This window comes from Phocaeicola coprophilus DSM 18228 = JCM 13818 (assembly GCF_000157915.1).
Classification (GTDB): Bacteria; Bacteroidota; Bacteroidia; order Bacteroidales; family Bacteroidaceae; genus Phocaeicola; species Phocaeicola coprophilus.
Genome location: NZ_EQ973643.1, coordinates 299,771 through 357,234 on the forward strand (window position 1 = coordinate 299,771; position 57,464 = coordinate 357,234).

Genomic DNA, 57,464 nt, shown 5'->3' on the forward strand with positions numbered 1-57,464 from the left:
TTTATACGGAACGAGGCGACCTGGTCACCTGTTCCGATTGCGGCAAGGTGATGCTCCTGCCGTATGGAGCGGATAAATGTCCCGCCTGCAAGAAAGAAGGTTGCCTGGTATGGACGGACGAAAGCTTGCGGGAAGCCGACATCGACTCCCTGCTCGAGAGGCACTGTAACCTGCACCAGAAGAGCGAACTGCAACCGGAGGAGTATCTTTCACTTTCCATACTGGTGACCGAGTATATTCCATATCTGGCCGATAAACCGCAGACAGCGCGTGAAACCCTGTTCCTACTCCTTGAAACCGGCTCTCTTTTCGAGAAATACTGGCGGGATACAAGATGCTTCCAATCCGAAAATATCTACACGCCCGCCATCAAGACACTGCTTGACAAACTGGACGTGAAACTGCGAGAGGGCGACACGATTCCGGTAGAATACCAGGATTGCCGCTCCCTGGAGGACTTCTTCAGGGTCGTTGCCGGCGAGCGTCCGGCAAAGGAAGAGGTATCGTTTTCTTCAGATAAGGAGGGAAACTATTATTTCAACGGACGCAAGGTCAAGGTGGAAAATTCTGACGAGTACGCCTACCGCCTGCTGAAAACCAAAATACAGACGAGCTACCGGCGTCCGGTAGATTTTTACTTCCGCTTCCTTGCCCGTTTCGGACCATACGGAACTTATGGCAACGTGTATTACCCGAGTATCACGGACCTGATATGCAGGCGTTACCTGCCTGAAACCGCAAAATGAATTCCGGAAAGGCGATGGACAACGGTTCACCGCCTTTCTTATTGTATAACTTTTTTAATATCAATCATTATGGCAACAGCATTAGCAACAACGGCCGCCCCCGTGCAGTTCGATTTCCAGAACAACAACGTCGAGGTGATGACGCTCGACACGCTCCGGCGCACACACAAGGAAAATGACATCTATGGCAACCCGCTCAAGGGAATCTACCATTACGAGGTGATAGAGCGCATGGCGGACATCTGCCAGAAACACAACCTGAATTACGAGGTGGAGGAAATCTTCGCCGCCCAGAACAAGAACAAGGCACAGCCCGGCGTGGTCGTCCTGCCCCAGGTGGAACAAAAGTACGGGGCGATGGCCGTCGAGGCGCATATCCTGCGCCGCGTTTATACGACCATCCGCATTAAGGAATGGGAAACGGACGAGCTGACCACGACGCTTGTCATCGCCTTCCATCAGGACGGCATCCAGGCGGCCATCGGCCCGTGCGTCAGGGTGTGCCACAACCAGTGCATCCTCTCCCCCGAACGCAGTGTGTCGAACTACGGGAAAGACAAAGTCACCACCGAAGAGCTTTTCGGTCGTGTAGACGAGTGGCTCTCGAACTTCGAGGTACAGATGAACGAGGACAGGGAACGCATCCGCCGCCTGAAAGCGAAAGTAATTACCCCGGTGGAGATGTACGCCTACATCGGATTGCTGACAGCATTGCGCGTATCGCATGACAGTTCCGACAAGCGTCTTTCGTCCAAGGTGGAGACCTATCCCCTGAACCAGTCCCAGATTTCCATCTTCACCGAGGACCTGCTCAAACTCACCGAAGAGAAGAAGACGCTCACGGCGTGGGATATCTATAACGTGGCAACCGAAATCTACAAGCCCGGACGTACGGACATTCCGGCCATGATTCCCCAGAACGGGGCGCTGGCCGAGCTGATGCTCTCGGAAGGGTTGCCGGAATCTTAAAAGGCTGCCACGTGACAAGAATCAAGGGACAACTGACGACAGCCGACTACCTGCCCATAGCGGAATATAACAGGCTGGTCCGCGGGCTTGAGAAGGACGGCGAGTACCTGTGGGAGACCTACTGCTGGCTGTCGTTCTGCACGGCATGCAGGGCCTCCGACGTGAGGACCCTGCGCTGGAAAGACATCTTAGGAAAAAGCACCATGACCCGCATCGAGCAGAAAACAAAGAAAAACCGCCTGATCAAGTTCAACAGGGACGTGCAGGAGAAGAACCGTTTCCTGTACGAGATGCTCGGACAACCCGCCCCCGAACAGTACATCTTTCTCAGCCCGCGTACCGGGAAACCTTACTCGCTGGAATACATCAACAGGCTGCTCAAGGTATTCAAGGTAAGGTACAGGCTGCCGATCAGGGCATTCTCCACACATACCTTCCGCAAGACTTTCGGGCGCTATGTCTACGAGCTGATGGGACGCTCGGCCGAGGGCCTGATCCTGCTCAACCAGATATTCCGCCATTCCAACCTGGAAACCACCCGGCGCTACATCGGGCTGGCGCAGGAGGACATCGACAAAGTGTTCGATTCCATACGTCTATGAGAATATTTTCAACGATGCCCGGAACCCGAGCGGGAGGTTCCGGGCTATGCTTTATATAACATATCAAAATCAGAACTGTAAATGGACACACCGATATATATCGACACATACTTCCGCGTCGAGTCCGGCTATGACGGCGGTCGCATGCCGGAAGAGAAAGCCGGACGCTTCTTCGACGAGGTAAAGCGCCTTTTCACGGAAACAGGGTTCAGCATCAAGGAAAACAAATACAAAGACGGTTGTCCCGAGGTGTATCTCGGAAAGACATGCCTGTACTGTCATCCCCAATCGTTATCGGGCCCTGTTCTTAAAGAGCACATGGAGCTTATCGAGAAGATTCTGGCACAAGGAACGACCTTCCGGTACCTACGTACTGACACTTACGGCGAGATTCTCGACCTGACGGAGGAGGAAGAACTCGCGTATTACCACAAGACTCATGACATGACTATCGGGGGTGTCTTTCTCGACGCCTTCCGCACCAAGCGCCGGAACCTGTACAAGAGCCGGGAGCAGGTGCTGGAAATACTCGTCGAAAAGCTGCGTGTCAAGACACTCCGTGGGAAGTCCGTTTATTCGAACACCTCCCCGGCATACCGTTATATCAGGGAAATGTACGGGAAAATGGTGTCTGAAGGACGGCTCGTCGAGGGATGCAAGCAAACCGCTTCCGGGAAACTGCCGCTCTGCCGCACGGCAACCGGCAGGGAACTGAAAATGAAAAGACGGGAAGACGACAGGACGGAATGACACGCGGTTCCGTACCGGACATGGCCGGATACCAGTCCGAAGACTTCTGTAAATCATAATTTTCAAGCCGGACTGTCAATCGAAAGAAGGACGACCCGGCTATACTTCAACAACAAGAGATAGCACTATTATGAGCATACAAATCGGAAAACTGTTGCCGGACGGCAGTGTCCGGCACATCAAGGCGCTCCATGAGACGCTTTCAAAAGACCTTGTGAGGAAACTCCGGGTGTTCTATCCCAATGACAGACGGGTAGATGCCCTGCTGTCGCTGGGCGACATACAAAAACTGGGACCGTCACCCTATGGAAAATGGACAGGAACCGGCGATACCGTCCACTGTTTTTCAAAGATCCGTGACGGACGGGAAACACCGCGGCAATCCGCATCACGCATCGCGGACAACGCAGACATTTTCGGCCGCATGGAGGACACGTGCCTCCTGTTCGATAACGGCAGATGGCATGTCATGGACAAGGGAGAATACTGTGAACAGCCGCTCTTCGTCGAAGATACGCCCTCCCATGACAGCATGAAACCGATCACGGTATATGTGAACAACCATGTCCGACTCGAAAAGATAAATACACCGCAGCACTGGCAGGGACTTGAGGAACTCGCCGAACGGGAATCCAGGATACTCTATGTCTACCGGGGGTGCCGCCTTGTGAGAATCGTCCGTTCGTCCAACCTTAAAAAGAAACTGTATGCGGCACAATAACATCGTATCGGCCATAGAATGGCTGCCGGAACACCTGTTCACGGAAGAGATCGTGGAAGCAGCCGTCGAAAGCAAGGAAATAGAGGTGCTGAGCCATATTCCGGGACGTTTCCTCACACCCGGACGTATAGAACGAATCATCGCGGGCAGCACGGAGAGCTGGCACAGCTTCGAGCTGCGCAATATTCCGGAGGCGTACCGTTCGGGAGCAGTCTGTGACTACGCCATGCGCAAAAAACCGAAGAATATCACGGCCGTTCCCGAAGCAATGGTTACCCGAGAAATGGCAGAAGCGGTCATCCGAAACGGACGCGGGGATTTCGACATTCTCGCCTTCATACCTGAACGCCTTTGGGATGCGCAACTGGCATACCTGGCCTTGCGCAGCTATATTTACGACCCGTATTACACGGACAGCAGGACAGACGCCGTCATGAAAACGGGGCTTATCCTCGGATATGTCCCCGTTGAGGTAAAGACTCAAGAGTTCTATTACGGGATGCTCGACGGGATGAAAATATTGAGCACGGTTACCGATGCCGTCGTGCCGTCCCGTTTCAAGACTGCGGCATACTACCGCAAGATGGCGGAACATGACCTCTCGCTTGTTCCCGCCCGGTTCTATTCCTATGAGATTCTCCATGCGGCTGTCTGTTCGACCGAAGGAAAAAACTTCATCACAGACCCCCAGTTTTTCAAGCCGTTGTCGGTATATCTGGACGACATGCTGGCGGACCGGCTGATGGAGAAACACCCTTACATGTTCGGGGAGTTGCCGAAGCGGTTCAAGACACCGGAAAGACTGGTCATTGCCATCGATAACAGCAAACGGGAGACGAACTGCTATATCGACGAGGAAACTGAACAATCCCTGCTCTCGGTGGAAGTGTGCAAGGCATTCATCCGAAGAAACGGCAACTGTCCCGAATTTCCTGAAAATGTATGGACGCGGGAATTTGTCGACTACTGCATGGAGCACGGGACGAGTTTCCGCTGGTTCCGCCAGATGCCCAAAAAGTTCCAGAGCTCCGCGAACACGCAGGCGGCGTATGATTACGGTCATTACCATATCTGTGACTTTGCCAAACGGTTCATCACTCCGCAAATGGCGAAGGAGTGCTACCAGGAGCGCAGTTATGCACATGCCATCCCCGGACATTTCCTCACGGAGTTCTGCCGACAGACCGGACTGCCCGAGAAGTTCTACGGCGGGGAAACCACGATGCTGTCGCTGAAAAACAGCCGTGACGACTATACTTACTGCAAAGTCGGCAATACCTGTCTGGCCTTTTACCTGAAAGAACAATACGAGCCGTCCTCGGCACATCTGATGATGACGCGGTCGGATTCAAAATACTGCACGCCGGAGAAGGTGTTCGACGTGCCTGTCGGAACCTTCCACCGCACGTGGCTGGAAAAGATCGTGGCGGAAAACGACCCCCGCTTTGTCAAACCCCGTGTGGACAAAGCGTTGAAAGCCGTACAGGCGGTCTGCTATTACGGTGTCGAGAAGTTGAAGGACCTGAACCGTACGGAAATCTTCCGCAACACCTTCATGGGTGAGACCATCGGTTACTGCGCCCGCCGCAGGGACCTGACCTACCACAGCGACAACTGCGGGACCCTTATCGAGGGCTTGAAGTTCAAGATCCGGGGAATGGCTGTCCCCGTAACCTTGGCGGAAGACATGACTCCTTATACGGCCGACATGCTGCACCGGAAGTTCGGCTTCTGCTATATCGGAATGACGGCATTCGCCACGGACTACGGCCTGGACATGGAGAAGGCATACACCTTTGCACAGATGCGCCAGATCGTAAGGGAGAAAGGGCACAAGCCGTCATTGAGAAACTACAAACGTGAACTGAAACAAATAAACATCATACAATGAAAAAATACCGGATAGCTATCGAAGAGACGCTCCGTAAGGTCGTGGAGATCGAGGCAGAAACGCCCGGTCTGGCCGTCTGCAGGGCGGAAGACGAATACAATGAAGAGAAACACGTGCTGTCAGCCGACAATTTCGCAGGAGCTGACATCGCGCTCTCGACTGATGACAGCACGGTCATGGAGACTCTGGAAGACGTGGATTTCATCGGATACGTGCAACGCCGTTTCGAGGAATGCCGGGAGTCCATATCCGTCGAAGACAAAGTCCGGCTGGCATTCGGAAGTTTCGACAACGCCCTGTATGAGTTCGGCGAATACCGTAAGGAGGCGGCCCGGAACCGCCCGCAGGTCTACCTGCTGTACCGGAGCGATGCCTGGCACAACCGTTCTTCCATGGAGCTCATAGCCCCGTTCTCCTCCCTCGAAAACATGATGGAGTACCTGCGGCGTAAGAAGAAGGAATTCCGCCTGACGGAAAGTGATCTGGAAGAGTTCAAGAACAACCGGCAGACGAAGGGGCGCGACGAAAACTACCTGTACGAGTCGGATTATTTGGATGTGCTGCCGGAACAGGAACCCGAACTGCCGCCGAAAGATGACGCTTTCTATGACAAGGTTTTCACCTGCGGGCAATCCGAGCTGTCACGCAGGGAGTTGGAATCTCTGCCGGAGCCGTTCGATACCTACCATGTTACGGACGAAGAAATGGAACAGATTGTGTACGAAACGGAAATGGAGACACGGGACCGGCTGCGGCTCGGTAAAAGAAAGCCCATAGATTTTGACAATGACCGCCATAGTGAAATCTGGTGGGAAGAAATGGAAAAAGCAGTGGTAAGGCACGGCGTACCGTACTACGAGGCCGAATAACGAAAATAGAACCTGTTCATCACATGCCATAATGATGACGGGCCGTCGCGGCTACGGCTGCGGCGGTCTTTTTTTTCAAAACGAGGTGAGTATTCCACCCCTTATACAAAACGATTACCTACTCTTAAAAAAACGGATTTATGAAACAGACAAGACAGGATTTCTTCACGGCGAACGGGGAAGGAATCAAAATCATGACATTTACGGAGTTCGCCCGGCATATCCTGCGTATGGAATGCGGGGAAAGTCTGGAACTGTATGCCGTTGTGAACCGGCAGACACGGGAATGCTCCCGGCCGCTCTCTGTCAGAAAGGAACAATGGAACGGTACGCCCTTTTACCTGCTCGGCGGGCACGGGCAGGAAGTCCGTACCATCAATTTTGCGGGTCGTCCGAAAGAGGAGTTTGAAACGACCTGCCATGATGTCTTGGACAGCTACGATGCCGTGGAAAGTATCGGGGCGGTCGTGTCAAGACTGCGTGAATTATCTCCTGAAGAACTGCATAAGCGGATTGCGGAAGAGATGAAGACCGGCTGTAAATACCTGTTGGTCTACCGCAGCGAGGAGGAGATGACGGCCGCACTCGACGGCAAGATATACGCCATCAGCGATACGGACGGCAAATTCCTTTGCGACCTGTATCAGCCGGATTATCTCCATCTGGAAAACGGGGGCGATATTGTGGACACCGCATCCATTCCGGACATGCATTTCCATTCCGATTGGGCAATCGCCAACCCCACGGTACGCGACAAGGTGCTCTCCTCCCGGATGGTGATTATATATACCCACGAAACGGTAACGCTATGATAGAGATTGGCAACAGGATAGAAACGCCGGAAGGTGTGTTCTATGAACTGGAATACGGAGGGGAAGGAAACATCTACAAGAACGAGGATGCCTTTCTCAACCGCCCCGATGAAGTGTGCTATGTACCTGAATACGCGGCAGAAGACCGTGAGGACTGGCGTGTGTCGGAGAGCAGTGACGGCTGTTTCACGCATAACTCACTGCTCGCCCTGTGCAAGGGTAATGAAGAGGTGTGCCAGGATCTGTTTTACAGCCTTGAATGGACGTACCCGACCACCTTGCTGGAAGAATGGGACTCGAACGGCTATTTCGATGAGATCGAGGGCTGGTATGACAGTAACGATTAAATGGAACGGCATATCATGGACAGGAAATACAAAATCACATACTCGGGAAAAATCACGGGCAAGACCCCGAACTACATATTGAGCCTGCGGGCGCATCTGAAAGGCATCTTCCCTGAAATGGAACGGTATGGTAAGGAAGAATTCGACCACGTGCTTCATTGCATCAGCTCGTTCATTGATGATTTTACCTTCAAGGTACGCAATTCCCGATACCGGGGAGACATCCTGAAAAGGACTATCAGTAACGACTGCCTGAAAGTGTTCAACCTGGGTGACGAGAAAGTGATACTGACCGTCTCCTTCACCCCGCTGGAAACATGAAACCAACAATATGACAGATATGGATAAAATACAGAAAGACAATGCGGAGCCGGGCAAAGCCCCGGACAAAATGAGCGCCGACAAGCTGCATCTGTTCGCCACCCAGTACGCCTTTATCGACGGACGGCTGCACGAGGCCGAGCAAGCCATGCTGAAATTCATGCTGGAGTTCCTGGCACAATATGGCCGCGTATCACTCGGCCTTACAGAAGAGGAGGAACTCGATGACAACAACTTCCCCGTCACGACAACCTTGTACGGGAAGCACGACACGCCCCGTATCAAGCTTACCGATGTCTACCTGACGGATGACGGGGAATATCTCCTTGCTGACGGAATAGATGCGGAGACCGGGGAAAAACGGGACGGATTCTATATCTACAGCGAACAATACGCCGATATCTTCCAGTTCGTCGGCCACGCTTCGGAGATGAACTGACGAATGAGGAACAACCATAAAACGAAATATCAATGGACTGTATCAAAGATTTACAAGACGCCATCCGCAACATTCTCGTGAACAACGGCCTTACGGAACTCTGTCTGGGAGAGCCTGACGAACTGGACGATCCCACCTATATCATCTGGTATGACAGGCACTGTGAGCCTCACGAAGACCCGGTATTGAAGGTTTACCTTGAAAATGAGGGCATTGCCGTTGAGGTCGAAGCCCGCAGTTTCGGGAACACGATAACCGTCTACGATTATGACATAGACCGTATTGAATGGTGGAAAGGCATTCATGCCAATATTCTGGAAGTGCTGGAGCGTGACGGCAAGCGCCGGTGTCCGGCCTGTGGCAGGACGGTCAAGGGGAAGCAGCGGTATTGCGGTGCCGGATGCCGTGATTTCATGACTCCCGGACCGACAGTGGAGCAGGTCGCGGAAAAAGCCAACCGGAATATCCGCAAACTGGCAAGCCTTGCCGCCGGAAAAGACAAGGCGTACCGGAAGCGGCTGATAGAGAAATATACCGTCGGTCCGTCATAAGCCGGCTTTGTTACACTAAAAAATGTATGATATTATGGCAACAAGAACCATTTACCTGACCGTACGGCTCGATATCGACAACCCGAAGGCTGATGAAATAACGGACGAAGAGGTTGACGAAATTATCAGCGAAGTGGACTATGAATTCAAAAATTACGGGGACTATGAAATCGACACGGAAATCTGCGGGAAAAATGACGAAGGTGGTCTTTAGACGCTATCCCGACGGACAGGTCATCGCCCTGTTCCCGGACATACCGTGGAGCGGACGGCGGGGTGAAATAACCTCCTACATGCATGTCGGCCAGCATGGCGCAGCCGACTATGCGGGCGTGATCGCCATGACACGGCCAGCCCATGAAAAGGAGTACCGCAACCCGCTTTCCGAACTGAGAGCCATCGGTTACGATGACCTACACATCATGCGGCGTGCAAGACCGAAATTCATAAACAGCTAAAAACAAATCTTATGTCTCATAAACCGAATGCCGTTCCTGTCTTGCAGGAGGGAACGGTCTATACAATTATACTTGACAACGGACGAAAGGTCCACGACGTAATCTATCATGCCTGTGTCGCCTCCGGCAAGTCGTATTTCGCCAAAGGCGATAAGACCTATCCCGCCGAAAAGGTGCGGAACCATTCAATCACCGGACATGCCGCATCGGACGGCTCTAGAAGGAACGGCACACCCAATCCCGACCGCTTCGCCATCACGGATGAAGTGTGCGAGGTCGTTGATGTAGTTACCACGCCGGAAACCAATCCGGAAATGTTCCGGTGTCGTGTCAAATGCCTGATGTATTCAGGCCTGTCACAAGCCGAGGCTGAGAAAGTCATCGCTTCAACGCCACTAAAGCTGGAACTCTTCTACGACGTAGGCCGTGGCAGTTTCGCTATTGACGCCGAGGCAGTTGGCAACACACCGCTGTATAATCCTTACACGGGAAAGGAAATCCCGGATGAAACCTAAGCCGAACTACATCGAATATGAGAGAACTATATATCAAGAATCTCTGCATCGAGATTACCCGACGTTGCAACATGCGCTGTACCCATTGCATGCGGGGAGATGCCGAATCCGTGGATATCCCTTTGAAACATATAAGCAACCTGCTGCGGCATGTCAGGCATATTCACCATTTCAACATCACGGGCGGCGAGCCGTCGCTTAACGTCCGGGCCATCCGCCATATCCTCGAACGGGTACGCGCCTACGGTATTACTGTCAATGACTTTTATATCGTAACCAACGGCTCTGCCACATCCCGTTCGGAGGAATTCATAGAAGCCTGCGCCGCACTGTACGAGTACCAGGAGGAAAAGGAACAGGACTCCGGCCACATGCTCGAAATGAGCGACGACCGCTTCCATGATCCGGCAGAGCATGCCGCCACGCTCGCGGCACTTTCCCCGTATCCCTTTTTCGGAGTCCGGGGACAGGCCGAGCGTATCTTCCTTTTCCGGGAAGGCCGCAGCACGGAGGGGTTTCCGAACCCTGTTCATGGGATTTATCTTACGGAGGAGAACTACGTTTACGGCGACCTCTGTCTCAATGCTGAAGGCATGGTTCTCTCCAACGGGGACCTGAGTTATGCCCGCCAACGGGAACATGCCCTGTGTCCCTGCGGGAAACTGATGCAATATCTCCGGATGACCTTGAAAAAGCGTCAAAAAGAAAGATTGTACGAATAAATACACAAATCAAAAAACTTATGTCAATCGTATGCAGTATCTGCGGCGGCACTGGAGTGAAATGTACCGCCGTCATCGACCCGAACACCAGACAGTTCCTCGAATTTACCCGCAACGCCTTGTCGGACGGCCGGTGCAGCCAGTGCGGCAACGTTGCCCTGACCGACCCTGACGAAGTAAAAGCCGGGCTGGACAAGCTTTGGACGGAATATACGGCGCGGCATCGTGCCGCCCCCAACTACACCTGCTGCGACATTGTCCGGCATGGTGATTACGACGGGTGTGAAAAGGCGTATATCCGCATCGGAGGCCCGTCAGACGTGGTCGAGAAGTATCCGGTCGTGGCCGTGTGCCGCGACCTCGAAGAGCTCAAATCACTTGCGCTCCCTGACCCGACGCGAGAATTTACCCTCATGGGAATTCAAGGGTTCGAGTTCCACGACGTGTTGGAAAACAAGACCTACGAGATCGGGGTGGACGACCTGAAAATTCCCGTCACGACGAAAGAGGTGCTGGACTTTTACCCGGCGGAACATCGGCTGAAAGAAACGGACATCGAACAATATGCCGCGGCTTACACGGCCCGTATCAAGGCGTACAGGGAGTATACCCGTCAGCTCGACGCCACACTCGTGCGGCGGCTTCTCGACAAAGAGCGGCTGATGAAAGTCGGCGAGAGCGACGGTTTCCGCTTGAAACTCCATTTCGACTGGTTTGTCATTTTAAAGCGGGAGAACGAAAGGATGTACGCGCCTTTCAAATACGCTGTAAATGCTTATTGTCTGGATAATATCCAAACTTTCGACCGTCGTTATGTCACGCTCGAAGATGCCTTGCTCCACTGCCTGAACGGTTTCAACGAGAACGCGAACATTCCTAACCGTTACAAGTCCATCGGGCATTACCTGTCGGGGAAATCCTGACGACGGGCAGTGTATCGACGGGTTACCGGAGGCCACGGGTGCTTTCCCCTTGACCGGAATACCGTCGGAACAAGTAACAATGTAACCAAAGAATAAAAAATATGATGAATGATTATAAAATCAAGAACATTCTCGAATCCCTGAAAGAGGAGGTCGAGAACGGGAAGGTATCCCTGCGGGAAGCTGCTGTCGAACTTCATAAAGCCGGCTGGACGAATTTCATCGACATCGACGCCACGAGGAACCTACTGAAGACCCGGAATGTAACGGGGAACGGAAATGTCCCGGGAGTTTCCGACATGATGGGAAAATACCGCGAGATGAAAGCGGCGCACCCGGATGCCCTGTACATTTTCCGAAACGGGGAATCTTGTGAATTGTATGAGGATGATGCCATCGCCGCTTCCGGCATTTTGGGCATTGCCACCGCCGAACGCGTCGACGGGCAAGGGAAAGGCGTCAAGGAACTGCGGTTTTCTTTTCGTGACCTGGACGTGTATCTCCCCAAACTGATACGCGCCGGAAACCGGGTGGCTGTCTGCGAACCGAATCAAACCGGTTCGGGCAAACGAGTTTGATAACCATTAAATAACAAATATTCAAAACCCAAAGACACATGATAAAGATAACAACGATTTTCGGCGAGGACGCCGTACGGGAATATGAAGAGAACAATGAACTGCCTTCTGAAGAATGGCTGGCGGATAACGGGGGCGTCGTGGACGAGAAAGAGTTCGAGACTGAGGCGGAGTACAATGCCTACATCGCCGGGGTAAACGATGCCGACGGATGGAGTGATTATCATATCATACGCCACCGGTCGGAAGAGGCGGACACCTCGAGAGAGGAAAATCTCTGGCTACGTCTCGGAATTAGCGTCCGGGGCAGCCGGGAGGACATCGAAAGGATTCTAAACGGGGACACCGAAACCCTTCGGAAACTGCTCGATGCCGGACGTTATGGGATTGGCGGAGAGACCTATGTCCCTGGTTCGACCGTCGAGGGGTACAACGAGGACCACGACACGGAGTTCGAGGAGGAAGACGTGGAGTTCCATTTATAATAAAACCACACCATCTGCAATAATGATAACAGTAAAAGTTCTACTCGGTAAGGATACTGTAAGCATATACAGGAAAACCGGGGATATCTCGTCGGTGGAGAGCACGGCCGAATCCGGGGGATATGTGATAACCAGACATTTCGAGACCGAAGCTGAATACAAAGCCTACGCAATGGCTGTGGAAGACCTGGACGGACATGAAGACTGGCAGATGCTGGCTCCTGCCGTTACGCCGGAAGCTCCGTTCCGCAAAGGGGAATTTGTCCGGCTGACAGACGATGCAATTAAGCGGATACGTGAAAGTTTCGGGGACGGACCGGCTGACTACAGAAAGGAAATGATTTTGGAGGTGATTGCCTGGTGCCGCTATGAAGGCACATGGATCATTGAAGTCCGAGATATCCGTGAAGACGATACTCAGGAGTTCGATGCCGTTTTTCTGCGCCCCTTGACGGCACGGGATCTCGTGGCTATTTCCGCACCCCGACACCCGCTATCCACTGCGATATATCCTATTCACATCCGATAACTTAAATGATGCATGATGGAAAATATATTCATACTGCCCGGAAACGAACAGGAACTGTTTAACCGGTATTTAGATAACAACGAATACGGCCCTCTGAAAGAACGGCTGGAACTGGTCAGGAAAGCCTTGAGCAACAAGCTTTCCCCGGATGAACGCAATAAGCACGGGCTGAACGTGGGTGTGCATGAACTGTCCATGGAACGTAAGGAACTGGAAAGAAAGATATTCCAAATGGCACTCAAATCCTTTGCAGAACGGGTTTGTGACGAGCAACGCGCTCTTTGCGAACAGGGGTTCTGGCAGGCACCGTGCGGCAAAGAGGCGGAATATATCTCCTCCGCTCCGGTTCCGGACCTTGTAACGGACGTGAAGCAGTACAAGACCATTTGCCGCTGGTGGGAGAAGCTGTCCGATACCAGGAGGCTGAAGGTAGCGGCGATGTTTGCAAACGAACTGGGACCGATATACGGGCACGACACCGAAACGCTGGAACGGATTTATAGCCGCTGGTTTCTACTCTCCTTAGATGGCAAACAACGCATCTACCATTCATGGACCACAAACGAAAAACAGACTTCACTATGCCATACAAAAGCTCGGGAATAATCATCAGCGGGACACAATATGACCGCAGGCAGAAGCTCACTCCTTTTCAGAAGGCTGAAATTTTCCACCGTTACATGACAGAAGCTGTCAGCCAGCGCCAGCTTGCCCGGGAATACGGTGTCAGCCGCAGGCTGATAACCTTCATTGTGAACCCAGAAAGCGAAGAGCGGAACAAGGAACTGCTGAGAGAGAACAAGGCAAAAGGCTTGTATAAATATGACCGGAAGAAACATACCGAAAATATACGCAACCACCGTCGTTACAAACAGAGATTATTTCAAGAAGGTAAAATCATACTAAAAGATGGATAGACAATGAGAATACAGGAGAAACAAAAAGCGTTGGAACAGGAAGTTATAGCCAACCTGTGTGCGATACCGAAAATGCCGGAAAATATGTTGCCCCATACGGTATATGTCGAGGAGGAAGGGGAAGACGGGTATGGGCACGGGATACCGGTATACACCATGTACCGGTTGGAGGAGATACGCACGGACGGAAGCTGCACGCTTTACAACGCGGAAAGCCGGGAGCGTTTCACCTGCCGCCACCTGCATGAGATTAACATGGACTGGCTGGTGACAGTCTGGGAACGTTATCTGGAACTCTGTGTCGAGCAGGATATCTGGAAAGGGAATGCCGTTGCATTCCTGAAAGACCGTACCGGCAAACCGGAAGAGGAAATCATTTCATTCGTGGAAACCTCGTGGGACAAATGCCAGGCTTATACAGACAACCTCAAGGCGTTTCTTGGGGAAGATAAAGACCGGGAAATATGGATATTCTCTTTCCCGCTGGACGAATTTGAACGTGACGTTCCGGCCGGGAAAATCATCGTTGATTACGAAAATAACCCCGCAACGCGGGTTGAGAAGATGATACCGCTGGAATTTACGGCCAACATCAATGATGAATGTTTTGATGACCGGAACAATTGGGTAAGAGCCATTGAACTTCCCAAGCAGGAATAATAAACTATTTGAATCAATAAATATGATTACAAAAGAAAACATTGGCAACGAGACCTTTGAGTCTATGACCATCAATGACACGCCTGCATTGTTTACGGATATGCGGATTGACCGGAATGCCGTTCCGGAGGGACTGTACGCATACGATATCCGGGAGTCGGATGACGGGGACCGTCTGGCGACCATCGAACCGACGGTGATGGTAAATCATGGCGGAACCATCCTGACCAGGAAAGAGTTTATCACGGAAAAGGACGGCTATGTACAGATTGACGAATACGGTTTCGAGGACTCCATGACACTGGAAGAGTGGCTTGAGGAAAACAATTAAATGTATAAAGGATATGGATATTAAGGAACTGACAGAAAGGTATCGGGATCGTTTCGATGCCCATTACCTGCAAGACGATAACGGAACCGGCAGAAAAGGTCGGAAACGGAAAAAGGAAGTTGAGACCCCGAATTTTCTCAAGGATGTCATCCGGCCGATCCTGGACACTTTGCCGGACTTGTTGCCGGAGTACGGGTTCACCAAAACTACGGATGATTACGCCATGTACGGCGAGTATTACCGTATCAAGGCGGGTATCGTCCTCGTGGGAGGTTTTTCCATCGATGAGGATTTTAACCTGTACTTCACGCCATTGTTCCATGGCAAAGCCTGCGGTAAGAGTCAAAAAATCGACAGCATCGGACAACTCGTTGAAATCATCCGCGAACAATTTGAAAGAAGGGAGGTGAAGATGAAAGGATAGTTTCATGCAATAGACATGGGTCGTTCCGTAATTTATTGTATATTTGTCAGATGAAGAAAGTCTGTATATGTATTTCGGACGAAAGCCCGGCAGTTGAACGGATTACAGGCACTTTCATGTTTGGCTGACATCAAACCTAATATATCTATTTGATATGAAAAAGGAAGAGATTATTCGCCGCTGTTACGGCGGCATGAAGGAAAGGCATGGCGTGGAAACCATCATCCTTTTCCATGTCGGAGATTCATTCGAGGCGTATTTTGATGATGCCGAAACGATTACCCGGATCACGGAAGTGCCCCGGTTCAAGATGACGGCGGCGGGTATACCTGCCATCAGGATTTCCGACGCCGCCTTGGAAGAATGTAGAAACCGGTTGCTGGATGCAGGATGCAAGGTATGCGTGTCCGAGGTCCGGGGGGTATCCGGCCGCCACATTCTCAAAATCAATGAAACAAATACGGAAACGGGCCGATGAATTGGTATTGATAGCGGCAGCAATAGGTCCTTGGACACTGTTGGTGGTAGCGGTATTAATCATCGGAACGCTGAAATGCTGTCTGACCACGGACTCGGACAGCATTGACGAAAGTATCAACAAATCACCGGGGATAGTCGCGCATGTCATGGTACTGGACAGTACGGATAATGGTTTTCGGGTGGTTTATGCGACGGCTGAGCCGGTAACGGATGAAAGGTTTGCCGAGATATGCGACAGGCCGGGTATTCTGGAGGGGTTCGAGAACCTGAAACGGAAAGCTCCCGAACACTTTGGCGGCAACCTGCTGGAAACCGACATCTGTGACTTCGCGTTGTACGCCTACCGGTTTCCTATCGATAAGGACGTACGGATACACAATATCTTTGTCGCCGGTAAAGAGAAAATGGACTTCTATGTCCGGAACAACCCGGACCTGCCCGGGTGCGCTACATGGATGCACCACGGTACGGAACAAGGGAACCAATATCTGAATGCTGACGATATAAATCACTGTATACCCAACGGAAGGCGGATTTACCGTTATTGGAAATGCCGTTATCTACTGCAAACTTCTGATACTGACGAGCGTTTCAGTCATTTTACAGAGGAGGAAAGGCTGTACTGAATGCAGCCTTTTCTCTATATATATTACACATAACCATCTGAAAATTAATAACTAAAACGTTTTGTTGGCGTGAAAAATTGGCATATATTTGTATGGAAAAGTGACCCATTGAAAACAGATTGTCAATTGAAAGCAATAGATTGAATATGAAAGAACAGTAATATGACATCGGAAAAATCGCAACTGAAGTTTGCGAGATCGGAAGAGACGGGCGAACTGATAGGGTTCGTTTCGCGCCATTCCAAGACACGTAAATTGATGGGAGTCCGTGAAGACTCAAGATTCGGCAAGCAGATTTGTGTCCTTTCGGAAGACCTGAAAGGAACTCTCGAGCCAAACATACTATACTCGGTAGAGTTGAAACCCATGCACAAAGCCAACGGGTATGTAGTCGTTGCCGCTACCCCCGTGTTATTTCAGGCGCATGTGGAAACAGTGATCGTCCCGAAGACATTGTATCAAGTAACTGTGACGTTCGGCAACAAAAAGATTTTCTTCGACCCGAAAGACGGCAAGAGCGTAATGAGCCGCACAATAGACGGTGTGCTGGAAATCCTCAAGGGACGCAAGGATATCAAGTACAAGGAAGGTGTCATCACCGACTATCTGAATCAGGCGCGTGCTCTGGTACGACGTATGGAATCCGACGGGTTCATCTATACGGGAGACAGACATCAGGGAGGAATTCAATGAAAGAAAAACCGGTCGTGGGTATTGCGACCGACGGTGCCCATTCTGCAAAAGAGAGGTTGACACGCTTCCGGGCTGTCGACCTCTCTTCAGGAAAAGAACTCTTTTCCAAAGCTATCGGTAACTGGACGAACAATATCGGGGAGTTTCTCGGCATTGTCGAGGCGGTCAGATATGTCATGGAACATCCGGAAAGTCCGCGAACAATCTACTCGGACAGCATTACAGCCATCACGTGGTATTGTAACAAACAGACAGCCTCTTCACGCAGATGCCCGGCATTGCAGAAAGCGGAGATATTCCTCAAAGTGATGGAGGCAAGAATCAAGGACATCGAAGTGCTGCACTGGGACAACCGCCTGTGGGGTGAGATTCCTGCCGACTTCGGAAACAAATAACAACATCAATATGGCAAAATTAAAATCACAGTCACAGAAATATGTTGAGCTGAAGGAGGAAGACTACCTGCTGCTCATCGAGAATACCATCAAGATGGAAGCCCTGAAGATTGCCGGTATCGAAAAGATGCCCATATACAAGGCTATGGAACATATCCTTGAACACGAGCACATCGACCTGCTCGTCAAACCCGTTTCAAGGAGATATTCTTGATTTTTTTAGGTGGACAATAATACACCCCACAAGCAAAATCAATGCTTATCAGTACCAAATGATAGTATATAATAACAATTAATGTAAATCAATGCAAATCAGATGATTAAGAAAGTGGCGCATGTACGGAATTATCTATACCATACATGCGCCACTTTGCTCTATACACTTTTTGATTTCCTTGATTGATAAAAGAAGGTTCTTTTCCAGTGTTTTACAATCCGACTTTTTTATATACTTTTGTCTTCAGTATCAGTTGGTTATTGAAACCCTCTATGTATGCTTATAAGTAGAGATTAGCTTTTTTAAGCGAAACTAACTACTGGTTATCAATCAATTATCAAACAAAAAAAGTTTGCCGGCTGACATGCCCTTTTTTTATTCATGAAAAAAGATTCATAAAATCAGCCGGTTCACCAAAAAATTGTGTACTTTCGCAAAAAACAAATCGGAACAATGAAAGGACGCCATTCGCTATTGTTGATACTAGCTCTTACTCTGCTTCTTCCCGCCTGCCGGAAAGAAGTCAAATTTGAACTGACAGGAGAACTCACCGGTCTGCAGACAGACAGACTGTTAGTCATCTATGACGATCCGGTAGCCAGACTGGACACAATCTTTCCGAAAAACGGAACATTTACCTATACATTTATTCCTGATACATTCACCAATTTCCGACTGGTGAACGACTCTGGTATGTACATCCCGATATTTGCAGGAAAAGGCTGGGAAGTCAGGCTGAAAGGAAGCTTCCGCCACCCTGAGACAGAAGGTGACGGGCCCAACTCCGACTACCGTGATTTCCTGAGCAGCATCAGCGGCCATGAGAATGATACAGCCTTCCTCCGCAAGCAAGCTGAAACCTTTATCCAGAGCCATCCGGAATCCTTCGCCTCGGCCTATGTGCTGGAACAATACTTCATCCGTACAGCCAACCCCGACCGCGACCGGATCAGCCGTCTGATGGAGCCTCTGACAGGCAGGGTGAAAGACTGCCGGGTACTTGCCCCCGCCACTGCCCTGCCGGGTGAAAAGAAGAACGACAGCCGGTTTGTCAGCTATTTCTCCTGCAAGGACCGCAACGGGAAATACCTTTCCTGGAACAGCGGCAAGGAAGCATACACGCTGATCAGTTTCTGGGCCAGCTGGGATGCAGCCAGCATCAGCGAACGCGATTCGCTCTTCAGCCTGCTCAGCGATTTTCCTGAAGAAAAATTCAGGGTGCTGAATTTCTCGCTCGACACCAGCCGCGAAGACTGGCTCAAGGCCTGCCGCGAAGACAGCAAGCAATGGATGGAGACCTGCGACTTCAAGGGATGGGACAACCAGCTTGTCAGGCAGAACTCCGTCGCCCGCCTGCCGGCCAACCTGCTGATTGACCACAGCCGCAGAATCCTCGGCACCGGCCTTCACGGAGAAGCCCTCAAGGCGAAACTGAAGGAACTCATCAAATAACCGGAAAAACATACAATAAAGAAAAACACACCATGCTGGTCAAAACATTCGGTGCCGCCGTACAAGGTATCGACGCCACCCCCGTCACCATCGAAGTCAACAGTTCCCGCGGCATCCGCTTCTTTCTGGTCGGCCTGCCCGACTCGGCCGTCAGGGAAAGTCATGAACGCATCGTATCAGCCCTCCAGGTAAACGGCTACCCGTTTCCCGCCTGCCAGCTGGTGGTCAATATGGCACCGGCCGATATCCGCAAGGAAGGATCGGCCTACGACCTTCCGCTGGCCGCCGGCATTCTGGCTGCAACCGGCGGAATCCGCAGCGACCGGCTTCCGCACCTGATGCTGACGGGAGAGCTCGGGCTCGACGGAAGTCTGCAGCCCGTCCGCGGTGCCCTGCCCATTGCGCTGGCCGCACGCCGCCAGGGGCTGGAAGGACTGATCCTTCCCCGCCGGAATGCCTGCGAAGCTGCCGTGGTGGAAGGCATTGACATATATGGAGCTGACAACATCGGCCAGGTGATCCGCTTCCTCAACGGAGAAGAAGACCTGCCGGTCACGCATACGGACATCCGGGAGATATTTGCCCGCGGACAGGAAACAGCCGGCCCGGACTTTGCCGACGTGAAAGGACAGGAAAGCGTAAAGCGTGCCCTGGAAGTGGCAGCGGCAGGCGGCCACAACATCCTGATGATCGGGCCTCCCGGAAGCGGGAAGTCCATGATGGCCCGCCGCCTGCCCGGCATTCTGCCGCCGCTGACCCTTGAGGAAAGTCTGGAAACAACCAAGATCCATTCCGTAGCCGGAACACTGGGAAAAGATACCCCGCTCATCACCGTGCGTCCCTTCCGGAGCCCGCATCACACCATCTCACAGGTGGCCATGACAGGAGGAGGTGCCAGCCCGCAGCCCGGCGAGGTGAGCCTGGCCACGGGCGGTGTGCTCTTTCTGGACGAGCTGCCCGAATTCAGCCGCAGCGTGCTTGAAGTGCTCCGCCAGCCGCTCGAAGACCGCCACATCACGGTGTCGCGCGCCCGCTACACCGTTGACTATCCGGCCGGCTTCATGCTGGTGGCCTCCATGAATCCCTGCCCGTGCGGATATCACAATCATCCGACACGCCCCTGCGTGTGTACACCGGGACAGGTGCAGCGCTATCTCAGCCGCATCTCCGGGCCGCTTCTCGACCGCATTGACATGCAGGTGGAAATCACCCCTCTCCCCTTCGAGAAGATGTCCGACGCCCGTCCTTCCGAACCGAGCGCCGTCATCCGGGAGCGCGTGGTCCGTGCCCGCCGGCTACAGGAAGAGCGGTTTGCCGCCTATCCGGGCATCCACTGCAATGCCCGGATGACCTCCCGCCTGCTCGCCCGCTACGCCCGTCCGGACGAAACCGGCCTGCGCCTGCTGCAGACTGCCATGGAGCGGCTCAGCCTCTCGGCACGCGCCTACGACCGTATCCTGAAGGTGGCGCGCACCATTGCCGATCTGGAAGGAAGCCCTTCCATCCTGCCCGCCCATCTGGCCGAAGCCATCGGCTACCGCAGCCTGGACCGTGCCGACTGGGCAGGATGATCCGTCATTCCACCTGCCGCCCATCGAAGAAACGGATCGTGCGCGAAGTCTGGCGTGCCTGTTCCTCATTGTGCGTCACCATGACGATGGTCCGTCCGTCTTCCCGGTTCAGCCGGTGGAGGATATCCATCACCTCCGCCCCCATCCGGGAGTCCAGGTTACCCGTCGGCTCGTCGGCCAGCAGGATCTCCGGATTGCCGATGATGGCACGGGCGATGGCCACACGCTGGCACTGCCCGCCCGAAAGCTGGCCGGGGAAATGGCGCATGCGGTGGCTCAGTCCCACCCGTTCGAGCACTTCCTGCGCCAGACGGAGGCGTTCCGACGATCCCGTTCCGCGGTAGAGCAGAGGAAGCTGCACATTGTCGATCACATTCAGCGAGCCGATCAGATGGAACGACTGGAAGACAAACCCCAGTGTCCGGTTGCGGAACTCTGCCAGCCGGCGGTCGCCCATGGCAGGGGTGATCACATTCCCGTTCAGCTCCAGCGTTCCGCTCGTCGGAGCATCCAGCAGGCCGATGATGTTCAGCAGCGTCGACTTGCCGCAGCCCGAAGGCCCCATCACGCTGAGAAATTCTCCCTTTTCCACTTCCAGGTTCACATTCTCCAGAGCCTGGGTTTCAATCTCATTCACCCGGTAGATCTTATTGATCCCGGTCAGTCTGATTATTGCCATATTGCATTTGTTTTTTTAACTTGTTCATACCATACTTATTCATCACGCAGTGCGTCGGCCGGTTCCTCGCGGGCGATACGGCTCACGGGGATCAGCGTGCTGACGAGGGAAACCGCTGCCAGCAGGACGTATACGACACTGCTCACCACCAGGAAATGGGCCAGCGGACGGTTCTGCCAATAGAAAGTATCAAGCCCGTCCGAACGGAAAGATTCTTCGGGCAGGTCTGCCATGCCGGAAGTCACGACATACTGTGCCACTGCCACAAGCCCGATCAGGAAGGCCACCGTAACCAGCAGCCAGGCTTCAACCAGAAAGCGCTTCCGTACGTCACGTTTCGTCGCACCCAGACTGCGCATCAGGCCGATCTCCCCACGGCGGGCATCGCAGCGCACCCAGAAAGTGCCGGTCATGCCCAGGAAGATGCAGAGCAGGGCGAATCCGGCCAGAGCATACTGCACACGCAGTTTGTTCACTGTACCGCTATTTTCCAGTGCGTCCCGGATCTGCCGGTTGAACGAAATCAGTTCCGGATAGCAGAAATTGCCGATCTGAAGCTGCGGAGCCACTTCCTCGCGGAACCGCTTCTCGAAAGCCCGGGCATCCACGCCGTCCTTCAACCGGAAAACGACAGTCCATTGCCAATTGATATAGGAACTCGGCTTAATCTCTGACATCGGAAAAACGACCAGCGGAAAGGGCAGCCTGTAATCGCGGTGCTTGAACTCACCGAACACGCCGGCCACTTCATACGGCTTGCCGCTCATAAAGAATTTCTTTCCCCGGACATCCGTTGTTCCGTAAAAGCGGCGGGCCAGTGTGGCCGAAACAAATGCCTTATCGCCGTTCAAACAGTCTTCCGGAATCTCGATGTCCCGTCCGGTAATTGCCTCGCGCACGCCGTAGGTGCGGAACAGGTTGCCACCATCGCGGACATAAAACTCATAATACTGAGCCGACAGCTTCCGTGTCTGTGCGTTGTCAAGCGTGTCCGTGGTCAAGGTATTGCCGCTCCAGGACATGCAATTGGGGAATGAATAAGGTCTCACGATGGTCAGATCCGCCACTTCCGGACACCGGCGGATCAGACCGGCAATGCGCAGGAGATTGTCCCGCTGGGCGGTGTCGGTCACCTCTTTCCGGTAACGCACATCGTTGGGCTCATAAGCCTCAAGGGTGAGCACATACCGTCCCTCGGATTCAAACCCGGGAGCAATCAGCCGGTTGCCCGTCAGCACACAGACGGGATCAATCACCGTCCACAAAAAGAAAGTCACTGCGATCAGCTCCAGCAGAATCCATCCGTTCTGTCTCCGCTGATTCCATAATTGGTGTAGAATATTCTGAAACATAGTCATTGGTTTTTATCGCTGTGCATGAAGTGAATTGACAATGGAGTGACGCAACGCCCACAGGGCAGGTATCAGCGCCGAAAGCACATTCAGGAAAAGACAGACCAGAAAGGCCGTTGCGAAAACATAGGGATTGAAAAGCACCTCCGGTCCCAGGAAGAGAGACGCATCGGAGTATGCTCCCCTCATCCAGTTGGCTGCTCCCAGACTCAGGATCCATCCCCGGGCGGACAGAAGGATGGCCCACGACACCAGCATTCCGGCAACTCCGCCGAGGAAGGTCAGCAACAGGTTCTCCCACAGTACCTGGTTCACCAGCATCCGGCTGGTGGCTCCATACGCCCGCCGGACTCCCAGTTCGCCCAGGCGCCGGTCCATCCGTGAAGAAATCAGTCCGCCCAGATTCAGAGCCGGAATGAAAAGCAAGGCCAGCAGAATGTAAGCCAGCTGCCGGACGGTCTGCTTCACATCAGGCGCCCCCATGCAGTCCGTACGCAGCGAACTTTTCCAATAGTCGTCCGGCTGTTCCATCAGATCGCTGACATAGGGATGATCCTGCGCGTTATAACGCCGGAAAGCATCCTGCACTTCCGCCCGCAACTGCTTCTTTTCCGCCCGGGTCGGTGCCGTCAGATAGATCCAGAAAGCGCCGAGCAGCCTCCCGTCGGGGTCTTTGTCATCGAACCCCGGATAACGCGTCATGGGCATCCACAGGTCGGCGACCGTTGTGGGGGTTGCGTACGACACATCCTTCACCACTCCGCAGACCCGTATCCTCTCCGCATTCACGCTCAGATACTTCCCTGTCGCATCGGTCGTGGCAAACAGTTTCCGGGCCAGACTCTCGGAGATGACAGCCACGGGAAGACGGGAATCCACATCAGCCTGTACAAAAGGCTTTCCCGAGAGAAAGCGGAAGGAAAACATGCTCCAGAACCCACAGTCCACGTAGCCAGGCAGGATTTCCTGGCTTCCCTGGTTGCCGGGCAGGTCTACCCGCATCTTGCTCCATCCGCCGCCTTGAAACACGGCAATCTGATCCAGATGGGGAAGATCCTTCAGCAGCGTCTTCGCCACGAAATAAGAGACTCCGGTATTGCAGGATGTTCCATTCGAACCCTTATCCTGCGATTTCATCGTTTTGATCACCAGCATGCGGTCCCGGTTGTATTCCGGATAAACCGGTCCGGCCTTCACATAATAAATGACAAACAGAACCATCACCAGAGCAATGGAAAGTCCCGTTCCCACAATGTAAACCGACGAGAACAGCCGGTTCTGTTTCAGCATGATCCATGCTTGTCTGAAATAAACCCGTATCATATCTTTTGTCTTTTTTGTTGATTTCCTGTTTTATTTTCTCATTCCTTTTCTTTCAGTTTGATCTGTGTCCGGCTCTGATACATACTCATATCGCTCACCACCACGCAGTCACCTTCCTTCAGGCCGTCCAGCACTTCCACCTGGTCGTAGCTGCATGCTCCCAGACGGACCTTGCGCTTCACCAGCCGGCCACTGCCTTCTTTCACGAAAAGCTCGTACTCGCCGGCACCCACATAAAACGACCCGTTGCTGATGCGAAGGGCCTCTTCCCTCACCGCATTGATGACATAAATATCAACTTTCAGTCCGGAACGCAGACGGCGGTTGCTGCTGTCATCCAGCTGCACCGTAAAGGACATGATTCCGTCACGGCTCAGCGGTGTCACGCTGCTCACCATCCCTTCCAGCCTTTCATGCCCGACGAGAACCATCGCCCTGGCACCGGCAGCAATCCGGTCACTGTATGATTCGGCTGCCTCTCCATCTACCCGGAAATGACTCAGATCGGATACCACCGCCACCTGGCTCCCGGGCGCTACCTGCGATCCTACCTGCGTATTGATGGAAGTCAGGATGGCCTTACGCGGCGAACGCAGCTGAGCATCTTCCAGCGTACGCCGGGTTTCCGACAGACTCTTGCGGAAAATATCCAGTTCAAGCTGCTTCACTTTCAGATCAGCCTCCTTCACTTTCTGCTCGTTGGCATATTGCTGACGCAGCTGTTCCAGTTCCAGACATCCGGTATTATAAGCAAGTTCCGCCTGACGTACCCTGTCTGTAGTCCCCGATCCGAGGCTGTCCAGATAGCGTTCGTTGCGCAAATCAGCTTCCATGCGTCCCACCTTCATGGCCTGTACCTTCACCTTCATGGCCAGATCGCCAAGATAAGTTTCATTATTCATCCGCAACTGATCCAGCTGAAGCTGTTTCATCCGTTCCTCATCCAGCTGCTTGTGGTACTCGGTTTCCGTACTCTGAAGATCAAGCTTCAGCAACGGAGTCCCTGCCTCCACGCTGTCTCCGCTCCGGCGGTACACTTCCACAATACGTGCGCTGACCGGCGAGGTAATGATCTCCTCAACTGCCGGAACTATTTTTCCGGAAGCACTGACACTCACTTCCAGCGTACCGCGGTCCACGACACTGAAAAGCAGGTCCTTCTCATTCACGCGGCTCTGCATCAGTGAAGGAATCCAGGTGATGCCGCCAATCAGTAACAGTCCGGCCATTCCATAACCCAGCCACCGCTTCCGGCGTTCACGCTGCAATGTTTTCTTTGGTATTTCTCTATCCATGATTATTTGAATTTTCCTTGTCCGTTTTCATACATATTCAAATCCGTTTTCAACGGTACCCTTCCTGAAACAATTTGCGTGCCAGAATCCTAACTGCCTGATTATCTGCAATACTTTATCTCCCCGAGTGTCCGAAAACGGACAGTCTTCCGCTACAGAATCAGAAAGTGTCCATTTCCGGACACTCACTGGAAGAGCTATATCTGATAATCAACGACTTGCGATTCTGGCACTGGATTTGTGTATTTCTTTCCGAACGGACAAAACAGAACAGCCACCTTGCAAATACAGAACAAAAAACGGAAAAATCCGCGATACAAAACAGAAAAAAGACCGAAAAGCCCGAGAAAAGACCGGAAAGTCCGAAAACAAACCGGAAGACCCGAAAAAGCAAGCAAGCCGGAAGCCCGAGAAAACGGGCAAACCGGAAACCAGAACCATAAAAATAAAACAACAAGCCATATGAACCGAAAAACAATGAAACAGATCCTTCTAGCATGGGGGATGAGCCTTCTGCCCCTGCTTCCCCAGGCAGGCACGGCACAAACCGCCAGACGCAGCATCACACTCGATGAAGCCATCCTTCTGGCACGGGTGCAAAGCGTAGATGCAGCAGTGGCCCTCAACAAACTGAAAACAGCTTACTGGGAGTACCGCACCTTCCAGGCCAACCTGCTGCCGGAAATCAGCTTCACGGCCACGCTTCCGAGCTATAACAAGAAATACAACTCCTACCAGCAGGACAACGGAGCCTATACCTACGTGCGCAATGACTATATGAATCTGTCCGGATCGATCTCCATCGACCAGAGCATCTGGCTGACCGGAGGTACGCTGTCGCTCACGACCTCACTGGACTACCTGAGCCAGCTCAGCGGAAACAAATCCCGCCAGTTCATGTCCGTTCCGGTGGCGCTGACCCTCAACCAGCCCATCTTCAGCGTCAACAATGTGAAGTGGAACCGCCGCATCGAGCCGGTACGCTATGAGGAAGCCAAAGCGGCCTTCCTGAGTGCCACGGAAAACGTTACGCTGAACACCATCAACCATTTCTTCAATCTGCTGCTGGCACGCGAACGGGTAAACATCTCCAGCCAGAACCTGGAAAATGCCCGCAAGCTGTACGAAGTGGCCAAGGTCAAACGCCGCATGGGAAAGATCAGCGAAAACGACCTGCTCCAGCTGCAGCTGAACATGCTGAATGCCGAATCGGCCCTGACCGACAACGAAAGTTCCCTGAAGAATGCCATGTTCACCCTCCGCTCGTTCCTGGCCCTGGAAGGACAGGAGGAACTGGACCCCGTCCTGCCTGACTCCATTCCCGGAGGACTGCTCAACTATCAGGACGTGCTGGAAAAAGCCCTGGCCAACAACTCCTTCGCCCGCAACATCCGTCGGCGCCAGCTGGAAGCCGACTACGAAGTGGCCAAAGCCAGGGGAAATCTCCGGGAAATCACCCTGTTCGCCCAGGTGGGATATACGGGCACCGACCACAGCTTCCGTTCCTCCTACCAGCACCTGAAAGACAATCAGGTGGTGGAAGTCGGAATCAGAATCCCCCTGCTCGACTGGGGAAAACGGCGCGGACAGGTCCGTGTGGCCGAAAGCAACCGTCAGGTGACTGAAAGCAAGCTGCGCCAGGAGACCATGGACTTCAACCAGAACCTCTTCATCCTGACCGAACAGTTCAACAACCAGAAACGCCAGCTGAAGATTGCCGGAGAAGCCGACCGGATTGCCCGCAAACGCTATCACACCAATGTCGAAACCTTCATGGTGGGACAGATCAGCACCCTCGACCTGAACGACGCCCAGGTCAGCAAGGACGAAGCCCGCCAGAAACACATCAACGAGCTGTTCTATTACTGGTACTACTACTATCAGCTGCGCAGCCTCACGCTCTGGGATTTCGACCGGAACACCGGGATCGATGCAGACTTCGAGGAGATCATCCGCAGAGAATAGGCAGAACCGGTGCAGCCCTACAGACGGGCCTTTTCGCTCTGACCGGCTCCGGTACCCTTATATTTGCTCTTAGTGGCATTGAACTTATACGAAAGCTGGATCCCCACACGCTGCCAGTCGCGGTAGATACGGTTCCCGTTGTAGGAATCGATCCCATAGACATTGAAATGATAATACCCGGTACGGAGTATATCATCCGCAGTCAGCGACAACGTCAGCGCATCGTCCTTCAGGAACGACTTGCTGACACGGGCATTCAGCCGGCCCTCCAGACGGTTCACCATGAATCCCATCCGTGCGGCGGTCTGCAGACTGCCCTGTACGTTCAGAAACCAGCCCTGCGGCAACGTAAAGCTGTTGTCCCATCCGAAATTAAACAGCGGCTGCCGGCGCCAGACCTCAATCCCCAGGTTACGGCCGTCGGGAGCAGCATATACCCCGCTAATACTGAACTGCGGCTGCCAGACACCGATCCGCGGAGCAGCGCTCAGATTGATGATGCAGCTTGAACCCGGTGCCAGATTGGCCGAAGTGAACAGCAGGATTCCCGGATGGGTTTCCTCATTGTAAGGCATGGTAATGTTCGTGAGCAAATTTCTGGTACGCCCATACTGCACATAGGCAAACAGCCATTTGTAAGCCAGGTTCAGCGACAGGATGCTGGCCTGCGACGGTTCCAGTCCCGGATTCCCCGTCGTATACGAATACTGGGTCCGGTAGCTGACGGCATTGGTCAGCAAGGCATACGAAGGATTGGTCCGCATCGTCTTCCAGGCAAGTGCCAGACTGAGATCCCGGTCCGACCAGCTGACAGACGCCGTGGGAATCAGCTCATCATACACCGGACTCTGTTCCTCCACCCGGACCCCCTGATCCCAATAATCCGTGGCACGGTGCTCATAGCGCAGCCCCGCATTCGCCCGCCATTTTCCCCAGGAAGCCGAATACCCGGCAAAGACCGCAAAGGCACGCTGGCGGATGAAATTGTCCGCATCGGCCGAGAAGCCGCTTTGCGTGAAAAGATCCTTCCGCTCCGTCAGCGTTCCTTCCGACCCGAACGACAGCTGCCCTTTTCCCAGCTTCACGCCTGCCTGAAGCCGGGCCGCATAAAGCCGGCTTTCCGAGTCGGACACACTGCTGATGTCCGCCTCGCTTCCGTCCTCCGCATACTGGCTGCTCTTCATGCGGTTGTCCAGATAATCCGCATTCAGATCCAGCGTCCACCGGCCGGCCTCGCCCACATAATACGCATTGACCGCATGATTGATCCCGTCGCGGGGACAGGAACGCATCACGAAGTCCGCCCGTTCCACCTCAGTCCCGTTGCAGGAAGTGACCGTTTCCCCCCACGACCGCTGGAGGGCAGTGCCCAGTGTTCCCCCCGGCGTATACTTCACTCCGAACGAATGATGCTCGTTCACCTCACAGTTGAAGCCCGCCTCGGCCGAGAACCTCTGCGACCGCGACGTCTGCACATCACCGGCCACCGTCTCCCACACATCCTTTCCCTCCGTGCGGATCACGGCCTCCGTCTCTCCGTATGAATTCTTTTCGCTGACATAGCCCTTCACAAAAAAGTCCAGCCCTCCGGTGCGGAAATTCAGGGCCACCTGCTGGTCGCCGTTCGCCCACCGTCCCTGGTTGTAGCCCAGGTTCACGCTTCCGCTCCAGCCTTCCCCCCGCTGGCGGAGCGTACGGATGCGGATGACCGCAGGCACGTCGGCAGCATACTCCGGGCCGGGCGCCGTGATCACCTCCGCCGACAGGATCTCCGAAGCCCGGAGCCGGTCGAGTTCCCCCATGTCGCGCACCTTCCGGCTGTTGATGTAGATTTCCGGCGTACCGCTTCCCAGCACCGAAAGACTTCCGTTGCGGCTGGTGACAAAAGGCAGGTGAGCCAGCATCTCCCCCGCCGTACCCATCCGTGCCAGCGACGTACCGGCCACGTTCGCCTTCACCCCGCCGGCCGAAGGCTCTATCAGTCTGCGGCGGCCCGTCACGGTCACCTCCTCCAGCATCTGTGCGTCGGGAGCCAGCCGGATCCGGTTGCCGGCAGCCGCAGACTGCACCACGGTCGCATACCCCACCGACGACACCTTCAGCAGATACGCCTTCCCCTCTTCCGCCGTCATCAGGAACGAGCCGTCCTCACGGCTGACGCATCCGTTCACAAACACCGAATCGGGCGTAAGCAGTAGCACGTTGCTGTACGGGAGCGGACGGTCCGCCTCGTCAGTCACCCTGCCCCGCACGGCAACCGGCAGCCTGTGCACACTGTCCGGCAGGACGATGAGATACTCCTCCCCCCTGCGCACCGAGGTGAGCGGTTTACCCTCAAGCAGCTTCTTCACCGCTTGTTCCACCGCCATATCGCGGATGGAAGCCGTCACCCGGTAAGGCTGTACATCGCTGTAAGTAAACAGAATGCTGCATCCCGAAGCCTGTTCCAGCTTCTTCAGGGCAGCCGACAGAGGCACCTCCTTCAGCTCTGCGCTGACCGGGCGTCCCGTCTGAGCCGGCAGGGTCAGGACCGCCCCCGTCCATGCCAGCAGCAAAAAGATCATTTTCGTTTTCATGGTTCAAAATTCTGACTGATTCTGCTTCTGTTACGGAGAGCATGCCCGATCGGGTACCGGAAAAGCACATTTTTTTCAGAAAAAAAATTTCAGATGCCCACCACCACCCGGCCGTCCTCGATCCGGGCCCTGACCTTGCGCAGGCAGTTCAGCAGCTCCAGCACCTGCTCCAGCGAATCCTTCCGGTCCGCCCGGAAATGCAGGCGTTCCTGCATCACCTCCCTGTCGGTGAACACGATATCCACGTTATACCACCGCCCCAGCTCGCGCATGATCTCCACCAGCGGAGCATCATCAAAGGCAAACCGGCCGTCGGTCCACGCACGGCAGTCCTCCGCATCGTCCACGGTCTTCCTGCCCAGGCTGCAGTCCGTTCCTTCCCCCGGTCTGAGCAGCAGTTCCCCCCGGTGCCTGTCGCTCACCTTCACGCTTCCCCGGAGCAGGGTCACCCGCGTATCCTCCGGCGAATAGGCCCTCACGTTGAACGAAGTGCCCAGCACCTGCGTCTGCAGGGCCGCCGTCTCCACCACAAAGGGATGCAGGCTGTCGGGCGCCACCTCAAAGTAGGCCTCCCCCTGCAGCGTCACCTCGCGCCGTTCCCTTCCGCCGAAGCTCCCGGGATAGCTGAGCGAGCTTTCCGCATTGAGCCACACCCGCGACCCGTCCGGCAGCACCAGCCGGCGGCTCATGCCCCGGGGAATGCGGACCGTACGGATACCGCCGCACACTTCCTCCTTCACCTCCCCTCCGGCAGGTCCGGCCCTGAACACCGTATATTCCCTGCGTCCCGTCAGGGGCAGCATCATCAGCAGGGCCAGCGAAGCCGCCACTGCCAGCGCCGTCCACCAGGCCGCCCTGCGCATCCGCTTCCTGCCGCGGGCAGCACCGGCAGCATCCGGATGGCGGCGGCAGAAAGCCTCCCACTGTCCGTCCACATTGGGAGCTGCGGCATGACGGCGTGCCAGCGCCTCGCGGCAGTCAAGCAGGTCGCGGCAGGCTGCCACACACTCCCTGTCGGCCAGCAGTTCCTCCAGTTCTTCCTTGGTGAAGCGCCCGGGATGCTCCAGGGCATCCAGCGTACGCCCCATCCTGTCTTCGTTCTCTTTCATATCCATCGGTCGATCGTTTTCTGTATTCCAATTACGTTTCATCCGTCTTTCCGGGTACCTTCCCCCGCCGTTTTTCTCCGCATCCCAGTTCTTCCCGCAGCATCCGCAGGGCCTTCACGATGTGTTTCTTCACCCCGTCGGGCGTGATGCCCCTCTCCTCGGCCACCTCGCGGTATTTCTTCCCGTCGTAGTAACACTGCTTCACAATGCTCCGGGTGGGATCGGTCATCCGCTCCAGACAGCGCTCCATGCGCCTCACCCGCTCCTCGCGCTCCCCGGGAGGGATGGACGGATCCTCCGAAGTGAGGGTACGGAGGAAGGTGGCGTACTGCTGTTCCACCTGTCTGTGGCGCAGATAGTCTATGCAACGGTTACGGGTACGAGTGTAAAGGCAAGCTACGGCCGTTGCTTCCTGCAATTGTTCCCGATCCTTCCAGGCCTGTTCGAAAACATCGTTGACAATGTCACGGCAAGCCTCTTCGTCAGCAACAAAGCGGAAAGCATAATAGTACAGACGGGCATAATTCCCCCGATAAAGCTGTTCAAAATGGTCTGTTTTCACACTCTTATTTTCTCTGGAACTTATTTACTTTCTGTCATCCACTCTCCAAATACAAACATGCGTCAAAAGGAGAATGAAGAAATTCGGGCGGCAAATGTAATGGATTCCGGAAAGAATTGCAAACATTTCATTCCTAACCGTTGCTTTGGCAACATCAGCCAGTCCCTCAGAAATCATTCCCTGAAGTAAACAATTTGCCAGTGTGAAAAAAATTTGCCAAAAAGAAGTATCTTTGCAGTAACTCAACAATACAAACAGACCTTTATGATTCTTATCATTGACGACGACAGTGCCATCCGGTCCTCCCTCAGCTTTATGCTGAAACGGGCCAAATACGAGGTAGAAACAGCTTCCGGCCCCAAAGAGGCTATCGAAATTATCCGCAGGACTGCTCCGCAGCTGATCCTGATGGACATGAACTTCACGCTTTCCACCAGCGGAGAAGAAGGACTGACCCTGCTCCGGCAGACCCGTATTTTCCGGCCGGATGTTCCGGTTATCCTGATGACTGCATGGGGAAGTATCCGTCTGGCCGTACAAGGCATGCAGGCAGGAGCTTTTGATTTCATTACCAAACCCTGGAACAATGCCGCACTCATGCAACGCATTGAAACAGCTCTGGAACTGACTGCCCCGCAAAAGGAAACGCCCGGATCTGCAGACCAGAAGCACGCCGGATTCGACCGCCACCGGATCATCGGCAAGAGCAGAGCCCTGAACGAAGTGCTCGATACACTCTGCCGGATTGCTCCAACCAACGCACCGGTCCTGATCACAGGAGAAAGCGGTACGGGTAAGGAACTGATTGCCGAAGCCCTGCACGTCAACAGCCGGAGGGCCTCGGGCCCCTTCGTCAAGGTCAATCTGGGAGGAATCTCACAAAGCCTGTTTGAAAGTGAAATGTTCGGTCACCGGAAAGGAGCCTTTACGGATGCTGTTACAGACCGCATCGGCCGGTTTGAAATGGCCGACCGGGGAACGATCTTCCTGGATGAGATCGGAGAGCTGGATCTCAGTTGCCAGGTAAAACTGTTGCGCGTTCTGCAGGACCAGACCTTCGAAGTGCTGGGGGACAGCCGTCCGAGAAAAGTGGATATCCGCGTCGTATGTGCCACCAATGCAGATCTTCCGCAAATGGTCCGTGAACATACTTTCCGCGAAGACCTGTTCTACCGCATCAACCTGATCACCGTTCATCTGCCTGCCCTGCGCGAACGGCGGGAGGATATTCCGTTGCTGGCACGCCATTTTGCCGACCGCCAGTGTGAACAAAACCAGTTACCACCCGTAGATTTTACAAGTGATGCACTTGATTTCCTGTCGTCACTTCCCTATCCCGGCAATATCCGTGAGCTCAAGAATCTGGTGGAGCGTACCCTGCTGGTCAGCGGAAAGACCAGACTGACAGAAGCAGACTTCCGGCTATGTTATCAACAGCCTGTTCATAACTCTGCCGCAAAGCTACAAGTGCCTCAAGGCATGACACTGGAAGAGATCGAAAAACAAACCATTCTGCAGGCTATGAAAGAATGTGGCAACAACCTATCACAGGTAGCTGCTTTACTGGGTATCAGCCGGGGAGCTCTGTACCGCCGGCTGGAAAAATACAACCTGCCTGTCGGCAATTCCTGATCCCTAAACTTCACCGGTATGAAAATAAGAACTCAGTTCCTCATTCTCGCCTTCCTGCTGCTGACAGCAGGCTGCCTGATTTCAGCTCTTATCCTGAAGGATCGGGGTTTGTTGTTTTATCTGACAGAAGGAGTAATCCTGGTCACACTCCTCTTCCTTATTTATTTTTATCAGAAGGTAGTGAAACCGATCCGAAGTATCGGAAACGGAATGGAACTGCTGCGCGAACAGGACTTCAGCAGCCGGCTTTCGCCTGTAGGACAAAAGGATGCCGACCGCATCGTACAAGTGTTCAACCGCATGATGGAACAACTGAAAGACGAACGTCTCCGCCTGCGTGAACAGAATCATTTCCTGGATCTGCTGATCAGCGCTTCTCCCATGGGAGTGATCATCCTGGATTTCGATGATCACATTTCCATGCTCAATCAGGCCGCTGTCCGGTTTATGGGTTATACCGCTCCGGAAGAACTGACCGGAAAAAAGATTGAAGAACTGAATTCTCCTCTGGCTGAGGAACTGAACCGCATTGCCCGTAACAAGACAGAAACCATACGTCTGAGCGATTCCATGATCTACCGCTGCTCCCGACTCTCTTTTGTCGACCGGGGATTTGCCCACCCGTTCATCCTCATCGAAAGCCTGACCTCCGAAGTTGTAAAAGCTGAAAAGAAAGCCTACGAGAAAGTAATCCGCATGATTGCACACGAAGTAAACAATACCGTAGCAGGCATTACATCTACCCTGGAGTCCGTGAGCGATGCCCTGCAGGATACGGAAGACTCTGATGACTTGCGCGAAGTGATGCAGGTATGCGTGGAACGGTGTTACAGCATGAGCCGGTTTATCACCAACTTTGCAGATGTGGTCAAGATCCCTGATGCCCAGCTCCAGACTGTCTATCTGAACGAACGGGTAACAGCCTGCAAACGCTTCATGGAGAACATTTGCCGGAACAAGGATATCCAGCTTCATATCAGCCTGTGTGAAGAAAATCCACAAGTGCAGATGGACACGACTCTCTTTGAACAGGTAATCGTAAATATTCTCAAGAATGCAGCCGAAAGTATCGAGGTTCACGGAAATATCTATATACAGACAACCTCCAGTCCGGTGACACTGGAAATAGCCGATACGGGAGCAGGTATCAGCCGCGAAGTAGAAGCCCGGTTATTCAGCCCGTTCTTCTCCACCAAGCCCAACGGACAAGGGATCGGCCTCATCTTTATCCGTGACGTACTGATCAAACACGGATGTACTTTCTCTCTGCGTACATGGCCTGACGGTCTGACACGTTTCCTCATCCGCTTTCCTCACAACGACCGCACGATTCAGCCCGATTGACCGCACGATCCGGCTCCAACGACCGCACGATTCAGCCTTAACGACCGCACGAATGAACCGGCATATGCAGAGCCATTCTTTCAGTAACAATTTCTTCACAACTGCGTAACCTGCATGTTACGCAGCAGGGGTATTTTTGCAGCGTCAAAAAATACTTCAAGACATGAAAAAAAGTTTAATCCTGGCTTGTGCATTTTTATGCATGAACGCTATGAATGCCTCTGCAGCAACCCGTTATGCCGCAGACGATGAAAAGAAAGAGAACGTTACTTCTGTAAGTGAAACCGCAGGTACAGACATGACCTGGGAATTCTATTCTGCTTACGGAGATCCTACTGCCGAAGACCTGGCTGCTGTATCCGGTTCATCCAGGTTCGGGAAAAAAGCTGCCTATTTTTACGGTCTGTTCAAGGACACTTATGTAACCAAAGAAGAGGTTGTACCGGGAGATCCTACCAGACGTACCGTCATCCGGAAACCGGAAATCTACAACGCGGTAAAGAATATTGAAAAAGCACTTGGCAAGGCACTCAAAAAACATGAAATCACTCCGGAAGAATCCGAAAAGCAGTTCTGCCATGTACTGAAAGTATCACTGGCTGCCATCGATTCGGATACAAGTACCTTTGAGAAATCATTGGACGAAAACCGCAAGGACAGCCAGGCATTGCTCGCCATCTTCCAGAGAGTGGATCTGAAGAATCTTTACTGATTCTGCTTCTTACATCCGACTCACATATTCAGATTTATAACCAAAGTATGAAAGCAACATTAGGTATTGTTTTTCTGTGCCTGCTGTCGTCTCTGAACGCATGGGCACAGAATATTAAGGTAACAGGTGTCGTAACCGACAAGGAAGGAACCCTGATCGGAGCTACGGTAACCGTAAAAGGTAATTCAGGAACAGGAACCGTAACCGATCTGGACGGACGCTATGAAATTAATGTCCCGGCAGACGGAACCCTGGTATATTCGTATATCGGATATAATACGGTGGAAAAGCCCGTTAAAGGGCAGAAAGTCATCAATGTACAGATGACAGACGAAATTCAGGCTATCGACGAAGTTGTGGTCACAGCCATCGGTATCAAACAGCAGAAAAAGAAAATCGGTTATACCACCCAGCAAGTCAATACCGAAGCACTCGACCAGCCGGGTACAGTAAACGTAGGTAACGCTTTGTCCGGACAAGTGGCCGGTCTGACCGTGAACAACCCGACCGGTATTTTCCAGGCACCGACCTTTACCCTGCGCGGAAAAACTCCGCTGATGGTGATCGACGGTGTTCCCGTAGAATCAGATTTGTTTGATGTTTCTCCGGAAAACATCCAGAGCATCAACGTGCTGAAAGGTACGGCTGCTGCCGCCCTGTACGGTTCCAGAGGTAAGGACGGAGCCATTCTGATCACCACCAAACTGGCAGACAAGGAAGGACTGACCGTAAAGGCAGGACTTTCCAGCATGGTAACAGCCGGATTTACCGTATTCCCGGAAACACAAACAGAATTCGGTTCCGGTTCTAACGGACAGTACGCATTCTGGGATGGTGCCGACGGCGGTATCTCCGACGGTGACATGACCTGGGGCCCCCGTTTCGAGGGACAAAAGATCGCACAATGGAACAGTCCCATCCGCAACAAGGAAACCGGAGAGGTGATTCCCTGGTGGGGAGATGTCAGCGGCACAATTTATGATGACCAGTCCAAATATGAGCGTGTTCCTATCACCTGGGAAGCGCATGACAACCTGAAAGACTTCCTTCAGACCGGAATCATCACCAAGGCTACTTTCTCGGTTGCCAGCAAGAGCAAAAAGGCCAACTACAACTTCAACGGTGACTTTTCTCATCAGAAAGGTCAGGTACCCAATACAGCAGTATACACCGGAGGCCTGAACTTCAACAGCATGTACAACTTGAGTGATGCCGTCACTCTGTCAGCCAACCTTTCTTATAATAAAGTCTATTCACCCAACTATCCGCGCTACGGATATGGACCGAAAAACCACATGTACACCATTCTGCTGTGGATGGGTAACGATGTCAACGGAAAAGAACTGGCCGCCCACCACTGGCGTCCGGACGCAGAAGGCGAACGGCAGGCCAACTACAACTATGCCTGGTATAACAACCCGTATTTCGCCACTTACGAACTGACTCAGGTACACGACCGTAATGTAACCAACGGTCAGGTAAAACTGAACTGGGACATCATGCCGGGACTGAGCATACAGGGTCGTGCAGCAGGACGTCTGGAAGATACCTTCGAAGACATGAAATCACCGAAATCCTACATGAACTACGGTGACTCCCGCAACGGTGACTACAAGACCTGGAACACAGACCAGCTGGATATCAATACCGACGTACTGGTAACCTATACCCGTGCCTTCAACAAAAACTTCGCGCTGACCGTTAATGCCGGTTCTTCACTCTACTACCGTCAGATTCGCAGCGAATATCAGGCAACCGACGGACTGATCGTACCGGGTGTATACAACATGGGTAACAGTCTGAATCCTGTTTCAGCAACCAACTCCATGAACGAAAAAGCGATCGAGAGTGTATACGGTTCTGTCAATCTGGATCTGTTCGATGGTGTCTATCTGACTCTGACCGGACGTAACGACTGGTCGTCAACCATCATCAAAGGAAACAATTCCTACTTCTATCCTTCTGTTTCACTGAGTGCGATGCTTGACCAGTATATCAGTCTTCCATCCTGGATGGACTATCTGAAAATAAACGGTGCATGGGCACAGGTATCCAGCGACCTTGATCCGTATTCTTTGTATGCAACCTACTCCAAGGGCATTCTTTACGGAAGTACTCCTTCGGTTACTTACCAGTCAGACCTGCTGAATGCCAATATCCTGCCACAAAAAACGACCTCGTACGAAATCGGTCTTTCAACCTCTTTCCTGCGTAACCGTCTCGGCCTGGATGTTACTTACTATCACATGATCGACAAGAACAGTATCATTCAGCTTCCGATCTCCGTCGCATCAGGTTTCAACAACCGCTATGTCAACGGAAATACCTATACGACCAACGGAGCAGAATTAATTATCACAGCAACTCCGATCCAGAGCAAGAAATTTACCTGGAACCTGTCCACCAACTGGAGTACCAACATCCGCAAGCTGACTGAAATCTACGGAGGTCAGGAGAAATACGGCGATCTGAAGCTCGGTGACCGGGCAGATGCCATGTACGCTACCGAATGGGAAAAGACTCCCGACGGCCAGCTGATCCTCGACAGCAACGGTATGCCTACCCAGAGTGCTTTCAAAAGCTACATCGGCAATCAGGATCCGGATGTCCGCTTCGGTTTGCAGAACACTTTCAAGTTCGATCATTTTACAGTCAACGTGGACATGGACGGAGCTATCGGAGGTACATTGATCTCAACTACAACCCAGAAAATGTGGTGGGGCGGAAAACATCCGAAATCAACCATGTACCGTCAGGAAGAATATGAAAACGGAGGAAAGCCCATCTATGTTCCGGAAGGTGTCAATATCGTAAGCGGTGAAGTAACCTACGATGTCAACGGAAATATCATCAGCGATACCCGTGTATACAAGAAAAACGAAACAGCAGTCAACATTCAGACCTGGGCACAAAACTACCCGTACCGTGCTGTCGTACGTACCAGCGAAAGCGAGCTGTTCGCCAATACATTCAGCCGCTCTTTCCTGAAACTGAGACGTGTGGCCGTATCTTATGATTTCAGCCATCTGATCCACTCCAACTCCATCAAAGGACTGGAAGTGACTCTCTACGGAAACAACCTGGCCGTACTGAAGAAAACTCCTTATCTGGATCCTGACTTCGGTACTTCCGACAGCGATCTTCAGGACCCGTCTGCACGATACATCGGTGTAAGCGCCAACATTACTTTCTAACAACCAACTGCTAAATTCACGAACATGAAAAGAAAATCTATCACTTATATTGCCTCCTTATTGCTGGCATCCAGCCTCTGCGCTTCATGCATCGACCTGGAGGAGCTGAACGTAGATCCCAACAATCCGACGACGACCCAGCCGTCACTGCTGCTGACAGGTATTGCCTATACAGCCTTTAATAAGACCAGTTCTGATGCCTGCCACGCTACCAAGCAGCTGATCCTGACTTCCGGAGAAAGTGCCTATCAGGTGTACAAGTGGACACGAGGAGACTTCGACTATTACAATAATCTGCGCGATGTCACCAAAATGATGGAAGTATCCGAAAACGGAAGTGCCTATCAGGCTCTGGCACATTTCTTCCGTGCCAACTACTTCTACCAGCTGACCATGGACTTCGGGGCTATTCCTTACAGTGATGCACTGAAAGGAGAAACCGATGCAGTCTACCAGCCTCAATATGACAGTCAGGAGAAAGTACTGGAAGGTATTCTCAACGAACTGGCAGAAGCGGACAACCTGCTGAAAGACAACAATGAGATCATCAGTGGCGACATTATCTACAACGGTAACCTCCTGCAATGGAGAAAACTGATCAATGCCTATCGCCTGCGCATCCTGATGTCCTTGTCAAACAAAACTCAGGTAGGCAGCATCAATATTCCTGCAACTTTTGCAGAGATTGTCAGCAACTGCCCGCTGATGGAAAGTGCAGCCGACAACGGACAGCTGGTATACCTGGATCAGGCCAGCAACCGCTATCCCTATTTCAACGACAGTGACTTCGGTTCCGGACGTTTCATGGACTCTACTTACGTGGCAGCCTTCGTTACACGCAAAGACCCCCGTCTGTTCGCCATTGCAACCCAGACTCCCAAAGCAGAACAGGAAGGCAAGGCAATCGATGACTTTACAGCATACGATGGAGGTGATCCCGCCGTGCCTTACAGTCTGGTCAACGACAAAGCCACAGCCGGCCTCTGCTCCAAGCCGACCGAACGTTACTATAAAAATGCAACCAACGAACCGATGATCCTGATGGGGTATACCGAACAACAGCTGATCCTGGCCGAAGGAGTTGTCAGAGGATGGATCAACGGCGATGACAAGACATATTACGAATCGGCAGTTAAGGCATCTTTCGAATTCTACCGCACATACGCTACCGATGTAGCTGCTTATCTGAGCGAAGACGCTGCCGAAACTTATCTACAAGGAAGTGAAGTGGTTTATGATTCCACACTTTCCACTGAACAGAAGATCGAACGGATCGCCATGCAGAAATACCTGCCGACCTTCCTGCAGGGAGGTGTCTGGTTGCCCTATTATGAAGCACTCCGGACCGGATATCCTGATTTCCGCAGAGCTTCCGGTGTACAACTGCCTTACCGGTGGATGTATCCGCAAAGTGAATACAACAACAATGCTGCAAACGTACAGGCAGCTTTGGACAGCCAATTCGGAGGAGGAGACAAAACTACAGACAAACCCTGGTGGTTACAGTAATAATCCTTAAACAAGAAATAATGAAAAAGACTCTGATTTTATTAGCGGCACTGTTATTCTCTACCATGTACACTTCTGCCCGGCGTGTGGTATTCGTCACTGTTGACGGATACCGCTGGCAAGAGTTATTCAGTGGTGCAGATTCTCTGCTGATCGGGAATAATGAACAACTCAAGGCAAATTATTGGAAAACAACAGCCGAAGAACGCAGAAGCCTGCTGATGCCTTTTACCTGGTCAGAAATCGCCCGTAACGGACTGATGATCGGTAACCGCTGGAAAGGTTGCCGCATGCAGGTGAAAAACAAAATGCAGTTTTCTTATCCGGGATACAACGAACTCCTTTGCGGACATCCAGACGATGAACAGATCAATACCAACAATCCGGTATGGAATCCAAATGTTTCCATCCTGGAAATTGCCAACAACACAGACCGTTATAAAGGGAAAGTTCTTATATTTACAAGTTGGGACCGGTTCATTCACATTTTGAATGAACAACGAAGCCACCTGGAAATAAACACAGGATACCGGCATTCTCTTTCTCCCAATCCGACAGAAAGAGAACGTCTGGTTGAAAAGATGCAGGATGCAGCTCCCAGATTCTGGGAACATGAACGTGCAGATGTGTTTACTCATGAATATGCCATCGAAGCCATGAAAAGCCGGAAACCGGAATTGATTTACATCGGTTACGGAGATATTGACGAACTGGCTCACATGGGTGATTACCGCCTGTATCTGGAAGGTGCACGCACCTTTGATAACTTCCTGAAAGAGATATGGGAGTATATCCAGTCTGATCCCTTTTACAAAGACCAGACCACTCTCATTATTACTTGTGACCACGGACGCGGATGCGGAAAAGTAAAAGCTGATGACTGGCGTGATCATGGAACGGATACAACCGGATCAGGTGAAACCTGGTTCATGGCTATAGGAAAAGACATACCCGCCCTGGGAGAGATATCCGGTGACAGACAGTATTACAACAATCAGGTTGCAGCAACTATTGCCGATTTCCTGCAAATCCCTTTTGCGCCCAAACACCCACAGGCTGGAAAGAAAATGGAATTCTAATACAAAAACAAGAACCGATGAAAAAGATAATCATGGCTGCCACACTTCTCTGCATGGGAATATTTGGCATGCAAGCACAGACGCTGAAATTCAACAGCAATAAAAAATTTAAGATCGTCCAGTTTACAGATATACACTGGGTACCCGGGAATCCGGCTTCGGAAGAAGCTGCCAAACGCATGAACGAAGTGCTGGACGCAGAAAAACCGGACCTGGTCATTTATACCGGCGACCTGATCTTTGCCAAACCCGCAGCAGAAGGACTGGACAAAGCACTTGAACCTGCGATATCCCGCCACATCCCGTTTGCTGTTACCTGGGGCAACCATGATGACGAACAGGACATGAACCGCAAGGAATTGTCGGACTACATAGAGAAAAAAGCCGGCTGCCTGAACACACGGACTGAAGGCATCTCCGGAGTCACCAATTTCATCCTGCCCGTCAATGCATCTGCCGGAAACAACGAAGCTGCCGTTCTGTATATATTCGACAGCAACGCCTATTCACCGCTGAAACAAATCAAAGGCTATGACTGGATCAAGGCAGACCAGGTAGAATGGTACCGCAAGGAAAGTGCGGCATTCACTGCCCGCAACAATGGCAAACCGTTGCCGGCACTGGCCTTCTTCCACATTCCTTTCCCGGAATACAATCAGGCAGCCCAAAATGAGAATGCACTGCTGATCGGAACGCGCAAGGAAAAAGCCTGTGCTCCGGCCATCAATACCGGTCTGTATGCTGCCATGCTGAATGCCGGAGACGTGATGGGTACTTTCGTCGGACACGATCATGTCAATGACTATGTAGTCAACTGGAACAACATCCTGCTATGCTACGGACGGTTCACCGGAGGCAAGACAGTTTATCACGACATTCCGGGAGGCAACGGCGCCCGTGTCATTGAACTGACCGAAGGAGAAAGAAGTTTCAAGACCTGGATCCGTCTGAAAGACGGTCAGGTAACCAACCTTGTTACTTATCCGGAAGATTTTGTAAAAGCAGAATAAACACACACTTCTTTTTTATCCGGAACAGGGACACGGAACGTTTTCCGTGTCCCTGTTGTTTTTATGAATTGAATGAACAAAAAAATCACTATCTTTGCAGAGGTGAAAGATAGTGACTCAAAACAATAACGATACATATATGGAAAAAAAATTCAAACGAACAACCGTCACATCGGCTCTGCCGTATGCCAACGGACCGGTACACATCGGCCATCTGGCAGGAGTCTATGTCCCGGCTGACATCTACGTACGCTACCTGCGTCTGAAAAAAGAAGATGTGATCTTTATCGGAGGTTCTGATGAACACGGAGTGCCCATCACCATCCGTGCCAAAAAAGAAGGCATTACTCCACAAGACGTAGTAGACCGTTACCATACCCTGATCAGAGACTCATTCAAGGAATTCGGTATCTCTTTTGACGTATACGGACGAACCAGCTCAAAAATCCATCATGACACAGCTTCCGATTTCTTCCGTAAACTGTACGACAAAGGCGAATTCATTGAAAAGACCTCAGAACAATATTACGACGAAGAAGCTCATACCTTCCTGGCTGACCGTTATATCACCGGAGAATGCCCCCGCTGCCACGCAGAAGGTGCATACGGTGACCAGTGCGAAAAATGCGGAAGCACTCTGTCTCCTACCGAACTGATCAATCCCAAAAGTGCCATCAGCGGAAGCAAACCGGTTATGAAGGAAACCAAACACTGGTATCTGCCGCTTGACAAACACGAAGGCTGGCTCCGCCAGTGGATTCTGGAAGAACACAAGGAATGGCGTCCGAATGTATACGGACAGTGCAAGAGCTGGCTGGATATGGGTCTGCAGCCCCGCGCCGTGAGCCGTGACCTTGACTGGGGTATTCCTGTCCCGGTAGAAGGTGCTGACGGAAAAGTTCTGTATGTATGGTTCGATGCTCCGATCGGCTATATCTCAAATACCAAGGAACTCCTGCCCGACTCCTGGGAAAAATGGTGGAAAGATCCCGAAACACGCCTGATCCACTTCATCGGAAAAGACAACATCGTATTCCATTGCATTGTATTCCCCGCCATGCTGAAAGCAGAAGGAAGTTACATCCTGCCGGACAATGTGCCGAGCAACGAATTCCTGAATCTGGAAGGTGACAAGATTTCTACTTCACGCAACTGGGCTGTATGGTTGCATGAATACCTGCAGGATTTCCCCGGCAAACAGGACGTACTGCGTTACGTACTGACTGCCAACGCTCCGGAAACCAAAGACAACGACTTTACATGGAAAGATTTCCAGGCACGCAACAACAATGAACTGGTAGCCGTTTACGGTAACTTTGTGAACCGTGCCCTGGTACTGACCCACAAATATTTTGACGGCAAAGTGCCTGCCTGCGGTGAACTGACAGACTACGACAAGGAAACACTGAAAGAATTTGCAGATGTAAAGGCTGAGGTGGAAAAACTTCTGGACGTATTCAAGTTCCGCGATGCACAGAAAGAAGCCATGAACCTGGCACGTATCGGAAACAAATACCTTGCTGACACCGAACCGTGGAAACTGGCCAAGACAGACATGGGACGCGTAGCAACCATCCTGAACATCGCACTTCAGCTGGTAGCCAACCTGGCCATCGCCTTCGAACCCTTCCTGCCGTTCAGCAGCGAAAAACTCCGCAAAATGCTGAACATGCAATCTTTCGAATGGGAACAGCTGGGACGTACAGACCTGCTGGAAGCCGGACATGAGCTGAACAAGGCAGAACTGCTGTTCGAAAAGATCGAGGACGATACCATCCAGGCTCAGGTGGACAAGCTGCTGGCTACCAAGAAAGCCAATGAGGAAGCCAATTACAAGGCTAATCCCATCAAGCCGGTCATTCCTTTTGAAGACTTTGAGAAACTGGATATCCGTGTAGGAACCGTACTGGAATGTGAAGTCGTTCCCAAGATGAAGAAACTGCTGAAGTTCAAGATTGCCGACGGCCTGGAAAACCGTACCATTGTAAGCGGTATTGCCCAGCATTATCGTCCGGAAGAACTGATCGGCAAACAGGTGCTGTTCATTGCCAACCTGGCACCCCGCCAGTTCAAGAACGGCCTGGTCAGCGAAGGCATGATCCTGAGCGCCGAAAACTTCGACGGATCACTGGCTGTAACTTCCGTTCTGAAAGAAGTCAAACCGGGAAGCGAAGTCAAATAAACTCCTTCTCCGGAATTTAACCATACTTTACTCCTTACAGATGGACGCAAGTATTTCCGTATCCGGGACTTGCTCCATCTGTAAGCTGTTTTTAGATCCAAACGAATGCCCGAACACTCACTCAAAGAAAAAACGGCCAAAGGACTGCTCTGGGGAGGTATCAACAACGGAGCCATGCAGGTGCTGAATCTGATTTTCGGCATCATCACCGCACGCATCCTGAACGACAGCGACTACGGAATGGTAGGCATGCTGAGTATTTTCTCACTCATTGCGGGCTCTCTGCAGGAAAGCGGTTTCACAGCCGCCCTCGCCAACAAGCAGGAAGCACGCCATGAAGACTACAACGCCGTCTTCTGGTTCTGCAGCGGACTAAGCCTGTGCCTTTATCTGATTCTGGCAGGCTGCGCTCCCCTGATTGCCGACTTCTATCACAACGAAGCACTGATACCACTGGCCCGCTATTCTTTTCTGGGATTCTTCATTGCCAGTCTCGGCATTCCCCACAGTGCATACCTGTTCCGCAACCTGATGGTCAAACAGAAAGCCCTCTCGTGCATCATCGCTCTGATTGTTTCAGGCTGCGTGGGAGTTACCATGGCCTTGCTGGGCTATTCATACTGGGGGATCGCTACCCAAAGTATCGTCTACGTCAGTGTGATCAATCTCTGCTACCTGCATTTTTCCCCCTGGAGACCGACTCTCCCCGTCAGCTTCAAGCCCCTCCGGAGCATGGTGGGTTTCAGCAGCAAGCTGCTTCTGACCAACATTTTCAACCATATCAACAACAATCTGTTTTCCATCATCCTGGGACGGTATTATTCCGAACGGGAAGTAGGACAGTTCAATCAGGCCAACAAATGGAATCTCATGGGACACTCTCTCATCACGGGTATGGTCAGCAGCGTAGCCCTGCCCGTCCTGCGTGAAGTTTCCGACGACAGCGAACGGCAGTGCCACGTATTCCGCAAGATGCTCCGTTTCACAGCATTCATTTCTTTCCCGACCATGCTGGGCCTCTCGCTGGTCGCCCCGGAAATGATTACCCTGACTATCGGCAGCAAATGGTTACCCAGTGCCCGCATCCTGCAGATGCTGGCTGTCGGCGGTGCATTTATTCCCGTCACAAACCTATATACCAACCTGCTCATCAGCAAAGGAAAATCGAACATTTATCTGTGGAATACAGTCGTGCAGGGAACAACCCAGCTCATCGTCATGTATCTGCTTTATCCCTACGGCATCCGGCAGATGATCCTCGTATATGTCTGCATCAATACAGCCTGGCTGCTGATATGGCACTGGCTGGTATGGCGTGAGATCCGTCTCAGTTTCCTGGCCGCAGCCAGGGATGTTCTGTCATTCGGTCTTATAGCAGGTTTTGTTATGGCAGTGACCGGGCTCGCAACTTCTTTTATCACCAGCCTCTGGCTGCTGTTCCCGGTCAAAATCATACTGGCGGCTTCCCTTTACGGACTGATCATGTGGGTGAGCGGTTCCGTAACTTTCAAGGAAAGCCTGAATTATCTCCTCAAACGCAAAAAAACATCCGCTTCATGAAAACCGTATCCATCGTCATGTGTACCTATAACGGAGAACAGTTTCTCCGTGAGCAGCTGGACTCTATTCTGGCACAGACCTATCCCATCCATGAACTGATCATTCAAGACGACTGCTCCACTGACCATACAGCCGACATCGTCCGCGAATATGCCCGGCAATATCCCTTCATCCGCTTTTATGCCAATATTTCCAACCTGGGATTCAACCGCAATTTTCAGGATGCCTTATCCAAGGCGGAAGGAGATTATATCGCCATTGCCGACCAGGATGATATCTGGTATGAAGAAAAAATCGCCGCACAGATGGAAGCCATCGGCGACAACGACCTGTGCGTTTCCGCCTATCACACCGGTACAGTTTACCGCTCCGACCGGAACATAAAGGTTACACATCCTTCCTGTCAGCTGGAGTATCTGCTGTTTTATGACAGTACACCGGGACACAGCATGCTGATCCGCAAAGATTTTATCCGGAAAATCTTCCAGGAATGGGACGGACACATCCTGTATGACTGGTGGATTGCCGTCAATGCACATCTGAACCACGGACTGACCTGCGTAGACCAGCCGCTCAACTGGCACCGTCCGCACGAAGGATCGGCCATTCATCAGCTCAACCGGAAATACGGAGCACACATCCGGCAGAATCCTACCTGGGAACCCTACATCTATGGCTTCAGGGATTACCGCCGGCAACAACGGCTGGAAACCTGGCAGTTCTTTTACGGATATATCTGCCGGAAAACAGCCGGACAGCCCCGCCTGGCCCTGAGTCACCGCCTGAGCCGACTTCTGACCCGAAAAGACCCGGTCAGCCTGTTCCGGCTCTGCCTGACCTGCATGCTGCATAAACAGACCATTTACTACAATCCCCGGCAGAAAGGCCTGATCAGCTGGGTACGCGCCTTCTTCTATCCCATGATCCGTGCCTACGGCAACACCTACTTCCGGCTATAATCCCAGGCTTTCCGGCAGAAGCCCGGCGGTTTCCACATTCCTGCTCCCAAAGTGCATGTCCTTTCGTTTCTTTGTATTATCTTTGTAAACTAGAAAACTACATGTACGGAAAGATGAAAAAAAACATAGCAGTCATATTAGCCGGAGGAGTAGGAAGCCGTCTGGGACTCTCCACACCGAAACAATTCTTCAAAGTAGCCGGCAAGATGGTGGTCGAACATACCGTGGAAGCCTTTGAGCGCAACAGCCACATTGACGAAATCGCCATCGTTTCCAACCCTTTCTACATTGCTGAATTTGAGAACATGACCATCCGCAACGGCTGGAAAAAAGTCAAGAAGATTCTGCAGGGAGGAAAGGAACGCTATCATTCCAGTCTGTCAGCCATCGAATCGTATGCCGGAACGGAATGCAATCTGATCTTCCACGACGCCGTACGCCCTCTGGTCAGCCAGCGTATCATCAACGATGTGGTGACGGCACTGGATACCTATCAGGCCATCGACGTAGCCCTTCCGTCGGCCGATACCATTATTGAAGTAGAAGGGGACTTCATCTGCCAGATCCCGGACCGTTCCCGGCTGAGACGCGGCCAGACCCCGCAGGCATTCGATCTGGAAACAATCCGGAAAGCTTACGAAATCGCATTGAAAGACCCGAACTTCAAGGTGACGGACGACTGCGGTGTTGTCCGGAAATACTTGCCTGAAGTTCCCATTTATGTGGTACTGGGTGAAGAAAGCAATATGAAACTGACCTACAAGGAAGACACTTACCTGCTCGACAAATTCTTCCAGCTGCGCAAAAGTGAACTGAATCACGAAGACGGCAGCAGAGAAAACTTCCAGGGAAAAGTAGCTGTCCTTTTCGGAGGAAGCTACGGAATCGGAGCAGAAACCGCCGATCTGCTGGAACAGAAAGGAGCCAAGGTTTACCGCTTCTCACGCAGCCTCAACCGGGTGGATGTAGGAAACCGTCAGGAAGTGGCCGAAGCCCTGCGCAGCGTCTTTGAACTGGAAAAACGGATTGACTTCGTAGTCAATACAGCAGGCATTCTCAACAAAGAACCGCTGATCACGACTGACTACGAAACCATTACCCGGGCCGTACAGACCAATTACATGGGAACCGTGAATGTGGCTTTGGAAGCCTTCCCTTACCTGAAAGAAAGCAAGGGCAAGCTGATCTTCTTCACCTCCAGTTCCTATACACGGGGAAGAGCTTTCTACAGCATTTATTCTTCTACCAAAGCAGCCATTGTCAACTTCGTACAGGCCATCGCACAGGAATGGGACAGTTTCGGCATCCGCATCAACTGTATCAACCCCGAACGCACCAAAACACCGATGCGCGTACATAATTTCGGAATTGAGCCGGAAAATACCCTGCTTTCAGCCCGGCAAGTGGCCGAAGCAACCCTGCTGACCCTGGCATCCGACTATACCGGACAAGTCATTGACGTCAAACGAGACCACACGTTATGAGAAATTCCTATTTCGACCGCTACCTGAAGCAGAACCTGAGAACCTGCCAGCTGAAGCAACTCTCCATTCTGGAAGAGACAGACCGCATCTGCCGCAAGCACAACATTCCTTACTGGCTTGACGGAGGCAGCCTGCTGGGAGCCATGCGCCACGGAGGATTCATCCCCTGGGACGATGACATTGACATTGCCATGCGCAAGGAAGATCTGAAACGCTTCATCGCCGTAGCCCCTTCGGAACTGCGGCCGGGACTCTTCATGCAGACTCCGGAAAGCGATCCCGAACATACAGATCCCATCTATAAGATCCGCGATCTGAATTCACTGTATCTGGAAAGCGGAGACAACCTTCAGGCAAATTATCAGAAAGGGCTGTATATCGATATCTTTCCGTTCATCGATTATCCCAGTCTGCCGAAAAAATGGGTAAAGAAACTGAGCAAAGGTATCTCTACCAGCTACTCCATTCTGCATAAAGCGCATTATTATTCCCTGCGCTCTTTCGTCGAGTTCTTCTGGTTCGGTGCGAAATATCATCTGTTCCGCGCAATATGGTGCATACTTTCGGCCATTTATCCCAAAGACACCTACCTGTCGAATGTCCTGATCAACAACGGATACGGCATCATGCACCGCAAAGACTCCGTGTTCCCGCTCGGAGAAATCGAATTTGAAGGCAAGCACTTCAGTGCTCCCTGCAATCCGGATGCCTATCTGAAGGATCTGTACAGAAACTACATGGATGTCCCGCCGGAAAACAAGCGGAAGATTCATGCCATTTACCTCCATCCGGAACTGATCCGGGAACAACAACCCTAAACATACAGCCGTTATGAAATCAGCACTTGTAGATGTAGCCGTTCTTATTCTGTTCTTCAACCGCCCCAGACAGCTGGCGCAGGTGTTCGAACAAGTCAAAAAGGCACGCCCGTCGCGTCTTTTCCTCTATCAGGACGGCCCGCGCGGAGAGAAAGACCTGCCAGGCATTGAAGCCTGCCGGCAGGTAGTAGCCGACATTGACTGGGAATGCGAAGTTCACCAGCTCTACCAGAAAAAGAACTACGGCTGCGATCCTTCGGAATATATTTCCCAAAAATGGGCTTTCTCGCACGCAGACAAATGCATTGTGCTGGAAGACGACGATGTCCCGTCAGTCAGTTTCTTCCGCTTCTGCAAAGAAATGCTGGACCGTTACGAGAACGATACCCGCATCAGCATGATTGCCGGATTCAACAACGAAGAAATTACCCCCGATGTTCCCTATGACTACTTCTTCGCCACAACCTTCTCCATCTGGGGATGGGCCAGCTGGAAACGGGTTGTCGACCAGTGGGACGAACATTACACCTTCCTCGACGACACGTTCAACATGCAGCAACTGAAGAACCTCATCCGGGAACGGAAATACCGGAACGATTTCATCTACATGTGCCAGCGTCACCGGGAACACGGGAAAGCCTACTACGAAACCATTTTCCATGCTTCCATCCTGTTCAACTCCGGACTGAGCATCGTTCCGACACGCAACCTGATCAATAATCTGGGAGCAACCGCAGACTCCGTACATTTCGGAGGCTCGCTCCGCACCCTGCCCCGCGGCTACCGGCGCATCTTCACCATGAAACGCTATGAGCTGGAATTCCCGCTCAAGCATCCGCGTTATGTCATCGAACATACGGCCTATAAGGAAAGCGTGTACCGCATCATGGGATGGAGACACCCGTGGATCAAGATCGGCCGCTCGTTTGAAGAACTCTTCCTCAACCTGCGCTACGGCAACTTCCGCATCATCGGACAAGCCATCGTAAACCGGGTCAACAAATGGCTCGGGAGAAACAAATGTCATTAATCCCTGCTTATGAAACTGCTACTCGAAAAAATAAAACTCAGCTTCCAGAAACGTTCAGGCGTAACTCAGAACAAGAAAAGCTATGCTCAATGGGCCGCCAAAGGCTATCACGCAGAAACCGAAGTGAGTGTCATCATCCAATCACATAACAAGAGCTTACAGATTTGCCACATACTTCCCAAACTACGGCAGTATCCCGGTCTGGAAATCATTGTCATTGACGACGGTTCCGACCTGGAACACACCCAAAGACTCGCCGCTGCCCTGACAGGAGCCAATGAGTTTCTGATCCGAAGCAACGATCTTTACGAGAACATCACGTACGACAAATCCATCCGTTTCGCCAACGGACGCTACATTGCCCTGCTGCAGGATGATGACGATTTCGACGGAACAGCCTGGATTGAACGCGCAGTCAATCTTTTCCGCCAACACCCCCGAATGGTCATTCTGGGAGGCAAAAACGGACTTGACATCGCATTCGAAGATGCCGACCGCTATGCACACGGAGGCCCTTCGATGCAGCAAGGGGACTTCAGTTTCGTAACCTCTGTCAACCGGGCTCCGATGTGGATTCACAAGGAACTGTTTCGCCAGCACCTTCACCACATCGATTTCAGTTTTGCCCCCTTCCAGTTTGACGACTATGAACTCTGTGCCCGAGCCTGGCTCAACGGTCTGCAAGTGGGATGGTACGATGCCGGTTTCCGTTCACTGAGCGTGGGAGGCATGCGCTTATGGAATAACAGTTTCACAACAGAGCAGAGCCAGAAGAACGGCCGGAAACTCTACGAACTCTACCGTAACAAGATCGAGGAAATCCACCGGCGAATTGCAGAATGTTGAAAAAAAGACCTAACTTTGCAGACATCAAACAGAGATTCCGAACATGAGAGTACTTATCATCAATACAGCAGAACGAATCGGCGGGGCGGCCATTGCGGCCAGCCGACTGATGGACGCATTGAGAAACAACGGTATCAAGGCTAAAATGCTGGTCCGCAACAAGCAAACCGAACGCGTCACTGTCGTTTCGCTCAAGAAATCATGGTGGAGAATCTGGCAGTTCCTCTGGGAACGCCTCGTGATCCTGACAGCCAACCGCTTCAGCAAACACAATCTCTTTGCCGTTGACATTGCCAATACCGGGACGGATATCACTTCCCTTCCCGAATTCCGGCAGGCTGACGTGATTCATCTGCACTGGATCAACCAGGGTATGCTCTCACTGACAGATATACGCAAGATTCTGGAATCAGGCAAACCTGTCGTATGGACGCTGCATGACATGTGGCCCTTTACCGGCATCTGTCACTATGCAGGCAACTGCGACAAATACAAAACCCAGTGCCAGCAATGCGAGCAATTGCTTCACCCGCACCGGAAAGACCTGTCCGCACGCGTATTCCATAAGAAACAGAAACTCTTCGCACACTCACATATTACGTTTGTGGCTTGCAGCCGGTGGCTGGAAGCGATGGCACGCGAAAGTTCCCTGCTCACGGGACACACCATTACCAATATTCCTAATGCCATCAACACCAATCTGTTCCGTCCGCGCCCCAAGACAACTGCCCGTGAACGCCTTCATCTGCCTGCCGACAAGAAACTGCTGCTGTTCGGCTCCATGAAGATCACTGACGAACGGAAAGGAATCGCCTACCTCATCGAAGCCTGTCAGCTGCTGGCACAGAAAGAACCCGAATTCAGCCGCCAGCTGGGAGTCGTCGTGCTGGGAAGCCGTTCCGAACAATGTGCATCCCTGTTCCCCTTCCCTATCTACAACATGAATTATGTGAGCAACGAAAAGGAACTGGTGGACATTTACAACGCAGTCGACCTTTACGTGACTCCTTCCCTGCAGGACAACCTGCCGAACACCATTGTGGAAGCCATGGCCTGCGGTATTCCCTGCGTAGGATTCAATGTGGGCGGTATTCCGCAGATGATCGACCACCTGCACAACGGCTATGTCGCCCGATACAAATCGGCTGAAGATCTGGCCAACGGCATCCGCTGGGCCCTCACAGAAGGAGACTACGAAACCCTCAGTGCCGAAGCCAACCGGAAGGCCCTGAATACCTATTCTGAAACAACCGTAGCCCAACAATACATCAAGATTTATAATCAGATAACCGGAAGCAATGCATAACCACGTTCATCCCAAGTTTTCCATCATCACCGTGACGTACAACGCCGGTGCCGTGCTGGAAGACACCATCCAGAGTGTCATTACCCAGACCTACCGGAATGTGGAATACATCATTGTAGACGGAGGTTCCAAAGACCACACTCTGGACATCATCAACCGTTACCGCGAGCACATCCATACCCTGGTCAGCGAACCGGACAAAGGCCTGTATGATGCCATGAACAAGGGAATCCGCCTGGCTACGGGCGACTATCTCTGTTTTCTCAATGCCGGCGATGAACTTCACGAAGACGATACCCTGCAACTGATGGTACACTCCATCACCGGAACCGAGCTTCCCGATGTACTCTACGGCGAAACGGCCATTGTAGACGAAGAAGGACATTTCCTCCGCATGCGCCGCCTATCCGCTCCCGAAAACCTGAACTGGAAAAGCTTCAAGGACGGAATGCTCGTGTGCCACCAGGCCTTTTTCCCCCGCCGGGAACTGGCCGAACCCTACGATCTGCGCTACCGGTTCTCTGCCGATTTCGACTGGTGCATCCGCATCATGAAAAAAAGCCATACGCTTCACAATACCCATCTCACCCTGATCGACTACCTGAACGAAGGCATGACCACCCGCAACCACCGCGCTTCCCTTCACGAACGGTTCCGCATCATGTGCCGTCACTACGGCTATCTGTCCACCCTTGCGCGCCATGCGTGGTTTGCCCTGCGCCTGTTGCTCAAGAAGTGACCCATCACACGGTTTCGTCTTCCTGACAGCTCCGCAGGTAATTCTTGGGCGACTGTCCCGTCACCTGCCGGAACACACGGTTGAAATGATTCGAATTATTAAAGCCTACGGCATAGGCTATCTCCTGCATCGTCCTACCACCATCCGTCATCAGTTCAATGGCCCGCATAATCCGCAGGCGGTTCACATAGCTGCTGAAATGGATGTTCGACTCCTGAAACAGACGGCTGAGATTACGCGTCGACAAGTTATACCGCAATGCAACCTCGTCCATCCGCAGTTCCTCCTGCACATGATCCGTAAGATATCTCAGGATAGGATAAAGCCTGGAATCGTCCGGAATCACCAGCGACTTGAGCAGCAACTCCTTTCCCGGAGACATCTGCGGAAGCAGATTGAAAAAGCCCAGTGCAAAATGATATAAGTCCGGCTGTTCCTGCTTCTCAATCATCTTCCCCTTCGAAGCAATAAACTTCAGGTTCTCCCCGATCAGCCGGTTGGCCGTATAGATGGCAAACTCCCCCTTCGGGTCATCCTTTCCTTCCGGTCTCAGACTGACATAAAAAATTACCATCGAAACCTGACGGCTGTTGCTCGACAGCTTATGCTCCGCCCCCTGAGGAATCCACGCAATATGCTTTTCCGGAACAAAATAACTCTCCGAACCGATCTCCACATGCAACGTTCCTGCCAGCGTATAAATAATCTGACATTTTCCGTGTACATGTCCCGGCAAGTTCACTTCCTTCCAGCCGGTCTTCTTGATGAGAATCACCTCCTCAGCCGACTGATTGATTATTCCGATATACTCTCGCTGTTCCGCATTCATCCTCGTTCAGACTCTTTTCCAATCCTATCTTATGTTCTTAAATCCCTACAAATTTATAACCTTATTCTGAGAAATCAAAGTTCCCTCTTTCATCTCCGCCCAAAGGCTTCCGGCCATTGAAAAAACGTGCCCGGCTTTTCAAAAAAGACTTCGGGCTTTGCAGTCAGACGCCGAAACGTTTTGATGAAAAGCCCGAAACATTTTTTGCAAGAAAAAAACCACACTGCAGGAAGCAGTGTGGTTCTCAACCAAAAAATGTTTATTGTAAAAAAATAAGCACCCCTCCGCTACGCTAAGCGAAGGGCAGGAATTCGCTTCACAGCGAATATTTCTTCATAAAACTTGAACTCTCTCACTTCACGGCAAGGCCCAGCACTTCACGGATCTGACCCAGCGGTGCATCCTTCAGCAACACCCGCTTCTGTCCGTCCAGCAGATAAAGCGACGGCATCGCTTTCAGGTCATACAGAGCCTCTTCCTTCACCTTCTGACGGTCGGTTCCGATGATCCATCCTTCCGGCATATCAGCCAGTCCCTTTCGCCAGGCTTCCTGATTGCCTTCAGTATATACGGCCAGCACTGTTACGCGTCCCGCCTTCACAGCTTTGGCCAGTGATGCATCAGCCGTCATCTCGCGAAGTACCTCGTGGCACGACTCGCATTCTGGATCATAGAACACCAGCAGCAGGCGATTCCCCCTGGCGGAGGTCGCTGCCAGCGATTTCTTCTGTCCGTCCGGCAGGTAATAGGTAAAGTCTGTTGCCTTATCCCCCACCTTGTTACGCTGTAGCAGCCTCAGCTTGAAATCAAACGACGATCTCCGGGCATCTTCTTCAGGCAACACCTCCAGCATCGTCTCCAAATACACTCCATACAACCCCTCGTTGTAGAATGGTGAATTGGGATTGTACAGATAATCGTCGGCCAGCTGCATCATCACCTGTCGTGCCTGCGCTTCCGGCATGAACCGCGAACACCAGTTCTTCAGGCTTTCCCGAATCACCTTCTCAGGCGTCGCCCCGTCGGCCAGCAGGGAAATCTGGTTGACAAAGCCCTGTTCCGTCACCTCCCGGTTGTTGACCAGCGCCGTGTCTGCAAAACTGAACCGATCCCAGTAATGCTCCAGCAAGTAAGCTTTCCGCTCCTCCGGCTGCGTGAGCATGGCGGGGATTTCGGGGAAAGGGAAGCTTGCTTCCGTTCGAGAACTTTCTATCGAATCAGATAAGGTACTTACAACCTCTACTTTCTTGCGTTCACTACAACTTTCACAAGCTAATAATAATCCAATAATTCCTAGCAGAAATATAAACTTATTCATAAATCCGATAATATCAATATTATTTCTGCATCAAAGAAACTGTTACTAACTTATTATCTCCTCCTCCTTTCTCAATTAACTCTCTTACACTCATCTCACCACGATAACTTGTTTTTCCATCCTGATAAAGGAAATACAACATATTTTCAAGCTGATAACCAGCAAAAGAACGCATAATAGTTTTTCCACTGGATATTGGAGTAAGGTCAGCAATAAAATTCTGATAATAAGCATCATCGTACACTTTGACTATTTTCCCATCTGGAACAACACCTGATGGTATAGTAAATTGTACATTTACCCATGGATTAGTATAACTGATCAAAGCCGGTTCATAATTCTCAGAGAACAACTCCATTGTTTCAGCAGCTATATAATCCTTAGTACGAAAGTTTATGAATTGTTGTCCACTAGCTTTCGGTGTGTATATATACCCATTTAAAGCTCCCACACTATTATACACAGGTTCTAAGTTTCCTGTTGTGGAAGTCGGCAGTTCCAAATAACGTACATAAATTGTAACTGGACTTTGGTCATTCATATTAAACTTTAAGTTTGCTGCCTGATTCTCACCAAAAGGAACAGTGATTCGGTTACTGCCATTTACAAGTATGTCATTTAAATAGATAGAACTAAATGATTTTGTATCTGCATTTACAAAGCTAACAGGATCAGTTGGTTCAAAATAAGAGCCACTCACCTGAACAGTAGTTGCACTTTGTGCTGCGTTCGTAAGGAAATGACAATACTGCGTACGATTTTGACGATAAGAGTTATAATCCACTACAAAATCATAAGTGTAATCCTTAGGATTAGTAACATTCACAGGTAAATGATTTTTGCTGCTATTAGGATATAATGTATTTGCCCCCATATCAATTGTGAGATTCAATGGGAAAGCAGCCGTTGGCAACCCCATCGGCAACTCCATAATTACCACAAATTCGGATTTCTGTACCGCTTTTACTTTTCTTTGACAGTCAATTGATACAAACTTAAAAGGCTCATGCACACGCACTGTGATATGACGAGACAGTCCACTTTCTGTAGCCACAATAATCTCCTGATTTTCCAAAACACTAGGCAGTGCAATAGGAGTCAATTTTATAAATCCAGGCTCTGATGTATCAATCTTCGAGAAAATCTTACTATTCAATTCATAGCTGACTTTTACTTTATTAGCATTTGCTGTTTGATCTACACTTCCTTCATAATACTGATAAGTAAGAACCAACTCCTCTTGCTTCACAATTAGAGTATCAATTGAACTAACCTCAAGTGTATTATGTCCATCTGTAATTTTTTTAACCTTACTTACTTGGACTGATGCCGCCAAGTTATTAGAAGCAGCTGCATTCATCGCTTCTTCAGCAGTTGCATATCCAGCAGACTTTACACCATTAATTGTAATTTTATATTCAAAATTACGAAGCAAATTATAAGTCACAGTCTGATATGTATCAGACATAAATTGCACAATATCCAGTTTATAGTAATAATTTCCCTCTGCACCGTTTCCTCCATTATAATGAGCCTTTACAATCAAAGCAGTAGGAATATCACTATTATCCTGATTACGTTCATATACATAATAAGACTCAGCTATTGTTTTCCAACTATCCTCCGGTTCTAATTCGTTAACTTGAATATCACCCATTGTAGTTGCATGGTAATCTGGATTTTTTTGTTTAAAATCCTCATATGGATTCGCATCACTTACATTAATAAAATCAGCAAAGGTTCCCTTTTGAGGATTAAATGGAGCAACTAATCCTTCCGAAGCCTTATTATATACCGTATAACTAATAACCTCAAGTCCCTCGGCTACCGAATTCAATGAGATTTTTGCAAAGTTTCGAATCAGTTCTACTGGTTTATCCAGTGTCAATCCATTTGCTGGTATGTTTTCTACTTCCACCATACCCCAATATGCATCCTGGTTGTTACCAGTAACCATGCTTCCTATTACGCTACTCTCTGTGTCAATAGAAGAATAAGTTTTATAGTCAGTATAATTTGCAACAAAATGCAATCTACATTTTCTATTTGAAACAGGAA

The 57,464-nt window shown here is 51.6% G+C and carries 59 protein-coding genes (1 of these 59 cut by a window edge); 49 read left to right on the forward strand and 10 right to left on the reverse strand.

The features are described from left to right. The 32 genes from BACCOPRO_RS09325 to BACCOPRO_RS09480 form a co-directional block, all read left to right on the forward strand. Window positions 1-746: hypothetical protein (locus tag BACCOPRO_RS09325; protein WP_008143045.1), on the forward strand; the 746-nt coding region annotated here is incomplete at its 5' end. Between the two features lie 69 nt (window positions 747-815). Beyond that, window positions 816-1,715 (forward strand): DUF932 domain-containing protein, encoded by a 900-nt coding sequence (locus BACCOPRO_RS09330; RefSeq protein WP_004293658.1) that lies wholly within the window; start codon window positions 816-818, stop codon window positions 1,713-1,715. Between the two features lie 11 nt (window positions 1,716-1,726). After that, a complete protein-coding gene (locus BACCOPRO_RS09335) occupies window positions 1,727-2,317 on the forward strand; it encodes a tyrosine-type recombinase/integrase (protein WP_004293659.1) in 591 nt (196 codons plus the stop codon). Between the two features lie 81 nt (window positions 2,318-2,398). Then, complete coding sequence (locus BACCOPRO_RS09340) at window positions 2,399-3,067, forward strand: hypothetical protein (protein WP_004293660.1); 669 nt, start codon at window positions 2,399-2,401, stop codon at window positions 3,065-3,067. 130 nt (window positions 3,068-3,197) lie between these two features. Beyond that, window positions 3,198-3,788, forward strand: a complete 591-nt coding sequence (locus BACCOPRO_RS09345) for a hypothetical protein (RefSeq protein WP_004293661.1) — start codon at window positions 3,198-3,200, stop codon at window positions 3,786-3,788. Further along, entirely contained in the window at window positions 3,775-5,679 is a 1,905-nt protein-coding gene (locus BACCOPRO_RS09350; protein ID WP_008143046.1) for a hypothetical protein, read from the forward strand. Before BACCOPRO_RS09345 ends, BACCOPRO_RS09350 begins: the two co-directional genes overlap by 14 nt. Continuing rightward, a complete protein-coding gene (locus BACCOPRO_RS09355) occupies window positions 5,676-6,548 on the forward strand; it encodes a DpnD/PcfM family protein (protein WP_004293663.1) in 873 nt (290 codons plus the stop codon). Before BACCOPRO_RS09350 ends, BACCOPRO_RS09355 begins: the two co-directional genes overlap by 4 nt. A gap of 140 nt (window positions 6,549-6,688) precedes the next feature. After that, window positions 6,689-7,360 carry a hypothetical protein gene (locus BACCOPRO_RS09360; RefSeq protein WP_004293664.1) on the forward strand — a complete coding sequence of 224 codons (672 nt, stop codon included), beginning with the start codon at window positions 6,689-6,691 and terminating at the stop codon, window positions 7,358-7,360. Next, complete coding sequence (locus tag BACCOPRO_RS09365; protein WP_004293665.1) at window positions 7,357-7,707, forward strand: hypothetical protein; 351 nt, start codon at window positions 7,357-7,359, stop codon at window positions 7,705-7,707. Before BACCOPRO_RS09360 ends, BACCOPRO_RS09365 begins: the two co-directional genes overlap by 4 nt. Before the next feature lie 15 nt (window positions 7,708-7,722). After that, entirely contained in the window at window positions 7,723-8,028 is a 306-nt protein-coding gene (locus BACCOPRO_RS09370; protein WP_004303937.1) for a hypothetical protein, read from the forward strand. 19 nt (window positions 8,029-8,047) lie between these two features. Continuing rightward, window positions 8,048-8,467: a hypothetical protein gene (locus BACCOPRO_RS09375; protein WP_004303935.1), complete on the forward strand. Its 420-nt coding sequence runs from the start codon at window positions 8,048-8,050 to the stop codon at window positions 8,465-8,467. 32 nt (window positions 8,468-8,499) lie between these two features. Continuing rightward, window positions 8,500-9,018 (forward strand): hypothetical protein, encoded by a 519-nt coding sequence (locus tag BACCOPRO_RS09380; RefSeq protein ID WP_004293668.1) that lies wholly within the window; start codon window positions 8,500-8,502, stop codon window positions 9,016-9,018. Window positions 9,019-9,052: 34 nt separating this feature from the next. Continuing rightward, window positions 9,053-9,232 carry a hypothetical protein gene (locus BACCOPRO_RS09385; RefSeq protein ID WP_004293669.1) on the forward strand — a complete coding sequence of 60 codons (180 nt, stop codon included), beginning with the start codon at window positions 9,053-9,055 and terminating at the stop codon, window positions 9,230-9,232. Beyond that, window positions 9,213-9,476, forward strand: a complete 264-nt coding sequence (locus BACCOPRO_RS09390; protein WP_004293670.1) for a hypothetical protein — start codon at window positions 9,213-9,215, stop codon at window positions 9,474-9,476. The genes BACCOPRO_RS09385 and BACCOPRO_RS09390 overlap by 20 nt, the downstream gene beginning before the upstream one ends. A gap of 11 nt (window positions 9,477-9,487) precedes the next feature. After that, window positions 9,488-9,991: a hypothetical protein gene (locus BACCOPRO_RS09395; protein ID WP_004293671.1), complete on the forward strand. Its 504-nt coding sequence runs from the start codon at window positions 9,488-9,490 to the stop codon at window positions 9,989-9,991. A 17-nt stretch (window positions 9,992-10,008) separates the two neighbouring features. Then, on the forward strand, window positions 10,009-10,713 hold the full coding sequence (locus BACCOPRO_RS09400) for a radical SAM protein (RefSeq protein WP_008672671.1): 705 nt from the start codon (window positions 10,009-10,011) through the stop codon (window positions 10,711-10,713). A 20-nt stretch (window positions 10,714-10,733) separates the two neighbouring features. Continuing rightward, window positions 10,734-11,636, forward strand: a complete 903-nt coding sequence (locus BACCOPRO_RS09405) for a hypothetical protein (protein ID WP_004293673.1) — start codon at window positions 10,734-10,736, stop codon at window positions 11,634-11,636. Window positions 11,637-11,737: 101 nt separating this feature from the next. Next, the gene (locus tag BACCOPRO_RS09410) at window positions 11,738-12,214 is read left to right on the forward strand and encodes a MutS N-terminal domain-containing protein (RefSeq protein ID WP_008143055.1); all 477 of its coding nucleotides are present in this window, start codon (window positions 11,738-11,740) and stop codon (window positions 12,212-12,214) included. Window positions 12,215-12,252: 38 nt separating this feature from the next. Beyond that, a complete protein-coding gene (locus tag BACCOPRO_RS09415) occupies window positions 12,253-12,699 on the forward strand; it encodes a hypothetical protein (protein WP_004293675.1) in 447 nt (148 codons plus the stop codon). 124 nt (window positions 12,700-12,823) lie between these two features. Continuing rightward, window positions 12,824-13,228, forward strand: a complete 405-nt coding sequence (locus BACCOPRO_RS09420; RefSeq protein WP_229120435.1) for a hypothetical protein — start codon at window positions 12,824-12,826, stop codon at window positions 13,226-13,228. Window positions 13,229-13,240: 12 nt separating this feature from the next. After that, window positions 13,241-13,834 (forward strand): hypothetical protein, encoded by a 594-nt coding sequence (locus tag BACCOPRO_RS09425; RefSeq protein ID WP_008143060.1) that lies wholly within the window; start codon window positions 13,241-13,243, stop codon window positions 13,832-13,834. Further along, window positions 13,810-14,145 carry a helix-turn-helix domain-containing protein gene (locus BACCOPRO_RS09430; protein WP_004293678.1) on the forward strand — a complete coding sequence of 112 codons (336 nt, stop codon included), beginning with the start codon at window positions 13,810-13,812 and terminating at the stop codon, window positions 14,143-14,145. The genes BACCOPRO_RS09425 and BACCOPRO_RS09430 overlap by 25 nt, the downstream gene beginning before the upstream one ends. 3 nt (window positions 14,146-14,148) lie before the next feature. After that, complete coding sequence (locus tag BACCOPRO_RS09435) at window positions 14,149-14,805, forward strand: hypothetical protein (RefSeq protein WP_008143063.1); 657 nt, start codon at window positions 14,149-14,151, stop codon at window positions 14,803-14,805. Window positions 14,806-14,827: 22 nt separating this feature from the next. Continuing rightward, window positions 14,828-15,136: an LPD28 domain-containing protein gene (locus BACCOPRO_RS09440; RefSeq protein WP_008143065.1), complete on the forward strand. Its 309-nt coding sequence runs from the start codon at window positions 14,828-14,830 to the stop codon at window positions 15,134-15,136. Window positions 15,137-15,149: 13 nt separating this feature from the next. Next, on the forward strand, window positions 15,150-15,560 hold the full coding sequence (locus BACCOPRO_RS09445; RefSeq protein WP_008143066.1) for a hypothetical protein: 411 nt from the start codon (window positions 15,150-15,152) through the stop codon (window positions 15,558-15,560). A 154-nt stretch (window positions 15,561-15,714) separates the two neighbouring features. Next, window positions 15,715-16,038 (forward strand): MutS N-terminal domain-containing protein, encoded by a 324-nt coding sequence (locus BACCOPRO_RS09450; RefSeq protein WP_004293682.1) that lies wholly within the window; start codon window positions 15,715-15,717, stop codon window positions 16,036-16,038. After that, the gene (locus tag BACCOPRO_RS09455) at window positions 16,010-16,666 is read left to right on the forward strand and encodes a hypothetical protein (RefSeq protein WP_008143069.1); all 657 of its coding nucleotides are present in this window, start codon (window positions 16,010-16,012) and stop codon (window positions 16,664-16,666) included. The genes BACCOPRO_RS09450 and BACCOPRO_RS09455 overlap by 29 nt, the downstream gene beginning before the upstream one ends. Before the next feature lie 162 nt (window positions 16,667-16,828). Beyond that, a complete protein-coding gene (locus tag BACCOPRO_RS09460) occupies window positions 16,829-17,359 on the forward strand; it encodes a hypothetical protein (protein ID WP_004293684.1) in 531 nt (176 codons plus the stop codon). Continuing rightward, window positions 17,356-17,754, forward strand: a complete 399-nt coding sequence (locus BACCOPRO_RS09465; protein WP_008143073.1) for a ribonuclease H family protein — start codon at window positions 17,356-17,358, stop codon at window positions 17,752-17,754. Before BACCOPRO_RS09460 ends, BACCOPRO_RS09465 begins: the two co-directional genes overlap by 4 nt. 10 nt (window positions 17,755-17,764) lie before the next feature. After that, window positions 17,765-17,968 (forward strand): hypothetical protein, encoded by a 204-nt coding sequence (locus BACCOPRO_RS09470; RefSeq protein ID WP_004303920.1) that lies wholly within the window; start codon window positions 17,765-17,767, stop codon window positions 17,966-17,968. A gap of 456 nt (window positions 17,969-18,424) precedes the next feature. After that, the gene (locus BACCOPRO_RS09475) at window positions 18,425-19,423 is read left to right on the forward strand and encodes a thioredoxin-like domain-containing protein (protein ID WP_008143076.1); all 999 of its coding nucleotides are present in this window, start codon (window positions 18,425-18,427) and stop codon (window positions 19,421-19,423) included. A 32-nt stretch (window positions 19,424-19,455) separates the two neighbouring features. Continuing rightward, entirely contained in the window at window positions 19,456-20,994 is a 1,539-nt protein-coding gene (locus tag BACCOPRO_RS09480) for a YifB family Mg chelatase-like AAA ATPase (protein WP_008143078.1), read from the forward strand. 4 nt (window positions 20,995-20,998) lie between these two features. On the opposite strand, the gene BACCOPRO_RS09485 is transcribed toward BACCOPRO_RS09480, so the two are convergent. Genes BACCOPRO_RS09485 through BACCOPRO_RS09500 form a run of 4 tightly spaced genes read right to left on the reverse strand, consistent with a single transcriptional unit; the run spans window position 20,999 to window position 25,643 of the window. Then, the gene (locus tag BACCOPRO_RS09485; protein ID WP_008143079.1) at window positions 20,999-21,673 is read right to left on the reverse strand and encodes an ABC transporter ATP-binding protein; all 675 of its coding nucleotides are present in this window, start codon (window positions 21,671-21,673) and stop codon (window positions 20,999-21,001) included. Window positions 21,674-21,708: 35 nt separating this feature from the next. Then, window positions 21,709-23,025: an ABC transporter permease gene (locus tag BACCOPRO_RS09490; protein ID WP_040311348.1), complete on the reverse strand. Its 1,317-nt coding sequence runs from the start codon at window positions 23,023-23,025 to the stop codon at window positions 21,709-21,711. 12 nt (window positions 23,026-23,037) lie between these two features. Continuing rightward, window positions 23,038-24,348 (reverse strand): ABC transporter permease, encoded by a 1,311-nt coding sequence (locus BACCOPRO_RS09495; RefSeq protein WP_008143083.1) that lies wholly within the window; start codon window positions 24,346-24,348, stop codon window positions 23,038-23,040. A 38-nt stretch (window positions 24,349-24,386) separates the two neighbouring features. Next, complete coding sequence (locus tag BACCOPRO_RS09500; RefSeq protein ID WP_008143085.1) at window positions 24,387-25,643, reverse strand: efflux RND transporter periplasmic adaptor subunit; 1,257 nt, start codon at window positions 25,641-25,643, stop codon at window positions 24,387-24,389. 477 nt (window positions 25,644-26,120) lie between these two features. Here BACCOPRO_RS09500 and BACCOPRO_RS09510 point away from each other — a divergent pair, with 477 nt between their 5' ends. Beyond that, window positions 26,121-27,608: a TolC family protein gene (locus tag BACCOPRO_RS09510; RefSeq protein WP_040311403.1), complete on the forward strand. Its 1,488-nt coding sequence runs from the start codon at window positions 26,121-26,123 to the stop codon at window positions 27,606-27,608. Window positions 27,609-27,625: 17 nt separating this feature from the next. Here the strand turns inward: BACCOPRO_RS09510 and BACCOPRO_RS09515 are convergent, their stop codons facing one another. The 3 genes from BACCOPRO_RS09515 to BACCOPRO_RS09525 all read right to left on the reverse strand — a co-directional run bounded on the left by BACCOPRO_RS09515 (window position 27,626) and on the right by BACCOPRO_RS09525 (window position 31,855). Continuing rightward, window positions 27,626-30,184: an outer membrane beta-barrel protein gene (locus BACCOPRO_RS09515; protein ID WP_008143092.1), complete on the reverse strand. Its 2,559-nt coding sequence runs from the start codon at window positions 30,182-30,184 to the stop codon at window positions 27,626-27,628. A gap of 89 nt (window positions 30,185-30,273) precedes the next feature. Further along, window positions 30,274-31,299, reverse strand: a complete 1,026-nt coding sequence (locus BACCOPRO_RS17230; RefSeq protein ID WP_054858130.1) for a FecR family protein — start codon at window positions 31,297-31,299, stop codon at window positions 30,274-30,276. A 25-nt stretch (window positions 31,300-31,324) separates the two neighbouring features. Further along, window positions 31,325-31,855 (reverse strand): RNA polymerase sigma-70 factor, encoded by a 531-nt coding sequence (locus BACCOPRO_RS09525; protein ID WP_008143096.1) that lies wholly within the window; start codon window positions 31,853-31,855, stop codon window positions 31,325-31,327. A gap of 264 nt (window positions 31,856-32,119) precedes the next feature. On the opposite strand from BACCOPRO_RS09525, the gene BACCOPRO_RS09530 reads away from it, so the two are divergent. From BACCOPRO_RS09530 to BACCOPRO_RS09605, 16 genes are all read left to right on the forward strand, one after another. Beyond that, complete coding sequence (locus BACCOPRO_RS09530; protein ID WP_008143099.1) at window positions 32,120-33,487, forward strand: sigma-54-dependent transcriptional regulator; 1,368 nt, start codon at window positions 32,120-32,122, stop codon at window positions 33,485-33,487. A gap of 18 nt (window positions 33,488-33,505) precedes the next feature. Then, window positions 33,506-34,831 (forward strand): sensor histidine kinase, encoded by a 1,326-nt coding sequence (locus BACCOPRO_RS09535; RefSeq protein ID WP_008143101.1) that lies wholly within the window; start codon window positions 33,506-33,508, stop codon window positions 34,829-34,831. 163 nt (window positions 34,832-34,994) lie between these two features. Beyond that, the gene (locus BACCOPRO_RS09540; protein WP_008143103.1) at window positions 34,995-35,543 is read left to right on the forward strand and encodes a hypothetical protein; all 549 of its coding nucleotides are present in this window, start codon (window positions 34,995-34,997) and stop codon (window positions 35,541-35,543) included. A gap of 47 nt (window positions 35,544-35,590) precedes the next feature. After that, window positions 35,591-38,737, forward strand: coding sequence for a SusC/RagA family TonB-linked outer membrane protein (locus BACCOPRO_RS09545; protein ID WP_008143105.1), 3,147 nt, complete (start codon window positions 35,591-35,593; stop codon window positions 38,735-38,737). Between the two features lie 24 nt (window positions 38,738-38,761). Continuing rightward, window positions 38,762-40,246 (forward strand): SusD/RagB family nutrient-binding outer membrane lipoprotein, encoded by a 1,485-nt coding sequence (locus BACCOPRO_RS09550; protein ID WP_008143106.1) that lies wholly within the window; start codon window positions 38,762-38,764, stop codon window positions 40,244-40,246. A 20-nt stretch (window positions 40,247-40,266) separates the two neighbouring features. Beyond that, window positions 40,267-41,325: an alkaline phosphatase family protein gene (locus tag BACCOPRO_RS09555; RefSeq protein WP_040311349.1), complete on the forward strand. Its 1,059-nt coding sequence runs from the start codon at window positions 40,267-40,269 to the stop codon at window positions 41,323-41,325. 17 nt (window positions 41,326-41,342) lie between these two features. Continuing rightward, entirely contained in the window at window positions 41,343-42,335 is a 993-nt protein-coding gene (locus BACCOPRO_RS09560) for a metallophosphoesterase family protein (RefSeq protein WP_008143110.1), read from the forward strand. Window positions 42,336-42,474: 139 nt separating this feature from the next. Next, entirely contained in the window at window positions 42,475-44,517 is a 2,043-nt protein-coding gene (gene metG / locus BACCOPRO_RS09565) for a methionine--tRNA ligase (protein WP_008143112.1), read from the forward strand. 105 nt (window positions 44,518-44,622) lie between these two features. Continuing rightward, window positions 44,623-46,077, forward strand: a complete 1,455-nt coding sequence (wzx, locus tag BACCOPRO_RS09570) for an O-glycosylation flippase (RefSeq protein WP_008143114.1) — start codon at window positions 44,623-44,625, stop codon at window positions 46,075-46,077. Next, a complete protein-coding gene (locus tag BACCOPRO_RS09575; RefSeq protein WP_008143115.1) occupies window positions 46,074-47,036 on the forward strand; it encodes a glycosyltransferase in 963 nt (320 codons plus the stop codon). Before wzx ends, BACCOPRO_RS09575 begins: the two co-directional genes overlap by 4 nt. A gap of 113 nt (window positions 47,037-47,149) precedes the next feature. Then, window positions 47,150-48,520 (forward strand): bifunctional cytidylyltransferase/SDR family oxidoreductase, encoded by a 1,371-nt coding sequence (locus tag BACCOPRO_RS09580; protein ID WP_040311405.1) that lies wholly within the window; start codon window positions 47,150-47,152, stop codon window positions 48,518-48,520. Beyond that, window positions 48,517-49,338 carry a LicD family protein gene (locus tag BACCOPRO_RS09585; RefSeq protein ID WP_008143119.1) on the forward strand — a complete coding sequence of 274 codons (822 nt, stop codon included), beginning with the start codon at window positions 48,517-48,519 and terminating at the stop codon, window positions 49,336-49,338. The genes BACCOPRO_RS09580 and BACCOPRO_RS09585 overlap by 4 nt, the downstream gene beginning before the upstream one ends. Before the next feature lie 13 nt (window positions 49,339-49,351). Next, on the forward strand, window positions 49,352-50,368 hold the full coding sequence (locus BACCOPRO_RS09590; protein WP_008143121.1) for a hypothetical protein: 1,017 nt from the start codon (window positions 49,352-49,354) through the stop codon (window positions 50,366-50,368). 9 nt (window positions 50,369-50,377) lie between these two features. Further along, on the forward strand, window positions 50,378-51,214 hold the full coding sequence (locus BACCOPRO_RS09595) for a glycosyltransferase family 2 protein (RefSeq protein ID WP_008143122.1): 837 nt from the start codon (window positions 50,378-50,380) through the stop codon (window positions 51,212-51,214). A gap of 43 nt (window positions 51,215-51,257) precedes the next feature. After that, window positions 51,258-52,520, forward strand: a complete 1,263-nt coding sequence (locus BACCOPRO_RS09600) for a glycosyltransferase family 4 protein (protein WP_008143123.1) — start codon at window positions 51,258-51,260, stop codon at window positions 52,518-52,520. Further along, entirely contained in the window at window positions 52,513-53,259 is a 747-nt protein-coding gene (locus tag BACCOPRO_RS09605) for a glycosyltransferase family 2 protein (protein ID WP_008143124.1), read from the forward strand. Before BACCOPRO_RS09600 ends, BACCOPRO_RS09605 begins: the two co-directional genes overlap by 8 nt. A 4-nt stretch (window positions 53,260-53,263) precedes the next feature. Here the strand turns inward: BACCOPRO_RS09605 and BACCOPRO_RS09610 are convergent, their stop codons facing one another. The 3 genes from BACCOPRO_RS09610 to BACCOPRO_RS09620 all read right to left on the reverse strand — a co-directional run. After that, a complete protein-coding gene (locus tag BACCOPRO_RS09610; RefSeq protein ID WP_008143125.1) occupies window positions 53,264-54,088 on the reverse strand; it encodes an AraC family transcriptional regulator in 825 nt (274 codons plus the stop codon). Window positions 54,089-54,440: 352 nt separating this feature from the next. Beyond that, window positions 54,441-55,406, reverse strand: coding sequence for a DUF5106 domain-containing protein (locus BACCOPRO_RS09615; protein ID WP_008143127.1), 966 nt, complete (start codon window positions 55,404-55,406; stop codon window positions 54,441-54,443). Window positions 55,407-55,425: 19 nt separating this feature from the next. Then, window positions 55,426-57,464, reverse strand: partial view of a FimE-like fimbrial tip protein gene (locus BACCOPRO_RS09620; protein ID WP_008143128.1) — the 3' portion only. It continues 286 nt past the right edge of the window; only the last 2,039 of its 2,325 coding nucleotides appear in the window; the start codon falls outside the window, past its right edge — the gene reads right to left on this strand; the stop codon is at window positions 55,426-55,428.

Bases quoted from the DNA above. Each gene is read 5' to 3' on its own strand.
- BACCOPRO_RS09330 (WP_004293658.1), top strand. From the start codon at position 816: ATGGCAACAGCATTAGCAACAACGGCCGCCCCCGTGCAGTTCGATTTC.
- BACCOPRO_RS09340 (WP_004293660.1), top strand. From the start codon at position 2,399: ATGGACACACCGATATATATCGACACATACTTCCGCGTCGAGTCCGGC.
- BACCOPRO_RS09345 (WP_004293661.1), top strand. From the start codon at position 3,198: ATGAGCATACAAATCGGAAAACTGTTGCCGGACGGCAGTGTCCGGCAC.
- BACCOPRO_RS09350 (WP_008143046.1), top strand. From the start codon at position 3,775: ATGCGGCACAATAACATCGTATCGGCCATAGAATGGCTGCCGGAACAC.
- BACCOPRO_RS09355 (WP_004293663.1), top strand. From the start codon at position 5,676: ATGAAAAAATACCGGATAGCTATCGAAGAGACGCTCCGTAAGGTCGTG.
- BACCOPRO_RS09360 (WP_004293664.1), top strand. From the start codon at position 6,689: ATGAAACAGACAAGACAGGATTTCTTCACGGCGAACGGGGAAGGAATC.
- BACCOPRO_RS09365 (WP_004293665.1), top strand. From the start codon at position 7,357: ATGATAGAGATTGGCAACAGGATAGAAACGCCGGAAGGTGTGTTCTAT.
- BACCOPRO_RS09370 (WP_004303937.1), top strand. From the start codon at position 7,723: ATGGACAGGAAATACAAAATCACATACTCGGGAAAAATCACGGGCAAG.
- BACCOPRO_RS09375 (WP_004303935.1), top strand. From the start codon at position 8,048: ATGGATAAAATACAGAAAGACAATGCGGAGCCGGGCAAAGCCCCGGAC.
- BACCOPRO_RS09380 (WP_004293668.1), top strand. From the start codon at position 8,500: ATGGACTGTATCAAAGATTTACAAGACGCCATCCGCAACATTCTCGTG.
- BACCOPRO_RS09385 (WP_004293669.1), top strand. From the start codon at position 9,053: ATGGCAACAAGAACCATTTACCTGACCGTACGGCTCGATATCGACAAC.
- BACCOPRO_RS09390 (WP_004293670.1), top strand. From the start codon at position 9,213: ATGACGAAGGTGGTCTTTAGACGCTATCCCGACGGACAGGTCATCGCC.
- BACCOPRO_RS09395 (WP_004293671.1), top strand. From the start codon at position 9,488: ATGTCTCATAAACCGAATGCCGTTCCTGTCTTGCAGGAGGGAACGGTC.
- BACCOPRO_RS09400 (WP_008672671.1), top strand. From the start codon at position 10,009: ATGAGAGAACTATATATCAAGAATCTCTGCATCGAGATTACCCGACGT.
- BACCOPRO_RS09405 (WP_004293673.1), top strand. From the start codon at position 10,734: ATGTCAATCGTATGCAGTATCTGCGGCGGCACTGGAGTGAAATGTACC.
- BACCOPRO_RS09410 (WP_008143055.1), top strand. From the start codon at position 11,738: ATGATGAATGATTATAAAATCAAGAACATTCTCGAATCCCTGAAAGAG.
- BACCOPRO_RS09415 (WP_004293675.1), top strand. From the start codon at position 12,253: ATGATAAAGATAACAACGATTTTCGGCGAGGACGCCGTACGGGAATAT.
- BACCOPRO_RS09425 (WP_008143060.1), top strand. From the start codon at position 13,241: ATGATGGAAAATATATTCATACTGCCCGGAAACGAACAGGAACTGTTT.
- BACCOPRO_RS09430 (WP_004293678.1), top strand. From the start codon at position 13,810: ATGCCATACAAAAGCTCGGGAATAATCATCAGCGGGACACAATATGAC.
- BACCOPRO_RS09435 (WP_008143063.1), top strand. From the start codon at position 14,149: ATGAGAATACAGGAGAAACAAAAAGCGTTGGAACAGGAAGTTATAGCC.
- BACCOPRO_RS09440 (WP_008143065.1), top strand. From the start codon at position 14,828: ATGATTACAAAAGAAAACATTGGCAACGAGACCTTTGAGTCTATGACC.
- BACCOPRO_RS09445 (WP_008143066.1), top strand. From the start codon at position 15,150: ATGGATATTAAGGAACTGACAGAAAGGTATCGGGATCGTTTCGATGCC.
- BACCOPRO_RS09450 (WP_004293682.1), top strand. From the start codon at position 15,715: ATGAAAAAGGAAGAGATTATTCGCCGCTGTTACGGCGGCATGAAGGAA.
- BACCOPRO_RS09455 (WP_008143069.1), top strand. From the start codon at position 16,010: ATGAAACAAATACGGAAACGGGCCGATGAATTGGTATTGATAGCGGCA.
- BACCOPRO_RS09460 (WP_004293684.1), top strand. From the start codon at position 16,829: ATGACATCGGAAAAATCGCAACTGAAGTTTGCGAGATCGGAAGAGACG.
- BACCOPRO_RS09465 (WP_008143073.1), top strand. From the start codon at position 17,356: ATGAAAGAAAAACCGGTCGTGGGTATTGCGACCGACGGTGCCCATTCT.
- BACCOPRO_RS09470 (WP_004303920.1), top strand. From the start codon at position 17,765: ATGGCAAAATTAAAATCACAGTCACAGAAATATGTTGAGCTGAAGGAG.
- BACCOPRO_RS09475 (WP_008143076.1), top strand. From the start codon at position 18,425: ATGAAAGGACGCCATTCGCTATTGTTGATACTAGCTCTTACTCTGCTT.
- BACCOPRO_RS09480 (WP_008143078.1), top strand. From the start codon at position 19,456: ATGCTGGTCAAAACATTCGGTGCCGCCGTACAAGGTATCGACGCCACC.
- BACCOPRO_RS09485 (WP_008143079.1), bottom strand. From the start codon at position 21,673: ATGGCAATAATCAGACTGACCGGGATCAATAAGATCTACCGGGTGAAT.
- BACCOPRO_RS09490 (WP_040311348.1), bottom strand. From the start codon at position 23,025: ATGTTTCAGAATATTCTACACCAATTATGGAATCAGCGGAGACAGAAC.
- BACCOPRO_RS09495 (WP_008143083.1), bottom strand. From the start codon at position 24,348: ATGATACGGGTTTATTTCAGACAAGCATGGATCATGCTGAAACAGAAC.
- BACCOPRO_RS09500 (WP_008143085.1), bottom strand. From the start codon at position 25,643: ATGGATAGAGAAATACCAAAGAAAACATTGCAGCGTGAACGCCGGAAG.
- BACCOPRO_RS09510 (WP_040311403.1), top strand. From the start codon at position 26,121: ATGAAACAGATCCTTCTAGCATGGGGGATGAGCCTTCTGCCCCTGCTT.
- BACCOPRO_RS09515 (WP_008143092.1), bottom strand. From the start codon at position 30,184: ATGAAAACGAAAATGATCTTTTTGCTGCTGGCATGGACGGGGGCGGTC.
- BACCOPRO_RS17230 (WP_054858130.1), bottom strand. From the start codon at position 31,299: ATGGATATGAAAGAGAACGAAGACAGGATGGGGCGTACGCTGGATGCC.
- BACCOPRO_RS09530 (WP_008143099.1), top strand. From the start codon at position 32,120: ATGATTCTTATCATTGACGACGACAGTGCCATCCGGTCCTCCCTCAGC.
- BACCOPRO_RS09535 (WP_008143101.1), top strand. From the start codon at position 33,506: ATGAAAATAAGAACTCAGTTCCTCATTCTCGCCTTCCTGCTGCTGACA.
- BACCOPRO_RS09540 (WP_008143103.1), top strand. From the start codon at position 34,995: ATGAAAAAAAGTTTAATCCTGGCTTGTGCATTTTTATGCATGAACGCT.
- BACCOPRO_RS09545 (WP_008143105.1), top strand. From the start codon at position 35,591: ATGAAAGCAACATTAGGTATTGTTTTTCTGTGCCTGCTGTCGTCTCTG.
- BACCOPRO_RS09550 (WP_008143106.1), top strand. From the start codon at position 38,762: ATGAAAAGAAAATCTATCACTTATATTGCCTCCTTATTGCTGGCATCC.
- BACCOPRO_RS09555 (WP_040311349.1), top strand. From the start codon at position 40,267: ATGAAAAAGACTCTGATTTTATTAGCGGCACTGTTATTCTCTACCATG.
- BACCOPRO_RS09560 (WP_008143110.1), top strand. From the start codon at position 41,343: ATGAAAAAGATAATCATGGCTGCCACACTTCTCTGCATGGGAATATTT.
- metG (WP_008143112.1), top strand. From the start codon at position 42,475: ATGGAAAAAAAATTCAAACGAACAACCGTCACATCGGCTCTGCCGTAT.
- wzx (WP_008143114.1), top strand. From the start codon at position 44,623: ATGCCCGAACACTCACTCAAAGAAAAAACGGCCAAAGGACTGCTCTGG.
- BACCOPRO_RS09575 (WP_008143115.1), top strand. From the start codon at position 46,074: ATGAAAACCGTATCCATCGTCATGTGTACCTATAACGGAGAACAGTTT.
- BACCOPRO_RS09580 (WP_040311405.1), top strand. From the start codon at position 47,150: ATGAAAAAAAACATAGCAGTCATATTAGCCGGAGGAGTAGGAAGCCGT.
- BACCOPRO_RS09585 (WP_008143119.1), top strand. From the start codon at position 48,517: ATGAGAAATTCCTATTTCGACCGCTACCTGAAGCAGAACCTGAGAACC.
- BACCOPRO_RS09590 (WP_008143121.1), top strand. From the start codon at position 49,352: ATGAAATCAGCACTTGTAGATGTAGCCGTTCTTATTCTGTTCTTCAAC.
- BACCOPRO_RS09595 (WP_008143122.1), top strand. From the start codon at position 50,378: ATGAAACTGCTACTCGAAAAAATAAAACTCAGCTTCCAGAAACGTTCA.
- BACCOPRO_RS09600 (WP_008143123.1), top strand. From the start codon at position 51,258: ATGAGAGTACTTATCATCAATACAGCAGAACGAATCGGCGGGGCGGCC.
- BACCOPRO_RS09605 (WP_008143124.1), top strand. From the start codon at position 52,513: ATGCATAACCACGTTCATCCCAAGTTTTCCATCATCACCGTGACGTAC.
- BACCOPRO_RS09610 (WP_008143125.1), bottom strand. From the start codon at position 54,088: ATGAATGCGGAACAGCGAGAGTATATCGGAATAATCAATCAGTCGGCT.
- BACCOPRO_RS09615 (WP_008143127.1), bottom strand. From the start codon at position 55,406: ATGAATAAGTTTATATTTCTGCTAGGAATTATTGGATTATTATTAGCT.